Annotated in this window: 57 protein-coding genes and 1 pseudogene (2 of these 58 cut by a window edge); 30 read left to right on the top strand and 28 right to left on the bottom strand. The window is 70.9% G+C overall.

Annotated features, from left to right (window positions below):
- The 3 genes from ahcY to ACQPXB_RS42105 all read left to right on the top strand — a co-directional run.
- Window positions 1–85 carry the final stretch of an adenosylhomocysteinase gene (gene ahcY, locus ACQPXB_RS42115; RefSeq protein WP_432847449.1) on the top strand. The gene continues 1,388 nt to the left of window position 1, outside the view, so 85 of the gene's 1,473 nt are visible here — the last part of the coding sequence; its start codon lies beyond the left edge, outside the window; its stop codon occupies window positions 83–85.
- Between the two features lie 355 nt (window positions 86–440).
- Window positions 441–1,079 (top strand): acetoacetate decarboxylase family protein, encoded by a 639-nt coding sequence (locus tag ACQPXB_RS42110; protein ID WP_432847447.1) that lies wholly within the window; start codon window positions 441–443, stop codon window positions 1,077–1,079.
- A 12-nt stretch (window positions 1,080–1,091) separates the two neighbouring features.
- Window positions 1,092–1,274 carry a hypothetical protein gene (locus ACQPXB_RS42105; protein WP_432847445.1) on the top strand — a complete coding sequence of 61 codons (183 nt, stop codon included), beginning with the start codon at window positions 1,092–1,094 and terminating at the stop codon, window positions 1,272–1,274.
- A 54-nt stretch (window positions 1,275–1,328) separates the two neighbouring features.
- Here ACQPXB_RS42105 and ACQPXB_RS42100 read toward each other — a convergent pair whose 3' ends face one another.
- Complete coding sequence (locus tag ACQPXB_RS42100) at window positions 1,329–1,625, bottom strand: hypothetical protein (protein ID WP_366579753.1); 297 nt, start codon at window positions 1,623–1,625, stop codon at window positions 1,329–1,331.
- 95 nt (window positions 1,626–1,720) lie between these two features.
- The gene (locus ACQPXB_RS42095) at window positions 1,721–2,713 is read right to left on the bottom strand and encodes a hypothetical protein (protein ID WP_285972627.1); all 993 of its coding nucleotides are present in this window, start codon (window positions 2,711–2,713) and stop codon (window positions 1,721–1,723) included.
- A 359-nt stretch (window positions 2,714–3,072) separates the two neighbouring features.
- Between ACQPXB_RS42095 and ACQPXB_RS42090 the strand changes: the two genes are divergently transcribed.
- The gene (locus ACQPXB_RS42090; RefSeq protein WP_432847442.1) at window positions 3,073–3,339 is read left to right on the top strand and encodes a hypothetical protein; all 267 of its coding nucleotides are present in this window, start codon (window positions 3,073–3,075) and stop codon (window positions 3,337–3,339) included.
- Window positions 3,340–3,352: 13 nt separating this feature from the next.
- Here ACQPXB_RS42090 and ACQPXB_RS42085 read toward each other — a convergent pair whose 3' ends face one another.
- Entirely contained in the window at window positions 3,353–4,318 is a 966-nt protein-coding gene (locus ACQPXB_RS42085) for an IS481 family transposase (RefSeq protein ID WP_432844786.1), read from the bottom strand.
- A gap of 104 nt (window positions 4,319–4,422) precedes the next feature.
- On the bottom strand, window positions 4,423–5,049 hold the full coding sequence (locus tag ACQPXB_RS42080; RefSeq protein WP_432847440.1) for a TetR/AcrR family transcriptional regulator: 627 nt from the start codon (window positions 5,047–5,049) through the stop codon (window positions 4,423–4,425).
- A gap of 140 nt (window positions 5,050–5,189) precedes the next feature.
- Between ACQPXB_RS42080 and ACQPXB_RS42075 the strand changes: the two genes are divergently transcribed.
- Window positions 5,190–6,215, top strand: coding sequence for an aldo/keto reductase (locus ACQPXB_RS42075; protein ID WP_366579747.1), 1,026 nt, complete (start codon window positions 5,190–5,192; stop codon window positions 6,213–6,215).
- A 22-nt stretch (window positions 6,216–6,237) separates the two neighbouring features.
- Window positions 6,238–6,879: a dTMP kinase gene (locus ACQPXB_RS42070; protein WP_432847439.1), complete on the top strand. Its 642-nt coding sequence runs from the start codon at window positions 6,238–6,240 to the stop codon at window positions 6,877–6,879.
- A 4-nt stretch (window positions 6,880–6,883) separates the two neighbouring features.
- Here the strand turns inward: ACQPXB_RS42070 and solA are convergent, their stop codons facing one another.
- From solA to ACQPXB_RS42055, 3 genes are all read right to left on the bottom strand, one after another.
- Complete coding sequence (gene solA / locus ACQPXB_RS42065) at window positions 6,884–8,014, bottom strand: N-methyl-L-tryptophan oxidase (RefSeq protein WP_432847437.1); 1,131 nt, start codon at window positions 8,012–8,014, stop codon at window positions 6,884–6,886.
- Window positions 8,011–10,305, bottom strand: a complete 2,295-nt coding sequence (locus ACQPXB_RS42060) for an FAD-dependent oxidoreductase (protein ID WP_432847435.1) — start codon at window positions 10,303–10,305, stop codon at window positions 8,011–8,013. The genes solA and ACQPXB_RS42060 overlap by 4 nt, the downstream gene beginning before the upstream one ends.
- 218 nt (window positions 10,306–10,523) lie before the next feature.
- Window positions 10,524–11,309 carry an IclR family transcriptional regulator gene (locus ACQPXB_RS42055; RefSeq protein WP_366579740.1) on the bottom strand — a complete coding sequence of 262 codons (786 nt, stop codon included), beginning with the start codon at window positions 11,307–11,309 and terminating at the stop codon, window positions 10,524–10,526.
- A 167-nt stretch (window positions 11,310–11,476) separates the two neighbouring features.
- Here ACQPXB_RS42055 and ACQPXB_RS42050 point away from each other — a divergent pair, with 167 nt between their 5' ends.
- From ACQPXB_RS42050 to ACQPXB_RS42015, 8 genes and pseudogenes are all read left to right on the top strand, one after another.
- Window positions 11,477–11,806, top strand: a complete 330-nt coding sequence (locus tag ACQPXB_RS42050) for a bifunctional 3-phenylpropionate/cinnamic acid dioxygenase ferredoxin subunit (protein WP_432847433.1) — start codon at window positions 11,477–11,479, stop codon at window positions 11,804–11,806.
- Between the two features lie 180 nt (window positions 11,807–11,986).
- Entirely contained in the window at window positions 11,987–12,664 is a 678-nt protein-coding gene (mtrA, locus tag ACQPXB_RS42045; protein WP_139099890.1) for an MtrAB system response regulator MtrA, read from the top strand.
- A gap of 61 nt (window positions 12,665–12,725) precedes the next feature.
- Entirely contained in the window at window positions 12,726–14,456 is a 1,731-nt protein-coding gene (mtrB, locus tag ACQPXB_RS42040) for an MtrAB system histidine kinase MtrB (protein ID WP_432847431.1), read from the top strand.
- The gene (locus tag ACQPXB_RS42035) at window positions 14,453–16,204 is read left to right on the top strand and encodes an LpqB family beta-propeller domain-containing protein (RefSeq protein WP_432847429.1); all 1,752 of its coding nucleotides are present in this window, start codon (window positions 14,453–14,455) and stop codon (window positions 16,202–16,204) included. Before mtrB ends, ACQPXB_RS42035 begins: the two co-directional genes overlap by 4 nt.
- A gap of 79 nt (window positions 16,205–16,283) precedes the next feature.
- Window positions 16,284–17,111 carry a ComF family protein gene (locus ACQPXB_RS42030; RefSeq protein ID WP_432847428.1) on the top strand — a complete coding sequence of 276 codons (828 nt, stop codon included), beginning with the start codon at window positions 16,284–16,286 and terminating at the stop codon, window positions 17,109–17,111.
- Between the two features lie 540 nt (window positions 17,112–17,651).
- A complete protein-coding gene (hpf, locus tag ACQPXB_RS42025; protein ID WP_366579733.1) occupies window positions 17,652–18,359 on the top strand; it encodes a ribosome hibernation-promoting factor, HPF/YfiA family in 708 nt (235 codons plus the stop codon).
- Between the two features lie 259 nt (window positions 18,360–18,618).
- Window positions 18,619–21,169: pseudogene (gene secA / locus ACQPXB_RS42020) on the top strand (preprotein translocase subunit SecA); the annotation flags it as partial.
- Window positions 21,170–21,858: 689 nt separating this feature from the next.
- Window positions 21,859–23,067: a cytochrome P450 gene (locus ACQPXB_RS42015; protein WP_432847426.1), complete on the top strand. Its 1,209-nt coding sequence runs from the start codon at window positions 21,859–21,861 to the stop codon at window positions 23,065–23,067.
- 203 nt (window positions 23,068–23,270) lie between these two features.
- On the opposite strand, the gene ACQPXB_RS42010 is transcribed toward ACQPXB_RS42015, so the two are convergent.
- Complete coding sequence (locus tag ACQPXB_RS42010; RefSeq protein ID WP_432847424.1) at window positions 23,271–23,759, bottom strand: Rv3235 family protein; 489 nt, start codon at window positions 23,757–23,759, stop codon at window positions 23,271–23,273.
- A 152-nt stretch (window positions 23,760–23,911) separates the two neighbouring features.
- Between ACQPXB_RS42010 and ACQPXB_RS42005 the strand changes: the two genes are divergently transcribed.
- A complete protein-coding gene (locus tag ACQPXB_RS42005) occupies window positions 23,912–24,295 on the top strand; it encodes an HAD-IA family hydrolase (RefSeq protein WP_432847422.1) in 384 nt (127 codons plus the stop codon).
- On the opposite strand, the gene ACQPXB_RS42000 is transcribed toward ACQPXB_RS42005, so the two are convergent.
- Entirely contained in the window at window positions 24,288–25,049 is a 762-nt protein-coding gene (locus ACQPXB_RS42000; protein ID WP_432847420.1) for a TrmH family RNA methyltransferase, read from the bottom strand. The two genes, ACQPXB_RS42005 and ACQPXB_RS42000, sit on opposite strands and share 8 nt — an antisense overlap.
- Before the next feature lie 34 nt (window positions 25,050–25,083).
- Here ACQPXB_RS42000 and ACQPXB_RS41995 point away from each other — a divergent pair, with 34 nt between their 5' ends.
- Both ACQPXB_RS41995 and ACQPXB_RS41990 read left to right on the top strand, forming a co-directional pair.
- On the top strand, window positions 25,084–26,490 hold the full coding sequence (locus tag ACQPXB_RS41995; RefSeq protein ID WP_386954737.1) for a WS/DGAT/MGAT family O-acyltransferase: 1,407 nt from the start codon (window positions 25,084–25,086) through the stop codon (window positions 26,488–26,490).
- A complete protein-coding gene (locus tag ACQPXB_RS41990) occupies window positions 26,487–26,978 on the top strand; it encodes a DUF6912 family protein (RefSeq protein ID WP_366579722.1) in 492 nt (163 codons plus the stop codon). Before ACQPXB_RS41995 ends, ACQPXB_RS41990 begins: the two co-directional genes overlap by 4 nt.
- A 341-nt stretch (window positions 26,979–27,319) precedes the next feature.
- On the opposite strand, the gene ACQPXB_RS41985 is transcribed toward ACQPXB_RS41990, so the two are convergent.
- Complete coding sequence (locus tag ACQPXB_RS41985) at window positions 27,320–28,036, bottom strand: TetR/AcrR family transcriptional regulator (protein ID WP_432847417.1); 717 nt, start codon at window positions 28,034–28,036, stop codon at window positions 27,320–27,322.
- A 51-nt stretch (window positions 28,037–28,087) separates the two neighbouring features.
- On the opposite strand from ACQPXB_RS41985, the gene ACQPXB_RS41980 reads away from it, so the two are divergent.
- Window positions 28,088–29,620: an FAD-dependent monooxygenase gene (locus ACQPXB_RS41980; protein WP_432847415.1), complete on the top strand. Its 1,533-nt coding sequence runs from the start codon at window positions 28,088–28,090 to the stop codon at window positions 29,618–29,620.
- A gap of 12 nt (window positions 29,621–29,632) precedes the next feature.
- Here ACQPXB_RS41980 and ACQPXB_RS41975 read toward each other — a convergent pair whose 3' ends face one another.
- From ACQPXB_RS41975 to rsgA, 3 genes are all read right to left on the bottom strand, one after another.
- Window positions 29,633–30,403 (bottom strand): hypothetical protein, encoded by a 771-nt coding sequence (locus tag ACQPXB_RS41975; RefSeq protein ID WP_432847413.1) that lies wholly within the window; start codon window positions 30,401–30,403, stop codon window positions 29,633–29,635.
- Between the two features lie 152 nt (window positions 30,404–30,555).
- A complete protein-coding gene (locus ACQPXB_RS41970; RefSeq protein WP_432847411.1) occupies window positions 30,556–31,443 on the bottom strand; it encodes a hypothetical protein in 888 nt (295 codons plus the stop codon).
- A 157-nt stretch (window positions 31,444–31,600) separates the two neighbouring features.
- Window positions 31,601–32,611 carry a ribosome small subunit-dependent GTPase A gene (rsgA, locus tag ACQPXB_RS41965; protein ID WP_432847409.1) on the bottom strand — a complete coding sequence of 337 codons (1,011 nt, stop codon included), beginning with the start codon at window positions 32,609–32,611 and terminating at the stop codon, window positions 31,601–31,603.
- 113 nt (window positions 32,612–32,724) lie between these two features.
- Between rsgA and ACQPXB_RS41960 the strand changes: the two genes are divergently transcribed.
- Window positions 32,725–33,474: an SOS response-associated peptidase gene (locus ACQPXB_RS41960; RefSeq protein ID WP_366579711.1), complete on the top strand. Its 750-nt coding sequence runs from the start codon at window positions 32,725–32,727 to the stop codon at window positions 33,472–33,474.
- Window positions 33,474–34,082: an alpha/beta hydrolase family protein gene (locus tag ACQPXB_RS41955; RefSeq protein WP_366579710.1), complete on the top strand. Its 609-nt coding sequence runs from the start codon at window positions 33,474–33,476 to the stop codon at window positions 34,080–34,082. The genes ACQPXB_RS41960 and ACQPXB_RS41955 overlap by 1 nt, the downstream gene beginning before the upstream one ends.
- Window positions 34,083–34,762: 680 nt before the next feature.
- Here the strand turns inward: ACQPXB_RS41955 and ybaK are convergent.
- Complete coding sequence (gene ybaK / locus ACQPXB_RS41950; RefSeq protein ID WP_386954756.1) at window positions 34,763–35,239, bottom strand: Cys-tRNA(Pro) deacylase; 477 nt, start codon at window positions 35,237–35,239, stop codon at window positions 34,763–34,765.
- A gap of 189 nt (window positions 35,240–35,428) precedes the next feature.
- Here ybaK and ACQPXB_RS41945 point away from each other — a divergent pair, with 189 nt between their 5' ends.
- The gene (locus ACQPXB_RS41945; RefSeq protein ID WP_220244018.1) at window positions 35,429–36,055 is read left to right on the top strand and encodes a sigma-70 family RNA polymerase sigma factor; all 627 of its coding nucleotides are present in this window, start codon (window positions 35,429–35,431) and stop codon (window positions 36,053–36,055) included.
- The gene (gene rsrA, locus ACQPXB_RS41940; RefSeq protein ID WP_432847405.1) at window positions 36,052–36,378 is read left to right on the top strand and encodes a mycothiol system anti-sigma-R factor; all 327 of its coding nucleotides are present in this window, start codon (window positions 36,052–36,054) and stop codon (window positions 36,376–36,378) included. Before ACQPXB_RS41945 ends, rsrA begins: the two co-directional genes overlap by 4 nt.
- 104 nt (window positions 36,379–36,482) lie before the next feature.
- On the opposite strand, the gene ACQPXB_RS41935 is transcribed toward rsrA, so the two are convergent.
- The gene (locus tag ACQPXB_RS41935; protein WP_098515123.1) at window positions 36,483–36,557 is read right to left on the bottom strand and encodes a 50S ribosomal protein bL37; all 75 of its coding nucleotides are present in this window, start codon (window positions 36,555–36,557) and stop codon (window positions 36,483–36,485) included.
- Between the two features lie 198 nt (window positions 36,558–36,755).
- Here ACQPXB_RS41935 and ACQPXB_RS41930 point away from each other — a divergent pair, with 198 nt between their 5' ends.
- Complete coding sequence (locus tag ACQPXB_RS41930) at window positions 36,756–38,276, top strand: sensor histidine kinase (RefSeq protein WP_366579704.1); 1,521 nt, start codon at window positions 36,756–36,758, stop codon at window positions 38,274–38,276.
- Here the strand turns inward: ACQPXB_RS41930 and ACQPXB_RS41925 are convergent.
- Window positions 38,273–39,487, bottom strand: a complete 1,215-nt coding sequence (locus tag ACQPXB_RS41925; protein ID WP_432847403.1) for an erythromycin esterase family protein — start codon at window positions 39,485–39,487, stop codon at window positions 38,273–38,275. The genes ACQPXB_RS41930 and ACQPXB_RS41925 overlap by 4 nt on opposite strands.
- A gap of 113 nt (window positions 39,488–39,600) precedes the next feature.
- Between ACQPXB_RS41925 and ACQPXB_RS41920 the strand changes: the two genes are divergently transcribed.
- A complete protein-coding gene (locus ACQPXB_RS41920) occupies window positions 39,601–40,302 on the top strand; it encodes a MerR family transcriptional regulator (protein ID WP_432857016.1) in 702 nt (233 codons plus the stop codon).
- Here the strand turns inward: ACQPXB_RS41920 and ACQPXB_RS41915 are convergent.
- The 6 genes from ACQPXB_RS41915 to ACQPXB_RS41890 form a co-directional block, all read right to left on the bottom strand.
- Entirely contained in the window at window positions 40,289–41,014 is a 726-nt protein-coding gene (locus ACQPXB_RS41915; protein WP_432847401.1) for an SDR family NAD(P)-dependent oxidoreductase, read from the bottom strand. The genes ACQPXB_RS41920 and ACQPXB_RS41915 overlap by 14 nt on opposite strands.
- Complete coding sequence (locus ACQPXB_RS41910; protein ID WP_432847400.1) at window positions 41,011–41,685, bottom strand: VC0807 family protein; 675 nt, start codon at window positions 41,683–41,685, stop codon at window positions 41,011–41,013. Before ACQPXB_RS41910 ends, ACQPXB_RS41915 begins: the two co-directional genes overlap by 4 nt.
- Entirely contained in the window at window positions 41,685–42,644 is a 960-nt protein-coding gene (locus ACQPXB_RS41905) for a permease prefix domain 1-containing protein (protein WP_432847398.1), read from the bottom strand. The genes ACQPXB_RS41910 and ACQPXB_RS41905 overlap by 1 nt, the downstream gene beginning before the upstream one ends.
- Window positions 42,641–43,024, bottom strand: coding sequence for a PadR family transcriptional regulator (locus ACQPXB_RS41900; RefSeq protein ID WP_366579695.1), 384 nt, complete (start codon window positions 43,022–43,024; stop codon window positions 42,641–42,643). The genes ACQPXB_RS41905 and ACQPXB_RS41900 overlap by 4 nt, the downstream gene beginning before the upstream one ends.
- Before the next feature lie 615 nt (window positions 43,025–43,639).
- The gene (locus tag ACQPXB_RS41895; protein ID WP_220247091.1) at window positions 43,640–43,894 is read right to left on the bottom strand and encodes a WhiB family transcriptional regulator; all 255 of its coding nucleotides are present in this window, start codon (window positions 43,892–43,894) and stop codon (window positions 43,640–43,642) included.
- A 274-nt stretch (window positions 43,895–44,168) separates the two neighbouring features.
- The gene (locus ACQPXB_RS41890; RefSeq protein ID WP_432857013.1) at window positions 44,169–45,095 is read right to left on the bottom strand and encodes a diacylglycerol/lipid kinase family protein; all 927 of its coding nucleotides are present in this window, start codon (window positions 45,093–45,095) and stop codon (window positions 44,169–44,171) included.
- 349 nt (window positions 45,096–45,444) lie between these two features.
- Here ACQPXB_RS41890 and ACQPXB_RS41885 point away from each other — a divergent pair, with 349 nt between their 5' ends.
- Complete coding sequence (locus tag ACQPXB_RS41885; RefSeq protein ID WP_366579693.1) at window positions 45,445–45,927, top strand: hypothetical protein; 483 nt, start codon at window positions 45,445–45,447, stop codon at window positions 45,925–45,927.
- Between the two features lie 14 nt (window positions 45,928–45,941).
- Here ACQPXB_RS41885 and ACQPXB_RS41880 read toward each other — a convergent pair whose 3' ends face one another.
- Together ACQPXB_RS41880 and ACQPXB_RS41875 are read right to left on the bottom strand one after the other, a co-directional pair.
- Window positions 45,942–46,424, bottom strand: coding sequence for a GNAT family N-acetyltransferase (locus ACQPXB_RS41880; protein ID WP_366579691.1), 483 nt, complete (start codon window positions 46,422–46,424; stop codon window positions 45,942–45,944).
- Between the two features lie 4 nt (window positions 46,425–46,428).
- Window positions 46,429–47,019, bottom strand: coding sequence for an acid phosphatase (locus ACQPXB_RS41875; RefSeq protein WP_366579689.1), 591 nt, complete (start codon window positions 47,017–47,019; stop codon window positions 46,429–46,431).
- Window positions 47,020–47,105: 86 nt separating this feature from the next.
- On the opposite strand from ACQPXB_RS41875, the gene ACQPXB_RS41870 reads away from it, so the two are divergent.
- Window positions 47,106–47,600, top strand: a complete 495-nt coding sequence (locus ACQPXB_RS41870; protein ID WP_432847395.1) for a hotdog fold domain-containing protein — start codon at window positions 47,106–47,108, stop codon at window positions 47,598–47,600.
- Between the two features lie 98 nt (window positions 47,601–47,698).
- Window positions 47,699–49,318: a GMC oxidoreductase gene (locus ACQPXB_RS41865; RefSeq protein ID WP_432847393.1), complete on the top strand. Its 1,620-nt coding sequence runs from the start codon at window positions 47,699–47,701 to the stop codon at window positions 49,316–49,318.
- Window positions 49,319–49,322: 4 nt separating this feature from the next.
- On the opposite strand, the gene ACQPXB_RS41860 is transcribed toward ACQPXB_RS41865, so the two are convergent.
- The 3 genes from ACQPXB_RS41860 to ACQPXB_RS41850 form a co-directional block, all read right to left on the bottom strand.
- A complete protein-coding gene (locus ACQPXB_RS41860) occupies window positions 49,323–49,766 on the bottom strand; it encodes a MarR family winged helix-turn-helix transcriptional regulator (RefSeq protein ID WP_366579683.1) in 444 nt (147 codons plus the stop codon).
- The gene (locus ACQPXB_RS41855; RefSeq protein WP_432847391.1) at window positions 49,763–50,176 is read right to left on the bottom strand and encodes an SRPBCC family protein; all 414 of its coding nucleotides are present in this window, start codon (window positions 50,174–50,176) and stop codon (window positions 49,763–49,765) included. Before ACQPXB_RS41855 ends, ACQPXB_RS41860 begins: the two co-directional genes overlap by 4 nt.
- Window positions 50,177–50,243: 67 nt before the next feature.
- Window positions 50,244–50,852 carry a dTDP-4-dehydrorhamnose 3,5-epimerase family protein gene (locus ACQPXB_RS41850; protein WP_432847389.1) on the bottom strand — a complete coding sequence of 203 codons (609 nt, stop codon included), beginning with the start codon at window positions 50,850–50,852 and terminating at the stop codon, window positions 50,244–50,246.
- 450 nt (window positions 50,853–51,302) lie between these two features.
- On the opposite strand from ACQPXB_RS41850, the gene ACQPXB_RS41845 reads away from it, so the two are divergent.
- Both ACQPXB_RS41845 and ACQPXB_RS41840 read left to right on the top strand, forming a co-directional pair.
- Window positions 51,303–52,493: an NAD(P)-dependent malic enzyme gene (locus ACQPXB_RS41845; RefSeq protein ID WP_432847387.1), complete on the top strand. Its 1,191-nt coding sequence runs from the start codon at window positions 51,303–51,305 to the stop codon at window positions 52,491–52,493.
- A gap of 88 nt (window positions 52,494–52,581) precedes the next feature.
- Window positions 52,582–53,457 (top strand): TIGR03620 family F420-dependent LLM class oxidoreductase, encoded by an 876-nt coding sequence (locus ACQPXB_RS41840; RefSeq protein ID WP_432847385.1) that lies wholly within the window; start codon window positions 52,582–52,584, stop codon window positions 53,455–53,457.
- 4 nt (window positions 53,458–53,461) lie between these two features.
- On the opposite strand, the gene ACQPXB_RS41835 is transcribed toward ACQPXB_RS41840, so the two are convergent.
- Window positions 53,462–54,883, bottom strand: coding sequence for a bis-aminopropyl spermidine synthase family protein (locus ACQPXB_RS41835; protein ID WP_432847384.1), 1,422 nt, complete (start codon window positions 54,881–54,883; stop codon window positions 53,462–53,464).
- 94 nt (window positions 54,884–54,977) lie between these two features.
- Here ACQPXB_RS41835 and ACQPXB_RS41830 point away from each other — a divergent pair, with 94 nt between their 5' ends.
- Window positions 54,978–55,289, top strand: the beginning of a protein-coding gene (locus ACQPXB_RS41830) for an ABC transporter ATP-binding protein (protein WP_432847382.1). Its footprint extends 777 nt past the window's final position; only the first 312 of its 1,089 coding nucleotides appear in the window; it begins with the start codon at window positions 54,978–54,980; the stop codon falls past the right edge of the window.

Below are 55,289 nucleotides of genomic sequence, written 5' to 3'. Positions count from 1 at the left end.
GCTGACCAAGCTCACCAAGGAGCAGGCGGAGTACATCGACGTGGACGTGGAAGGCCCGTTCAAGTCGGACCACTACCGCTACTGAGCTTTCCGCACGGCCGAAGCGGCGTCCGGGGTGTCTCCCGGGCGCCGCTTCGGCGTTCCTGCTCTCCACAGTGGACACCCAGGTGGCTCGGACCACCGCGCGGTGCACTCCGGTTCGCCGAGGACAAGTCCACGACGTCCGATGTGCCCGAAGATCCGCCCCGGGTCTGCCTCCTGGGCTCCGGCCTCCGCGCATCCGTCCCCCTTCGGCGCAATCCCGTGGTTCCTTCGGAGAGGAGCGGCCGCGTACGACGGCCGGGGGATTGTCGAAGTGAAGGGGATCTGCCTTGTCCGCAGGAGAAGTGGGCCGAAGAGGGGTAATCGCCGGAGGGCTGGCCGCGGTGGCGGCGGGGGCGATGAGCACCCCCGCGTTCGCCGAGGGCGCCACGACCACACCGGTGAACGAACGGCTCAAGGGCTACAGCTATCCGCTCAGCGCTCGCGGGGTGGCCAACCTCGCGCCGACGCCGCCGTGGCACTACGTGGGTGACGTGGTCGGCGTCGAGTTCTGGACCACGCCGGCCGCGGCCGCCGCGTCGCTGCCGACCGGGCTGGACCCGGACCCGGCGAGTTCGGGGCACGGCTACGCGCTGTTCATCGACTGGCAGTTTTCCGCCAGCGACAACGAGTACCTCGACCCGGTGCGCAGCCAGTACAGCGAGTTCCTCGTGCTGCTCGACGCCGTGCACAAGGGTTCGCCGGTGGCGTGGTGCCCGTTCATCTACGTGGACAACGACGAGGCCTTGGCCCGTGGCTGGATCCAGGGCTTCCCGAAGAAGATCGGGGCCGTGCACCAGACCCGGGCGTTCGGCGTGCCGAGCCAGGCCGGCCCGGTGGTCGGCCCCGACGGCCGGTTCGGGGCCACGCTGTCGTCGAACGGCCGGCAGCTGGCCGAGGCCCGCGTGACGCTGGAGAAGACCGCGCCGACCATCCCGGCGCTCGGGCGGCCGATCGTGAACCTGCGCCACTTCCCGCGGCTTTCGGCCGGGCAGTAACAGAACCCCGCCGTGCACGAGCTGACGCAGTCCGTTTTGGACACTCCGCAGGTGGCCGGCACGTGGACCGGCACCGGCGAGCTGTCGTTCTTCCCGGCCCAGGCCGAGGAACTGGCCGACCTGGCACCGCAGCGCACCGGCGCGGGCTTCCGCGGCTCGTTGTCCTACAGCGTCACGGATCTGATCATCCTCTGACCTGATCACCTCTGACGAGGTCGCGGCCGGGTCGCCCGCGTGGCGCCCGGCCGCTCAGAGCCGTTCGTCCCGCATCACCTCGAGGTTGTGGAACACCGGCGGTTCGTCGCACAGCTTGCCCATGCGCTCGGCGATCTTGGCGGTCGCCGGCAGCTCCGAGTTCCGCATCGCCTCTTCGTACGACGGGAACTCGACGAACTCCATGTACGTCCCGGGGTTGTCGCGGTCGCTCATCACCACCGCGTGGGTGGCGGTGCGAGTGCCCTGTGTCGCGGTTTTCCACTCGTCCATGAGCTCGTTCAGCTCGTCCGGGTGCGTGGTCTTGAACTCGATGACTTGTACGAAACTCATTTTCGGCTCCTGGTGAGGCTGCCCCGAAAACTCATCGTGCGCGTGGCACCGGGGCCCGTCAACGCAGGTCGGGGCCCCGTTGTTCACCGGAGAGCTCAGTTCCACTCGACGGCGATGCCCGCCAGCCCCGGTCCCGCGTCGCGGAAGTAGCCGCTCGTCACGCCACCCGTGTCGAGCGGGAGCTCTTCGGCCTCGACGGGCAGGGCGTCGTCGCGGGCCCGGACCTGGCGGGTGCAGCGGGCGGGCATCGCGGTGGGCGCGAACTGCAGCTGCAGCAGGTAGCTCGCGGCCTGGTCGCGCAGCATGCGGTAGTAGCCGGGGAACAACGCGCTGGAGTCGTCGCGCACCTCGAAGCAGAAAACGTGGATGTCGCCTTCGCCGAGTTTGCGGTCGAAGAGCAGCTCGGTCGCCATCGTCTCGCCGCCGGGGTGGCGCCGGATCCGCCCGACGCGGCAGCCCTCGGCGGTGATCAGCTCGACGTCGTCGATCTTGCAGCCCGGGTCGCCGTTGTACACGGTCACGTAGCGATCGGGGCCGTGCCGCCGGGCGCGCGTGACCAGGCGCGTGCGGATGCTGACCTGTCGGCGGCGCTCGTCGACCGTGATCCGGTCGTGGACCGAGAGCAGCTCCAGGTCGGCGTTGGAGTGGTTCGACGAGGGCAGCACGCCCAGGTCGGTGAGCAGCTGGTCGACGATCGAACCCATGTCGCCCGAGCGCAGGTCGTGGAACGACACCGCGGCCTGGTGCCCGCGCGGGCGGGCGGTGCGCGGGCCGATCAGCACCACGAGCGAGTCGGCCGGCAGCTGCAGCACCGACTCCAGCGCGCGCACGGCCGGCAACGCCTTGGGCACTTCGGGCTGGCGCAGCCCACGCTGCCAGTAGCTGAGCGTCGACTGTCCAATCTGGACACCGCGCAGCGCCAGGTGGGCGCGCAGGCGGGCCAGTGACAGTCCCCGGTGCGAGATGGCCGTGCGCAGGGCGTGGTGGAACTCGCCGGTGCGCAACGCGTCGGCCAGCTCGGCGGGCAGGTCGCCCGAGCCACGGCGAACAGGTTCGATGATCAGTGCGCCTTCCCCGTCTCGAGACACCGCTTGTCCCTTCACCAGACCAGTGTGGAGATCACTGCGTGCGCCGGCCGTGAACACCGCGGAACGTTCACGTTAGCAGCGCACGGTAGCCGCTCCGACCCCCGTTCGGGGTGGTTGGCCACGCAAGGGTGCCCATTCCGTGTTCCAGAACTGACCCGGAACGCGTTGATCACCGGAAGAGCATCTTGCTCCGCGTGACCGCACTGTTCACCGTTGTGACGACCGAGGGGCACATCGTGGGGTGGGGAGGTTCCGTGCCGGTGTTCGTCAAGCAGTCACTCGTCACCGTCCGGGCCGCCGTCCACCGTGGCCGGGTCCGGATCGAGAGAGTACGCACCACAGGCCGGGTTCTGGCGCTCGTGGTGCTCGTCGGCACGGCGTTGCTGACGTCGGCACCGGGCGCGAGCGCGGCGCAGCCCTCCGGCGTCGGCAACGCCCACCTCGTCCCGCAGTCGGCCACCGGCGAGGCGCGTGCCGTCCGGCTCGTCGCCGACGTCCTGCCGCGCGGCGACACCCCGCCGCCCGAAGACCACGACTCCGGCTGGCTGCCGCTGCTCATCCTCGCGGGCCTGCTGCTCACCGGCGGCGGGGGCTACCTGCTGCACTCGCGGCGCCAGGCCGCCTAGGTGTATTCGGCCGTCAGGTTGGTGGCAGTCGACTGGTGGGTGGATGCCCGCCGAGTGCGCTGTGGCGGCGTTGAGTGTTGTAGTGCTGGAGCCAGGGTGCAAGGGCTGCGGTGCGGTCGGTGTTGCTGGTGAAGGCCTGGCGGTAGGCCCATTCGGTTTGCAGGGTCCGGTTGAGGCGTTCGACTTTGCCGTTCTGCCAGGGGCAGTGCGGTTTGATGAACTTTTGCCGGATGCCGTGGCGGGCGCAGATCTCGCGTAGGGACCAGCGGTAGGCCCAGGCGTTATCGGTCATCAGCCGCTCGATGCGGGTGATGCCGTGGTCGGCGAAGTAGGTGATCGCCCGGGCGAGGAAGCCGGCGCAGGTCGGGCCTTTCTCGTCCGCGAGGATTTCGGAGTAAGCCAGCCGGGAGTGGTCATCGACCAGGGAGTGGACGTAGTCGTATCCGATCTTGGTGCTGCGGTCGCGGGTGGCTTCCCGCTGGGCCCGGCCGTGGGCTCGCCAGCCGCCGCCGTCGGGGATGCGGCCGATCTTCTTGATGTCCATGTGGACCAGTTCGCCGGGCCGGTCGCGTTCGTAGCGCACGGCTGTGGTCTTGCTGGCCCGGATCACCAGTCCGGTGATCGGGTCCAATGCGGCCAGCCGCGGGATCTGGTGGCGGGCCAGCACCCGTGACACCGTCCGTGTCGGGACACCGAGTTCGTGGCCTAGCCAGGCCGGGCCGCGGCGTTCACGCTGCCGCAAGGTGATGATCTGCTGTTCGACCTCGCTGGAGGTTTGCCGGGGAGAGGTGTACGGGCGTGAGGATCGGTCCCGCAGCCCGGGTTCGCCTTCGGTGGCGTAACGCTCCAGCCAGGTCTTCACGCATTTACGGGAGATACCCATCGCGGCGGCGATGTGGGCTTGGGGCCAGCCCGCGTGGTGACGCTGGACGATCAGCAACCTGCCCAGGAACGTGGTCCGGGCGTTACGGTGAGACACGAGAGCCTCCGGTTGACGTGGGTCCTAGACAAGCCACACCTCAACCGGAGGTTCTCCCCACGTCAACCAGAACCTTCCGCTACCAACGTCCTGGCCAAATACACCTAGGGCGTACCGGCCGGCCCGGCGGTGCCGTCCCTCCCGCCGGGCCGCCGGTCGACCACCGGCTCGTCCGGCGCGACGGCCACGGCGTCCAGCGCCGCGTGCAGGTAGGGGATCAGGCCTTCGGCGTCGGGGCCCGTGAGCACGGTCGAGCCCAGCAGCATGCGGTTGAGCAGTGTCCCGGCGCAGATGGCGATCAGCAGCGCGGAGCGAGCGGTCGCGTCGGTGCCGGGCAGCGCGTCGGCGAGCCGGGCCTGGTAGTTGCGCTCGATGCTCGCGCGCATGATCTCCGCTGCGCGCGGGTTGGCGACCGAGCGCAGGGTGAGCAGCATCCCGTCGGACGCGTGCGGGTCGTCGCCGGTCAGCAGGGCTCGCGCCGCCTCGGCGTTGAGCTCGGGCGTCATCATCATCGACTTCTCGAACGCGACTTCGACGACCTCGGCGAAGAGCCCTTCCTTCGACCCGAAGTACTTGCCGATCAGCCGCGCGTCCACGTCGGCGGCGCGGGCGATCTCGCGGACGCCGGCGCCGTCGTAGCCGTGCTCGGTGAACGCCTTGCGGGCGGCGCTCAGGATCGCCGCCCGGGTGGCCACGGGGTCCCGGCGCTTCGGCGTCGGATCAGGACTCATGGTCGCCAGCGTACGAGCCTGGTCCCCGGTTCCGGGGCACGTGCGGGTTGCTAAGTCCGCACTCGTGGACTTATTGTGGTCCACAGGTGCGGACTTAGCTGCACCGACGAGAGCAACCACCGCGACTAAGGATTCCTTCCATGCCTGCTTCCCAGGGCCCCATTCCCCAGCGCCGGCTCGGTTCGAGCGGTCCCGCCGTCGGCGCCGTCGGTTACGGCGCGATGGGCTTCGCCCGTCCGTACGGACAGGCCGAGGACCACGCCACCGACGACACCGCCGACGCCCTCATCGGCCGCGCGCTGGACCTCGGCGTCACCCTGGTCGACACCTCCGACATCTACGGCGCCAGCGAGGAGGCCATCGGCAAGGCGATCGCGCGCCGCCGCGACTCGGTCGTGCTGGCCACCAAGTTCGGCATCGTCCGCGGTCCGTTCGACGGCGCTCCGGCGATCATCAACGGCCGTCCGGAGTACGTCCGCGAACGCATCGAGCGGTCGCTGACCAGGCTGGACACCGACCACGTCGACCTGTACTACCAGCACCGCGTCGACCCGGACACGCCCATCGAGGAGACCGTCGGCGCGATGGCCGAGCTCGTGGCGGAGGGCAAGGTCCGGTACCTCGGGCTGAGCGAGGCCGCGCCCGACACGATCCGCCGCGCGCACGCCGTGCACCCGATCACCGCCGTGCAGACCGAGTGGTCGCTGTGGTCGCGCGACATCGAGGACGAGGTGTTCCCGCTGTGCCGCGAGCTCGGCATCAGCGTCGTCCCGTACAGCCCGCTGGGCCGCGGGATGCTCACGGGCAAGCTCACCTCGTTCGACGACCTGCCGGAGAACGACTACCGGCGCAAGATGCCGCGGTTCGCGCGGGAGGTGTTCGAGGCGAACCTCGCCGCCGTGGAGGTCGTGCGCGACATCGCCGCGGCCCACGCCGCCGCGCCCGGCCAGGTCGCCCTCGCGTGGCTGCTGGCGCAGGCGCCGGACGTGGTCCCGATCCCGGGCACGCTGCACGTCGGCCGGCTGGCGGAGAACGCCGGCGGCGCTTCGCTGGAGCTCACCGGCGACGAGCTGAAGCGGCTCGACGCGCTGACGGTGACCGGCGAGCGCGAGGTCGCGCTGGACCACAACTGGTCCTACGGCGTCACCCCGCCATTGGCCCGGTAGCGCCTGTCCTAGGGTGAGCCCCGTGGGGCGACTGGTCGTGATCGAAGGTCTGGACGGTGCCGGCAAGCGCACCCTCGCGGACGGGCTCACCGCTGAGCTGGAACGCGAGGGCGCGCGGGTCGGCAGCCTGGCGTTCCCGCGTTACGGCCGCAGCATCCACGCGGACCTCGTGCGCGAGGCCCTGCACCGCGGCCACGGCGACCTCGCCGACTCCGTCTACGGCATGGCCCTGCTCTACGCGCTCGACCGCAGCGGCGCGGCCGACGAGATCCGCGCGCTGCTGGCCGACAACGACGTGGTGCTGCTCGACCGCTACGTCGCCTCGAACGCCGCGTACGCCGCCGCGCGCCTGCGCGAGAACGCCGACGGCGACGTGGTGCGCTGGGTGTGGGGCATCGAGGTCGAGCGCTTCGCGCTGCCGCGGCCCGACGCGCACCTGCTGCTGCGGGTGTCGCCGGAGGTTGCCGCCGAACGGGCCGTCCGCCGGGCCGCCGCGGACAGCGAGCGGGCGAGGGACGCGTTCGAATCCGACGACGCCCTGCAGCAGCGGTGCGCCGCCGTGTACGACGAGCTGGCCGCGGCCGGCTGGCTCGCGCCGTGGCACGTGCTCGACGGGGTGGCCGGTGTCGACTTGCCGACGTTGGCCAAGTCGCTGCTGTCCTGAGCGATCAGCGTTCGTCGAAGCGCGCGGGGTCGAAGAGGGCGATGGGGTGCGTCGTGCTCCCGTCGGCGACCAGATCGGCCACGATCTCGCCGACCACGGGCACGAACTTGAAGCCGTGCCCCGAAAACCCGCACGCCACGACCACCCGCGGGTGTGCCGGGTGCCGCGCGATCACGAAGTCCTCGTCGGGCGTGTTCGTGTACAGGCAGGTCGCGGCGCGGCGGAACGTGCCCAGCGCCGGCAGCCGCGAGCCGACGAGCTCGGTGACGGCGCGCACCTCGTCGTCGTGCACGCGGCGGTCGATCGTGTCGGCCGTGCACGGCGTGCCGGCGAGGTGCGAAGCCACCTTCACGCCCTGCGGTGAGTGCGCGGGAAAGCCGTAGAACTGTTCGCCCTGCTCGGTTTCCCACAGGTACACCGGGTGCCGGCCGGGCGCGAACGGCGCCGCGTCCGCCGGTTCGAACCAGTACTGCACCTGCCGCTGCACCTCGAAGTCCACCCCGAGGTCGGCCAGCAGCGCAGGCGCCCACGCGCCGGGGCACAGCACCAGCCGCGAAGCCGTGTAGTAGCTCGACGCGGTCCCCACGCGTACGCCCGACTCCGACGTGCTCCACGTGAACACCTGCTCCTCGTGGTGCAGCTCGGCGCCGTGGCGCGCGGCGAGCTGCAGGTGCGCGGCGACACTGCCCTCCGGCGACACGAACCCGGCGCCCGGCTCGTAGAGCGCCACCTCGTCGTCGCGCGGGGACATCGTCGGGAAGCGGCGGCGGATCTCCGCCGCGTCGAGCAGCTCGTGCGGGATGTCGAACTTCTCGGCCGAGAGCACGCTGCCGGTGATCGTGCGCGAGTCCGGCGGTCCGGCCATCAGCCCGCCGCAGCGCGTGAACAGGTGCCGGCCGGTGTCGCGTTCGATCTCGTCCCACAGCTCGTGGGCGCGCAGCAGCAACGGCACGTAGTCGGGGCCTTCGAGGTAGGCCTGGCGCGTGATGCGCGAACCGCCGTGGCTGGAGCCGAGGTTGTGCACGGGCGCGAACTGGTCGATCCCGAGCACCCGTTGTCCGCGCTGTGCGAGCCGGTACGCCGCGGCGCTGCCCATGCCGCCGAGGCCGATCACGATCACGTCGTAGTGCGTCAAGCGGTTCTCCTCGTGCTGCTCGGTCCTTCGGGATCCACGACCGCCGGCACCCGCCGGCCGAAGTACTCGATCTCCACCGGTGTACCAGGTTTCGCGCATTCGACGGGAAGCCACGCGTACGCGAGGTTCTTGCCCACGGTGTGGCCGCGTGCCGCACTCGTCACGTAGCCCGCTGGCCGGCCCTCGAAGTACACGGGTTCCTTGCCCAGCACCAGATCGTCGGTGACCAGCGACGTCAGCCGGCGCCCGACGGTGGCGGCCGAGCGCCCGAGCAGTGCGTCACGGCCGAGGAAGTAGCCCTTGTCCATCCGCACGGCGAACCCGAGCCCGGCCTCGTACGGATCGTGCTCCGCGGTGAAGTCGACGCCGCAGGTGGGCCGGCCGTCCTCCCGCCGCAGGCTCGACAACGCGTGGTGCCCGGCGGCGATGATCCCGTGCGGCAGTCCGGCTTCCCACAGCGTGTCCCACAGCAGCCGGCCCAGATCCGCGCTCGTGTGCAGCTCCCAGCCCGGATCACCGGACCGGCGCAGCACGAGCACCGGCACGGTGCCGACGAACGCGGTGCCGGCGCCGTCCGCCGGCAGTTCCGTTGTGGACAGTGGGGCCAGCACCCGCGCGGCGAGCGGTCCCCACACGCCGAGACAGCACGTGCCCGCCGTGGTTTCGTGGATCTGCACCGTGCCGTCGCCGGGCAGGTGACGGCGCAGCCAGTCGACGTCGAGGGCGCTGTTGGCCCCGATGTGGAACCGGTCGGCGGCCAGGCTCGCCACCGTGAGATCGCTGCGGACACCGCCGTCTTCGCCGAGCAGCAGCGTGTAGGTGACCGCGCCCGGCGCGTGGCCGAGCTCGTTGGTGGTCATCGTCCGCAGGAACGGCAGCGCACCCGGTCCGGTGACCTCCAGGCGGGTCGCCGGCGTCAGGTCGAACACCGCCACGCGCTCGCGCGCGACGATCGCCTCGGCGCTCGCCGTCCGCGGTTCGGACGACGCCGGCACGCGGGACAGCTCGGGCAGGGTTTCGTTGGCGGAGAACCATTCCGGGCGTTCCCAGCCACCGGTTTCGGCGAAGCGCGCGCCCAACGCGACGTGCCGCTCGTAGAACGGCGACGTGCGCAACCGCGGCCGCGGCCGGTCGGACCGGGGGCCCGCGAACGTCCGGATCGCGCGGTCCCGCACGTGGTCCGGCGCGAGCTGCACCCGCTCGAACCGGGCGAGGTCGCTCGCGTGCAGGTCGAGCCGGGGCTGCCCGTCGACGAGCCACCGCACCACCTCCCGTGCGACGCCGGCGGCGTGCGGGAAGGCCACGGCCTCGGCGACCCAGAAACCGTCGAGGTCCGGGTGCTCGCCGAGCAGCGGCTTGCCGTCCGGGGTGGCCGCGACCAGGCTGGTCACGCCGTCCTCGACCTTCGCGTCGGCCAGCGCGGGCAGCAGGCGCACGGCCTCGGCCCAGGGCTGCTCGAAGTCCGCGGGGGCGAACGGCCCGGCCGTGCGGGGCGCGGTGCTGCCGAGGCCGAGGCGGTCCACGTGCTCGCGCACGGACAGCCCGCCGTGGCGCAGCACCGGCTTGCCCGCCTCCGTGAAGTCATCGTTGTCACCGGCGAGCGCGGGCAGCGCAACGGTGCGCGCGTAGTGCTGCGCCAAGGACACCAGTGGCACGGCCAGGTCCACCAGCCGCCCGATCGCCCGCGCGCCCACCCCCGCGCAGGACACCACGACGTCGGCGCGGAACCGGTCGGTCTCGGTGCGCACGGCCGTCACGCGCCCGCCGCCGCGTTCGACGGCCACGACCCGCTGTCCCGCCAGGAACCGCGCGCCGCGGTCGATCGCGCGCCGGGCCTGGGCCTCGGCGGCACGCAGCGGTTTCGCCACGCCGTCACCCGGGGTGTGCAGGCCGCCGAGGATCTGCGCGGGGTCCAGCAGCGGGTGCAGCTCGGCGCATTCGCGCGGCGAGCGCAGGTACGCGCGCACGCCCCACGACGTCGCCCAGCCGTGCCGTCGTTGCAGCTGCGCCAGCTGCTGCGGCGTCGTCGCGAGCTCCAGGCCGCCGACGGGCTGGAAGCACCACCGGCCCTCCAGCGTCAGCGAGCCGTACTTGGCCACGGTGTACTTCGCGAACTCCGTCAGCGTGCGGTCCGCGTCGGTCTGGTGCACGAGGCCCGGTCCGTCGGCGGTTAAGAGCGGCCCCTGCTCCAGCACCGTGACGTCGGTCCAGCCGCGTTCGGTGAGCTCGTCGGCCAGCGCGCAGCCGACCCGCCCGGCGCCGATGACGACCACTCGCGGTCGGGCTGCCATCGCGTACCTCCTGGCCGGGGTTCACCGGGCGCGCCGAACGACCCGCCGGGCACGGGCCAGGTTGCGGATGGGGGTGTGTGTTCCGTCTTCTGCAACAAAGTGCGGGATCGCGGGGGCGCGTGTCAAGACCGCGCGAGGAAGGGGTTTTTCGCTTGCGCCCGGGCAGGTGAAGCCCGTAACGCGGACGCCGGCAGAGGCGATCCGACGCCGGGGGAGTGTCAGCCGGCGTAGTAGCCCAGTTGCGCCGAAAGTTCTTTCGCCGCTTCGGTCATCGGCCGCACGATCTGCTTGATCCGCTGCTTCGACAGCCGGTACGACGGCCCCGACGCGCTCATCGCCGCCACGACCTCGCCGCCCGGGCCGTGGATCGGCACCGCGACGGCGTGCATGCCGAGCTCCAGCTCCTCGAAGCAGGCCGCGTAGCCGTCCTCGGCCACGCGTTCGACTTCCGACTCGAGCTCCTCGGGGTCCACGGTCGTGCGCGGCGTGTACTGCTCGAGGCCGTGGCCGAGCACGCGCTTGCGGTCGGCCTCGCCCATCGCGGCCAGCAGCACCTTGCCGCTGGAGGTCGCGTGCAGCGGCGTGCGCTGCCCGGTCCAGTTCTGCGTGGTGATGGCGGCCGAGCCGCGGGCCTGGCTGATGTTGATGGCCACGCCGTCGTCGGCGATCGCGATGTTCACGGTCTCGCCCAGCTCCTCGGCCAGCGCCTGGCAGGTCTGGCGGCCGAGCTTCGCGAGGTCCATGCGGCCGGTCGCCGCGCCGGCGAGGCGGACGATGCCGAACCCGATCGCGTACTTCCCGCGCTCGCCCAGCTGCTCGACAAGGCCGTGCTGTTCCAGGACACTCAGCAGCCGGGACGCCGTCGACTTGTGTACCCCGAGCTCACCGGCGATCTCCGTGATCCCCGACTCCCCGTTGCGCGCGAGCAGTTCCAGCACGTTGATCGCGCGGTCGACCGACTGAACTTGGCTTCCCGTTGCGTTGCCCGAGTCCTGGTTCCGCATAGCGCAACACTAACGGCTGGGCGGCGATCTGTTCGGCTGAGCGGGCGAATCCCTTGACGGCGGGGGCCGGCGGGCCGCACTGTTGCGCACAGTGCACATCAACGCGCCATGCGCAACATTCACTCACCGCTCCCGGTTCCCGTGACCCGTTTCCCGGAGGCTTCCCGATGATCCGTGCCTGCGCCGTCGCCGACCTGCCCGAGGGCGAGTCCCTCCGCATCGACGGCCCGACCCCGATCGCCGTTTTCCACGCCGCCACCGGCTTCTACGCGATCGACGACACCTGCACCCACCAGGACGCCTCGCTCGCCGACGGCTGGCTCGAAGGCTGCTTCGTGGAGTGCCCGCTGCACGCGGCCCAGTTCGACCTGCGCACCGGCGCGCCGACGTGCCTGCCCGCGAAGGACCCCGTCCGCACCTACTCCGTGGTGGTCACCGACGGTGTGGTGTTCGTCGACGCGCCGGTGCCGGCCGTCCTCGGCGAGGGTGTCGCGTAGCTCTTCCCACCCGAGGCCCGTGGGGGTTCCCGAGCGCCTGCCCGGGAGCCTTCACGGGCCGTCCAACGCCTGCTCCGGCACGCCCGGATGGAGCAACCCGGGCTCGCGATCTTGATCTTTCTGGTGGTCAAACGCGCGGGTCGTGCTCGACGGCGGCGCAAGTAGTGCGAACATGTGCTCATGAAGGCACGTGTCTTGGTGGTCGACGACGACCCCGCGCTGGCGGAGATGCTCACCATCGTGCTCCGCGGCGAGGGGTTCGACACCGCGGTGGTCGCGGACGGTTCGCGCGCGCTGCCGGCGCTGCGCGAGCTCAAACCGGACCTGGTCCTGCTGGACCTGATGCTGCCCGGCATGAACGGCATCGACGTCTGCAAGGCGATCCGCGCCGAGTCCGGTGTGCCGATCGTGATGCTGACCGCCAAGAGCGACACCGTCGACATAGTGCTGGGCCTGGAGTCCGGTGCCGACGACTACGTGGTCAAGCCGTTCAAGCCGAAGGAGCTCGTCGCCCGGGTGCGCGCCCGCCTGCGCCGCACCGAGGCCGAGCCCGCCGAGTCGCTGACCATCGGCGACCTGGCGATCGACGTGCCGGGCCACGAGGTCACTCGCGAGGGCAAGGCCATCCCGCTCACGCCGCTGGAGTTCGACCTGCTCGTGGCGCTGGCCCGCAAGCCGCGCCAGGTCTTCACCCGCGAAGTGCTGCTGGAGCAGGTGTGGGGCTACCGCCACGCGGCGGACACGCGGCTGGTCAACGTGCACGTCCAGCGTCTGCGTTCGAAGGTCGAGAAGGACCCGGAGCACCCTGAGGTGGTGTTGACGGTGCGCGGCGTCGGTTACAAGGCCGGCCCGCCGTGATGGCCCGATGACGGCTTCCGCGGCAGCCGGCCCACCCGCCGGGACGAAGAGTCACCCGAAGGTGGGACGGCCGACCGCTTTCGCCCGAGCCACGGTGCGCCTCGTCCGGCGCCTCGTGGTCTTGGCGCGCCGCCGGGTGGTGGCGTTCAACGAGCTGTGGCGCCACTCGCTGCAGTTCCGCGTGACGATCTCGACGCTCGCGCTGTCGGCCGCCGTGGTTTTCGTGCTGGGCATGGTGCTGCAGAACCAGATAACCGAGCGCCTGCTCGACACCAAACGCAAGGCCGCAGTCGAGCAGACGCAGGCGCTGGCGGACACCGCGGCGCGTGAACTGGTGGGCGTCGGCGGCGAGTCGCCGGACGCGCTGCACACCCGGCTTGAGAACGCGTTGAAAAAGATCTCCACGACTTCGGCGTCGCCCACGGGGTCCACGGCGGGCACGTTCGAGCCGGTGCTCGCGAGCGTCGGACGCGACCAGTCCGACGCCGACCCGGTGTTCGTGGGGCCGTTCACGTCGGTGCCGGTGCGGCTGCGCCAGTTCGTGGAGGGCGACAACCTCGCGCGCGTCGAGCACACCGTCTCCGAGAACGGCGCGACGACCACGTACCTCATCGTGGGCACGCCGCTGAGCTCGGTGGCGAGCCCGCTGCAGCTGTACTTGCTGTTCCCGCTGACCAGCGAGCAGAACACCGTGTCGACCGTGCAGAACACGCTGCTCGTCGGCGGGCTCGTGCTGCTGCTGTTGCTGGCCGGCATCACGAACCTGGTGGTCCGGCAGGTGGTGCGGCCCGTCCGCCAGGCCGCCGCGGCGGCCGAGCAGTTCGCGGGCGGGGACCTGGAGCAGCGCCTCGCCGTGGTCGGGGAAGACGACCTGGCGAAGCTCGCCGTGTCGTACAACGGCATGGCCGCGAGCATCCAGCGCCAGATCCGCCAGCTCGAGGAGTTCGGCGGGCTGCAGCGCCGGTTCACCTCCGACGTCTCCCACGAGCTGCGCACCCCGCTCACCACGGTCCGCATGGCCGCCGACGTGCTGCACGCGTCTCGCGAGCAGTTCCCCGCCGGCCTCGCGCGGTCCACGGAGCTGCTGGTCGACGAGCTCGACCGGTTCGAGGCGCTGCTCGGCGACCTGCTGGAGATCAGCCGCCTCGACGCGGGCGTCGAAGAACTGTCGGCCGAGTACATCGACGTGCGGCCGATCGCGACGCGCGCCGTCGAGCAGGTGCGCGTGATCGCCGGGACCGCGGGCAGCTCCGTCGAGCTGATCCTGCCCGAGGAGGACGCCTCCGCCGAGGTCGACGCCCGGCGCGTGGAGCGGATCCTGCGCAACCTGCTGGGCAACGCCGTCGACCACAGCGAAGGCAAACCCGTGCAGCTCACCGTCGCCGTGAACGAGACGGCGGTGGCCATCACCGTGCGCGACCACGGCGTGGGCCTGCGCACTGGCGAGGCCGACCTGGTGTTCAACCGGTTCTGGCGCGCCGACCCGTCGCGCAACCGGCGCACCGGCGGCACCGGCCTCGGCCTGGCGATCAGCCAGGAGGACGCGCGGCTGCACGGCGGCGTCCTCGACGCGTGGGGCGAGCTCGGCCAGGGCGCCTGCTTCCGGCTCTTGCTCCCGCGCCACCAGAACGTGCCGATCGAGGAGAACCCGCTGCGCCTGCCGCCACCCGACGCCACGGCGGAGATCACGCTGTCGCCGTCGTCGGTGCTCGAGGTGCAGCCGGCACCCGACGCGATCCTCGCCGACCGTGATCCCGAACGCGACGCCGACCGCGAGGAGGTCGGCCGGTGAGGCGTGTTTTCGCCGTGCTGGCGTGCTTGTTGCTGCTCGCCGGCTGCGCCAACGTGCCGCTGGAGTCGCAGCCGCTGGTCGTGTCCGTGGACTCGACGCCGCCGCTGGCCAACGACGCGCCCGAGCCGGAGCACGGCCTCGCCCCGCTCGACATCGTGCGGGAGTTCATCCGCAACAACGGCGACCCCCGGTCCAACAACGCGGCCGCGCGCGCGTACCTCGACGACCAGCAGCGCAGCGCGTGGAAACCCGGCCGGGCGATCACGATCATCGACAACACGTTCAGCACCGTCTACGAGACACCGCCTCCGTCGCCGTCCACGACGACGCCGCCGGACCCGAACGTGCGCAACGTGGGCCTGCGCGGGTTCACCCTCGGCACGCTGAGCGCCGACAGCGCGTTCATCCCCGGCTCCGGCCCGGCCGAGCAGACGATCCAGGTGCGCAAGCAGCCGAACGGAGAGTGGCGGATCTCCAGCGCGCCGCCCACGCTGCTGGTGACCGACGACGACTTCGAGGCGAACTACAACCGCGTCGCCGTGAGCTTCTACTCGCCCGACTCCGGCGCCTTCGTGCCCGACCTGCGCTATGTGCCCGCGAAACCGCAGTCGGGCCTGCCCGGGCGCGTGATGGACCTGATCCTTCAGGGACCGTCGGCCGGGCTGGCCGGAGCCGTGAAGAACCTGCTGGGCGACCAGGTCACGCTCGACACCAACGTCAAGAACAGCGACGACGGCTCACTGCTCGTGCAGCTCTCGGGGCTCACGGGGGCGAGTCCGGAGACGAGAACGCTGATCGCGGCGCAGATCATGCTGTCGATGCAGGCCGTCACGTCCACCCGCGTCCGGCTGCTCGCCGACGGCCAGCCGCTCGTGCGCGGCCACGAGTACTGGCGCAGCAGCGACGTGCCCTCCTACAGCGCGGCCACGTCGCCGAGCGCCGACCTGCTGGGCATGATGACAGTCGACGGGCGCATCCGCTCGCTCGGCGACGGCGCGCCCATCGCGGGGCCGGCGGGCAACGGCGGGTACGCCGTGGTCAGCGCCGCGCAGTCGATCGACGGCAAGCGGCTCGCCGTGGTGGAGCGCAACGGCGACCGCGTTCAGCTGCGCGTCGGCGACCTGGGCCGCGACCTTCCGCTGGTGGACCTCTCCGGCGGTTCGCTGAGCCGCCCGACCTGGCGGCCGGCGCCGAGTGAGGCCGGTCCGTCGGGCGAGGTGTGGACCGTGGTGGACCACTCGATCGTCGCCCGCATGGTCCTCGACCCGACCGGCCACTGGCTGCGCCAGAGCGTGAACGCCAACGACCTGCTCGCCCTCGGCTCCGACATCGACGCCCTGCGCCTCTCGCGAGACGGTGCCCGCGTGGCGGCGATCGTCAACGGCCAGCTCGTGGTCGCGGCGGTCGTGCGCAACGGCGACACCGTGACGCTGCGGGAGCCGCGCGTGCTCCAGCCGGGTGACCTGTCGGACGTCGTGGACCTCGACTGGGGTTCGACGGCCGACTCGCTGGTGGTCGTCACGTCGTCCAGTTCGCAGCCCGTGCAGCGCGTTTCCGTGGACGGGCGCCGGATGGACGCGTTCAACGGCTCGAACCTGACCGCGCCGGTCACGGCCGTCACGGCGGCGCCCAACCGGCCCATCGTGGTGGCTGACCCGGGCGGGCTGTGGAACGCCACCGAACTGGGTGAGGTCTGGCGGCCCCAGGCCCACACGATGCTGCACGCGTCGCCGTTCTACCCGGGCTGACGAGGGTTTCTCGCCCGTTTTCGATCGGCGCGGGCTCGAGGCGCCGAAACTGTCGGTGCCCGGGTGCACACTGCGAGTCATGGTTCTCGATCTGCTCGTCCCGGCCCGGTGCGCCGGCTGTGGTGCCCGCGGTGTCCCGTGCTGCGCGGAGTGTTCGCGGGTGTGGGGGTCACTCACGGAGGTGGTCCGCGCGCCGCTGACCGGTCTCGCGCCGGCGTACGCGCTGGCCCGCTACCAGGGCGTGGCCAAGCGCGTCCTGATCGCCTACAAGGAGCGTGGCCGTCGTGATGTCGCGCCGGCACTCGGTCGGGTGCTGGCGTCCGCGCTGGCGGCATTGCCGCGGGCCGGTGTGCCCCGCGCCGGGCCGCGCTGTGAGGGACACTCACTCGGTGGACCTTCGTTCGGTGAACCGGGCGTCGTCGGGTCTTCGCGCGGCGGTCCGCGGCTCGAAAAGCCCGTGGCCGCCGGGGGTTCCGCGGTCGCCGGCGATCTCATGTTCGCCGGGCATTCCGCCGCCGCCGGGGATTCCGCGCGCGCCGGGCCGTGGTGTCTCGTCCCGGCACCGAGCCGTCGCTCGGCTTCACGCCTCCGTGGTGGTCCGCACGTGCAGCGCCTTGCCGAGGCGGCCGCGCGCTGTCTCGCCCGGACGGGCGCCGAGGCCTTCGTCGCGCCCGCTCTCGAGTTGAAGGGCGCCCGTGACGCCGTGGGTCTCAGCCGGGCGGAGCGCGTCGCCAACCTGGCCGGGCGGCTGCGGTTCGTGCCCGCGGGCCGGCCTCCGCCGGGCAGCCGGGTCGTGGTGCTCGACGACGTGATCACCACGGGTGCCACGGCGGTCGCGTGCGTACGAGCACTCACCGACGCCGGGGTCGCCGTGTCGGCTGTGGTCGCGTTGCTCGCCGCAGGGTGAGCAGACGTCACCTACACGAGTGATGTCAAGAGGGAACGCGACGCGACGGCGGGCCGTTGTCGGGACATGAGGGTCAGGCTCGGAATCACGCGGGCGGCCGAACACCCCACCGGGGTGGCGGCTGCGGCGCACAGGGCCGTGACTCTCGGCTTCCGGGCTCCCGCACCGTTGCGCCGTAAGCGTGAAAACGCAGTGATCGCGTTCGGCCGTCAGGGGCGGGATTTCGGGCTGCACACGGGGGTTTCGCTGCGCGCCGTAATGGGTTCCCGAATCGTGACATCCCCCGGCCCGGGGGCTGTTGCGAGCGGCGTGATGAAGCTAACGTGCTCCGCTATCAGCAATCCCCGCAGGCAGGGAGGTGTGCAGCCCATGTCCCTGGCGCCGGAGGCGCGCTGAGTCCGCGCTCGAGCATCCGCCACGAGACGTCGTGACCGGCCATCGAGTTCTTCTCAGCCCACCAGATCCGGGCTCCGTCCCCGCAGTACCGGCGCCGTGTGAACACACAACAGCTCGCAGTCATCTCAGCGAGGGAGGTCGTGTATGGACATCGTCGTAAAGGGCCGCAACGTGGAGGTGCCCGACCACTACCGGGCACTCGTCAGCGAAAAGCTGGCCCGTCTTGAGCGCTACGACAAGAAGGTCATCCGGTACGACGTGGAGTTGTTCCACGAGCCGAACCGCCGGCAGGCGAAGAGCTGCCAGCGCGTCGAGATCACCGGGAAGGGCCGCGGTCCGGCCGTGCGCGCCGAAGCGTGCGCCGCGGACTTCTACGCAGCGCTCGATTCCGCCGTCACGAAGCTGGAGAACCGGCTGAGGCGGACACACGACCGGAGGCGCGTGCACTACGGGCGCAGCCGCCCGGAGTCGGTCGCCGAGGCGACCTCGATGGCGATGGCCGGCGGATCGCCGGACGCCGTCGCCCGTCCCACCGCGAGCACGGCGGTGCTGGAGGCACCCGCCGCGGACACGGCCGAACCGATCACCGAAGGTTTCGCGGCCGTCAGCTCCGGTGAGATCACCCTGCCCCAGCAGAAACGCTGGGAAGACGAAGATCTGGGCTACCAGCCCGGCCGCGTCGTCCGCGAGAAGAAGCACAACGCGGACCCCATGTCGGTGGACCAGGCTCTCTACGAGATGGAGCTGGTCGGCCACGACTTCTACCTGTTCAACGACTCCGAGTCCGGGCGGCCGAGTGTCGTGTACCGGCGGAAGGGTTTCGACTACGGCGTGATCCGGCTCGGCGGCTGAGCCCGTCGACCCGGCGTGGCCGGGGGGAGCCGGCCGGCGCCACGGGTGGCCCGCACGCGAGCGCGTGCGGGCCACCCGCGTCCCGGGAGTAGGGTGCGAAGGGGCCTCTCGTGACCTTCTGCGAGCACGTGCGTGCGCGGACCACTGTGTGTTCCCTACGATGTGGTGAGACGGCGGCGCCGCACTACGAGTGCGCGCCGTGCCCACAAGCCCGGGACCGGCTCGGGTGCGATCATGATCAGCTAGTGAGGTCGACCGGATGGTGCTGAACCGCCTGCTCCGCGCGGGTGAGGGCAAGATGGTGAAGCGGCTGCGCAACATCGCCGATCACATCAACACCCTCGAAGACGACGTGAAGGACCTGTCGGACGCCGAACTGCAGGCGAAGACCGGCGAGTTCAAAGAGCGGTACGGCAAGGGCGAGACGCTCGACGAGCTGCTCCCGGAGGCCTTCGCGGTCGCCCGCGAAGCCGCCAAGCGGGTGCTCGGCCAGCGGCCCTACGACGTGCAGATCATGGGCGGTGCCGCACTGCACCTCGGGCAGGTCGCCGAGATGAAGACCGGTGAGGGCAAGACCCTCACCTGCGTGCTCCCGGCGTACCTCAACGGGCTGTCCGGCAAGGGCGTGCACGTCGTCACCACCAACGACTACCTCGCCAAGCGCGACGCGGAGTGGATGGGCCGCATCCACCGCTTCCTCGGGCTCGAGGTCGGCGTGATCCTCGCCGAGCAGGACCCGCAGGAGCGCCGCCGGCACTACGAGGCCGACGTCACCTACGGCACGAACAACGAGTTCGGCTTCGACTACCTGCGCGACAACATGACGTGGTCGCTCGACGAGTGCGTGCAGCGCGGGCACAACTACGCGATCGTGGACGAGGTCGACTCGATCCTCATCGACGAAGCGCGCACGCCGCTGATCATCTCGGGCCCGGCGGACCAGTCGTCGCGGTGGTACATGGAGTTCGCCCGCCTCGCGCCGCTGATGCAGGGCATCGACACCACCACGATGGGCTCGCGCGAGCGCGTCGAGAAGGCCAACCTGATCAACTCGAAGTACCACTACGAGATCGACGTGCGCAAGCGCACCGTGGCGGTCACCGAGAAGGGCGTGCGGTTCGTCGAGGACCAGCTCGGCATCGAGAACCTGTACGAGGCCGCAAACACGCCGCTGGTCGGCTACCTCAACAACGCGTTGAAGGCCAAGGAGCTCTACAACAAGGACAAGGACTACATCGTCCGCGACGGTGAAGTCACGATCGTCGACGAGTTCACGGGCCGCATCCTGGTGGGCCGCCGCTACAACGAGGGCATGCACCAGGCGATCGAGGCCAAGGAGAAGGTCGAGATCAAGGCCGAGAACCAGACGCTCGCCACGATCACGCTGCAGAACTACTTCCGCCTGTACAACAAGCTCTCGGGCATGACCGGTACGGCCGAGACCGAGGCCGCGGAGTTCCACCAGACCTACAAGCTGGGTGTGGTGCCGATCCCGACCAACCGGCCGATGGTGCGCGCCGACCGCGCCGACTTGATCTACAAGACGGAGCAGGCCAAGTTCGAGGCCGTCGCCGAGGACATCGCCGAGCGGCACGAGAAGGGCCAGCCGGTGCTGGTCGGCACCACGAGCGTCGAGAAGTCCGAGCACCTCTCGAAGCTGCTGCTGAAGCTGGGCGTGCCCCACGAGGTGCTGAACGCGAAGTACCACGGCCGGGAGGCGCTGATCGTCGCGCGCGCCGGCAAGCTGGGCGCGGTCACGGTCGCCACGAACATGGCCGGCCGCGGTACCGACATCGTGCTGGGCGGCAACCCGGACATCATCGCCGACCAGGAGCTGCGCGAGCAGGGCCTGGACCCGGTCGAGAACTCCGAGGAGTACGAGGCCGCGTGGCCGAAGGTGCTCGAGGAGATCAAGGCCGGCGCCAAGGAAGAGGCCGAGCAGGTCCGCGACGCGGGCGGCCTCTACGTGCTGGGCACCGAGCGCCACGAGTCCCGCCGCATCGACAACCAGCTGCGCGGCCGTTCCGGCCGTCAGGGCGACCCGGGCGAGTCGCGGTTCTACCTGTCGCTGGGCGACGACCTCATGCGCCGGTTCAACGCCGTGATGGTGGAGCGCGTGATGACCACGATGCGCCTGCCCGACGACGTGCCGATCGAGCACAAGATGGTCTCCAAGGCCATCAAGAGCGCGCAGACGCAGGTCGAGCAGCTCAACATGGAGACGCGCAAGAACGTCCTCAAGTACGACGAGGTCATGAACGAGCAGCGCAAGGTGATCTACGCCGAGCGCCACCGCGTGCTCGAGGGCGAGGACCTGCGTGAGCAGATCGAGCACATGACCATCGACGTGGTCGGCGCGTACGTCGACGGCGCCACTTCCGAGGGCTACGCCGAGGACTGGGACCACGAGCAGCTGTGGACCGCCCTCAAGACGCTCTACCCCGTCGGCCTGAACTGGGACGACCTGGTGGAGGAAGGCGACCTCGACGCCGAGGGCCTGCGCCAGGCGCTGGTCGACGACGCCATCGACGCGTACAACAAGCGCGAGGCGGAGATCGACGAGCTGGTGGGCGAGGAGGGCGCGATGCGCCGCCTCGAGCGCCAGGTGATGCTGACCGTGTTGGACCGCAAGTGGCGCGAGCACCTCTACGAGATGGACTACCTCAAGGAGGGCATCGGCATGCGGGCGCTCGCTCAGCGCGACCCGCTGATCGAGTACCAGCGCGAGGGCTTCGACATGTTCCGCGCGATGCTCGACTCGCTGAAGGAGGAGGCCGTCGGCTTCCTGTTCAACCTCCAGGTCGAACGCAGCGAGCCGGAACCCGCGCCGCAGCTGGACCCGTCGGCGCTGCCCGCGGGCGTCACCTCGGCCACCGCCGCCGCGGCCGCCTCCTTCGGCAACGACAGCGGCCGCCACTCGCGCCCGACCCCGCCCCAGCCGCCCACGACCGACACCGAGTCGGTCCCGTCGGCCTTGCGCGGCAAGGGCGTCGGCGGCGGCGTCCAATCCGGACTGACCATGTCCGGCCCCGCCGAGGGCGGCGGCGTGGAGTCCCATTCGGACAGTGCCGACTCCGACAGCGCCGGCGCGGGCAACACCCGCCGCGAACGCCGCGCCGCCGAGCGCGCACAGGCGAAGAAGGGCAAGAAGGGCCCGCGTCGCTGACGCAGGTTTCGAAAGGGCGGGCCGCATTCGCGCGGTCCGCCCTTTTCGTGTGCTGTGCCGGGCCGCGTTCGGGCGACGCCAGGGGACGGTCTGGTCGCGGGCGGCACGCGGTGTGACCGCAGGCCAGTGCCGCCGGCGCGGCTTTCTCGTGCTGAGGCCGGTGTTCGCGCCTGGTGTGGCTGGTGCCGCGCCGTGTTCGGCCGGCGCCGAGGCAGCTTGTGGGCGCCGGCGGCGTGGTCAAGCGCGCGTCGCGGGGTTCGCCTCGCCTTCACGTGACGCAAACGGGGTTCGCGCATAACGTGGTCGATGGTGGTGCCGTCGAGGGGGAGAGCTGTGGCTGACCTGGAAACCTTCACGCAGATGTTCGCGCCCGAGCACAAGGCGGATCCGTACCCGCTGTACCGCAAGTGGCGCGAGGCCGAGCCCGTCGCCGAGATCGCGCCGGGGTTCCTCGTGGTGAGCGCGCTGGCGGAGGCGACGGATGTCGTGCGCGATCCCGCGTTCGGGCACCCGCGGCCCGAGGTTCTCGACCCGGCCACGCTGCACCCGGACGACCTGGTCGACGCCGAGGGCCGCCCGGTGGTGTCGTTCCTCGGGCTCAACCCGCCGGACCACACGCGCCTGCGCCGGCTCGTGTCGAAGGCGTTCACGCCGCGGATGGTCGAGCGCCTGCGCCCGCGGGTCGAGGACATCACGGCGCGCCTGATCTCCGACCTGATCGAAGCCGGTTCGGCCGATCTGATGACCGCGCTCGCCGCACCGCTGCCGGTCGAGGTGATCAGCGAGATGCTCGGCGTCCCGACGGCCGACCGTTCACGCTTCGCCGAGTGGTCGCACGCGCTGGCCCGCGCGCTCGACCCCTCGTTCCTCGTTGCCGACGCGGTACTCGAGGAAGCGGGCGAAGCCGGCCGCGAGTTCAACGCCTATTTCCGCGAGCTGGCCGCGGAACGCCGCCGCAAACCCGGCGAGGACCTCCTGTCGGACCTCGTCGCCGTCACCGACCAGGGCGACAAGCTCACCGAAGCCGAGCTGCTGGTCACGCTCACCCTCCTGCTCGTCGCCGGCCACGAGACCACCACCAACCTCATCGGCAACGGCGTCCTCGCCCTCCTCGGCACCGAAGCCGGCCTCCGCGCCCTGGGTGACGACGGCGCCCTCGCGCCCAACGCCGTCGAAGAAGTCCTGCGCCACGACTCCCCGGTGCAGCTCACCAGCCGCGTCGCGCTGCAGCCCACGCGCGTCGGCACCACCGACGTCGCCCCCGGCGCCCAGGCCATCGTCCTCATCGGCGCCGCCAACCGCGACCCCGCCACCCACCCGGACCCGGACACCTTCGACCCCACTCGCGAGCCCTCCCGCCACCTCGCCTTCGGCCAGGGCATCCACTTCTGCCTCGGCTCGCCTCTGGCCCGCCTCGAAGGCCAGACCGCCCTGCGCGAACTCGCCGTCCGCACGCCCACCCTCCACCTGGCCGGCCCCCCGACCTGGAACCCGACCATCACCATGCGCGGCCTGTCACACCTCCCGGTGGCGCTCGGCTGACGCCCGCGAGGTCTTACGCGGCGAACCGAGCGGCCGGCGCCGAGAACCGGCGACCTGGCCCGACCGCCGACCCGTCGTGAAAGCCCGCGCCTAAGAAGCGGCGCTGACCGGGCCGGTCGCCATTCCGCGACAGGCTCCTCGCGAAACGGAGAACCTCGTCGGCGACCTGACGCCGTGACCTGCTGTTTGGGACACCCGTCCCATCAAGCAGCCGACGGGCGCACCGGTACGGCACGCGCCGGACCCAGGCGCGGGGCCAGCAAGTGGAACCGCGTGCACACCCACCCCGTCCGCGTGCGTTCGAAGCGGGCCGCCAAGGCGAGCACCCGAGGTCCGCTCCGGATGGTCGTCGCGGCTTCCAGCGCGAGGTCCGTCGGATGACACAGGTGCAGCGCGCCGATTCGGTGGCGTGCGGCAGGCAGGCGGCTGTGGGTCAGGAGCCGCGCGAACAGGGCCGGGTCCACCAGGTTCTGCACCTGCGCCGCGGCGCGGCGGCCGCCGAGGACTTCGAGGATGGCGTTGAGGCGGCCGGTCAGCTGGCGTTCGCTCGGGGGTCCCAGCAGCTGCACCACGTTGTGGCCCGCGGGTGGCAGGTCGCGCACCGGCGGGCGGTGCCGCGTGATGTGGCGGACGGGGCGGGGCCGGGTGGCGGGCTCGCTGCCCGCGAGGCCCCGGAGGCGGTGGGTCGTCATGTGTTCCTCCCCTGAAACGCGGACGATCCGCTGCAGGTAGTGGCCGGGCAAAGCCGAAACCGGGACCGTCGGTGCCTGATCCGGCGAAATCCGCGAAACCGCCCATTTCGATCTGCAAGTTGCGCTATGTCCCGCATCGCTAGGGTGAGCGCGTGCTCAAAGGCTTGCTGGTCGACTACGCCGGCGTCCTCACCGACCCCGACGCCCACCTGCTCTACGACTACCTGCGCGCCATCCGCTCCGGCGGCACGCGCACCGGGCTGGTCTCCAACGCGCCTGGCGCCACGTCGGCCGTCCGGCACGAGCTGGCCGACTACTTCGACACGCTGGTTTTCTCCGGCGAAGTCGGCGTCGCCAAACCCGACCGCGAGATCTACCTCGTGGCCGCCGAGCGCCTCGGCCTCGCCGCGGCCACCTGCGCGTTCGTGGACGACGCCGCCCGCAACGTCCGCGGCGCCGCGGAGGCGGGCATGGTCGCCATCCACCACGTCACGATGGCGGACACCCTCGAAGAGCTGGCCGCTCTCTTCAGCTAGCCCGGCGTACCAGCTCGAACGACAGCACCGCGGCCGCCGCCGAGACGTTGAGCGACTCGACGTCGCCGGGCATCGGAATCGACACCCACTCGGTCACCAGCTCGGCCACGGCCGCGCCCACGCCTTCGGTCTCCCCGCCCAGTACGAACGCCGCCCGCTGCGGCAGCGCAACGTCGAACACCGTCGACTTGCCCGACGCACTCAGCGCGTACAGGCCGTACCCCGCGTCAGTCAGCATTTCCGCCGCCTCACGCGCGCTGCCGCACCGCAGCACCGGCGCGCGGAACGCCACGCCGGCCGAAGCCTTGACCACCATCGGATCCAACGCGGCCACCCCGCGCCGCGGCACGATCACGCCTTCCAGGCCGGCGGCGGTGGCCGTGCGCAGGATCATGCCGACGTTCGCGGGCGTCGTGATGCCGTCGAGCAGCAGGGCCCGCGCGGGCGGGCGGCGGTCGTCCAGCGCGGCGGCGAGCGAGCGCATCCGCGGTGCGACGACGTCGGCCAGCACGCCCTGGTCCTGCTTGCCGTTGCCGGCCAGCACCTTCACCCGGTGCGCGCTCGCGCGCTGCACCGGCACCCCGGCGTCCCTCGCGGCGCGCTGGATCTCGGCGGCGGCCGGGCCGCGGGCGGTGTCGGCGAGGATGACCTTGTCCACCTGCAGACCGCCGTCGGCCAGCGCTTCGAGCACCGGCTTGCGCCCGTAAACGGTCAGGAACCGGTCTTTCGGAGAAACCTCCGCCTCATCACCCACGCCGGTCAGTCTCGCACTGTGTAAGGATCGGCTCATGCCCGACCGCCTGTCCGCGCTCGACGCCTCGTTCCTGTACGTCGAGGACCACGCGACCCCGATGCACGTCGGCGGCGTGGCGATCTTCGAGCGCCCGCGCAGCGGGTTCGACTACGCGCAGCTGCTCGACCTCATCGGCTCGCGCCTGCCGTTCCTGCCGCGCTACCGCCAGCGCGTGCTCGACGTCCCCGGGCACCTCGCCCGGCCCGTGTGGGTGGACGACGTCGACTTCGACCTCAACTACCACGTCCGCCGCTCCGCCCTGCCCCAGCCGGGCACCGACGAGCAGCTGTTCGACCTGGTCGCGCGCCTGATGTCGCGACGGCTCGCGCCCGAGCGCCCGCTGTGGGAGGCCTACTTCGTCGAGGGGCTGACCGGCGACCGCGTGGCGCTGGTGACCAAGACGCACCAGTCCGTTGTGGACGGTATCGGCACCATCGACCTCGGCCAGCTCATCCTCGACGACGCCCCGGCGCCGCCCGAGCCGTACGAGGACACCTGGACCCCGCGGCGCGAGCCGAGCCGCGCGCAGCTGGTGTTCGACGCCGTCAGCGAGGCCGTGCAACGCCCCGGTGAGCTCGTGGAGAACGTCCGCTCCGCCACCAACGACGCGCTGACGTCGGTCGGCAAGGTCGCCGAGACGCTGGGCGACGTGGCGTCCACGCTGCGCACGGTCGTCAACCCGGCGCCGCAGGGCCCGCTCAACGTGCGCGTGTCCGGCGGCCGGCTGTTCTCCGTGGTGCGCACGCGGCTGGAGGACTACCGCAAGATCCGCGCGGAGCACGGCGGGACCGTCAACGACGTCATCCTCACCGCGATCACCGGCGCGCTGCGCGAATGGCTCCTTTCGCGCGGGGTGAACCTCACGTCGACGGCCACCGTGCGCGCGCTGGTGCCCATGGCCGTGCGCGACAAGGACACGGCCGAGTACTCCACCCCGGCGCTGGTCGGCAACCAGGTCGCGGCCTACCTCGTCGACCTGCCGGTGGGCGAGCCGAACCCCGTGCTGCGGCTGCAGCACGTCGGCCACGCGATGACCGAGCACCTCGACTCCGGCCGTTCCGTCGCCGCGCGCGGCCTGCTGAAGGTGAGCGGCTTCGCCCCGGCGACGCTGCATTCGCTCGGCGCGCGGGCCGGCGGCTCGCTGTCGGGCCGGATCTTCAACCTCATGATCACCAACTCGCCGGGGCCGCAGGAGCCGGTGTACGCGGGTGAGGCGAAACTGATCGAGATGTTCCCCGTGATGCCGCTGATGCGCACCCAGGCGCTGGCGATCGGGGTCACGTCCTACCACGGCGGTGTCTACTTCGGACTCAACGGCGACCGCAAGGCCGCGTTCGACGTCGACCTGCTCGGCGGGATGATCGAAGAAGCGTTGGAAGAGCTGAAGGGTGCGCACTGGTGAGGGTCTACATTCCGGCGACGATCGCGATGCTCCGCGAACTCGAGTCGAACGGCGAGTTTCGCGCTCGCAGTGGGACGGCGTTCGCGTTGACGCCCGCGCTGCGGGAGGCGTATGTGAGTGGCTCTGATGAGGAGCTGGAATATGCAGCGTTGCTGGACGCTGCGCGGGCGTCGCTGCGGTTGATCAATGCCGAGGAGAAGGGCGAGCCTCGGCGGGCGGTGGTGTCCGCTGATGTGGACGGGGTGACGTTGCGGGCGGATCTTGATGCTGCTGTTGTGCGGTTGGGTGGGCCGGTTGCCCTCTCGCAGATTGCGGCGATTCATGTGGATTCCGCCGAGGCGGCGGACGCGGTTGCGGCGGCTGCGGCGGTGATCGATGCTGCGGATTTGGGGGATGAGGACGCGGAGTTTGTGCTGGGGGATGCGGAGGATCATGAGTTGGCTTGGTATGCGCCGCAGGAGTTGCCGTTTTTGTTGGAGTTGATGTAGTCCCTTTTTTTTTGGGGGGGGGGTCGAGGGTTTTAAAGAAGAAAAGAGTGTCCTCGCCGGACGGGCAGGTCTCCGAGATGGTGGGGTGGGTGGGGACGTCGCGTTCGTGGGTGGCCTGCCGCCATCTCGTCGACCTCCACAAGGGCTATCACGCCGCGTCAAGGGGGCGGGTTGGGTGGGCGGGGCGGGTGTGGGGGTGTGGAGGGTGCCCCCTTGACACGGCGTGATTGGGCTGCGCCAGGTCGACGAGATGGCGGAGAGGCCGCCCACTTGTGGGGGTTGGGGTGAGGTTGCTTCTGTCTGTTGTGGACGGAGGTGTGTCGAGTGCGTTTTGTTGCTTGCTAGTGGGTTGTTAGGCCGTTGATCATCAGAGTCACCGTGAAGTCGAAGCGGGAGTGGCCGTCGCCGGCGGTGAGTTCGGTGGCGTGGCGGGTGGTGTGGGGGAATTGGGCGGCGGGTAGGGATGCCAGGCGGTGGCGGAGTTCGTCGCGGTCTTGGACCCAGGTGGTGTCGTCGTGAGGGGAGTGGTGGTGGGCGATGGAGAGTTCGAGGCAGTAGGACGCGACGTAGAGCAGGAGCGCGTCGATGGCCCACGCGGCGGGCTGGGGGGCGACGCCGCCGGTGAGCAGGATGGCGAGTAGGCCTTCGTTGATGCGGACGGCTTGCAGGTCGGTGGGGACCATGGCGAAGGCGGCGGCGGAGATGCCGGGGTATTTCAGGTACTGGTCGCGTAGTTGTTCGCACACGTCGCGGATTTGGTGGCGCCACTCGTCGGCGGACGGGGTGGGGAGCGTGAGTTGCGAGCAGAGGCGGCCGATGAGCAGGTCGCCGAGGTCGGCTTTGTTGACGACGTGGTTGTAGAGCGACGCGGGGCCGGTGTCCAGGGCGTCGGCGAGGCGGCGCATGGTCAGGGCCTCGTAGCCGTCGCGGGCGATCACCTCGAGCGCTGTGTCGATGACCTGTTCCACGATCGGTGTCTTGTGGCGGCGCCGTGGTCGGGTGTCGGCCTGGAGGGTCGGCGGCTGGTGGCGCGCCGCGCGTCGCTCGCGGGGGTTCACGAGGGATCAGCGTAGTTGACACGAACAACGTTCGTAAGTAGAACATTGTTCGTGTCTGATGAGCGCGTGGACGTGATCGTGGCCGGGGCTGGGCCGGTGGGCCTGGTGCTCGCCGCGGAGCTGGCGCTGGCCGGGGCGAAGGTGCAGGTCCTCGAGCGGCTGGCCGAGCCGGACGGGGCCGTGAAGGCCGGTGCGATCAACGTGCCGACGGCCGAGGCGCTCGACCGGCGAGGGTTGCTGCCCGCGGCCGAGCGGGTGCAGCGGGAGATGCTCGGGCAGGTGGGGTCGTTCGCGCGGCTGGTCGAGAAGCGGGACGGGCCGCGGTTCACCGGCCACTTCGCGGGCATGGTGCTCGACGCCGACCTCGTCGACTGGGCCGATCCCGACCTCGCCGCCCACACCGCCGTCGACGGCGCGCGGCTGGTGCCGCAGCGGGAGCTGGAGGCGCTGCTGGCCGAGCACGTCGCGCGGCTCGGCGTGCCGGTGCGGCGGGGGGCGGAGGTGACGTCGCTCGAGGACACCGGCGACGGCGTGGTCGTGGGTACCACGGCCGGCCCGGTGCGCACGGCGTGGCTGGTGGGCTGCGACGGCGGGCACAGCGCGGTCCGCCGCCTTGCGGGCATCGACTTCCCCGGCACGGCGCCTGAGCTCACGGGGCGGCTGGCGGTCGCCGACATCGCCGACCCGGAGAAGCTCGCCGACGGCTGGGTGTGGTCGGCCGCGGGCGCCTACCGCTGCGGCCCACAGCCCGGCCGCGTGACCACCGTCGAGTTCGACGGCGGGCCCGCCGACCGCACTGCGCCCGTCACGCTGGAGGAGGTGCAGAGCAGTCTGCGCCGCGTCTCCGGCACCGACGTCACCCTCACCGCCCTGCGCGGCACGGCCACGCGCTGGACCGACAACACCCGCCAGGCCGCCGCCTACCGCCGCGGCCGCGTGTTCCTCGCCGGCGACGCCGCCCACGTCCACCCGCCCTTCGGCGGCCAGGGGCTCAACCTCGGCGTCGGCGACGCGATGAACCTGGGCTGGAAACTGGGCGCCGTCATCGCCGGCTGGGCGCCCGACGGCCTGCTCGCCACCTACGACGCCGAACGCCGCCCCCTCGGCTCCTGGGTCCTCGACTGGACGCGCGCCCAGATCGGCGTCCTGCGCGGCGACGCCAAGTCGGCCGCGCTGCGCACCGTCGTCGCGGACCTGCTCGCCACCCCCGACGGCGCCACCCACGCGGTCAAGAAGATCTCCGGTGTCGCCCAGCGCGTCGACCTTCCCGGCGACCACCCGCTGATCGGCCGCTACGCCCCGGACGTGTGGCTCTCCGACGGCTCCCGCCTCGCCGACCACGCCCACTCCGGCGGGTTCGTGCTGCTCGACCGGACTCCGGACGGCGCCTTCTCGCGCCTCACCGCGCCGTGGTCCACTCGCGTCACGACCGTTCCCGACGGTTCTGCCGCCCCGGCCGGCCTCCTGCTCCGCCCGGACGGTGTCGTCGCCTGGGCCACGGACACGCCCGACCCGGCCGGTCTCGCCTCGGCCCTGCAGCAATGGGCGGGCGCGTCCTCACCCGACCACGCGCCGGTGGCCTGAGGACCGCGCGCGTCAGCCGCCGACGAGCGTGCCGACCTGGTCCGCCGCCGGGGCCGTGACGTTCACCGGCGCGCCCCACGCCGAGTAGCGCGCCGTGATGCGGGCGCTGCCCTGGCCGCCGGCACCGCGCAGGACGGGAGACAGGTCGAGGACCAGTTGCAGGGGCCGGTTTTCGCCGTCGAGCCACAGGTCGAGGGGGACCTTCGTGTCGCCCAGCTGCGCGTCGGCCGGGAGGCCCGCGGGCAGCTCGGCGCCGAGGTGGGCCAGGTCGACGTCGACGCGGTAGTGGGCGGCGTCGGTGCCGTCGAGGGTCGTCGCGTCGCTGGACGTGAGCGTGCCCGCGGTGCGGACCTGTTCGAGTGTCCGCGCGGGGTCGTTCTGCTCGGCGAGCTGCGCGAGGCTGCCGCCGAGGACCTGGGAGAACGGGTCGCTGCCGTCGGGCGACACCTTCACCCAGGGTTTGCGGCCCGTCACCTGGTCGAGGGCGCTCGGGGGGACCTTCGCGTACAGCGTCTGGGCGACCAGGCGCAGCTCCAGCGGCTCGCCGACGTAGTCGGTGGTCATCTGCAGCGCCGTGCCGCCGGGGCCGAACACGGCCTCACCCTGGCCGTGGGACACGAGGGCGCCTGCGGCGACGTCGGTGGTGAACTTCGCGGAGTGGCCGGCGTTCGTCGCCGCGACGGCCGCGTCGGCCAGGGCACGCGCGTCGGAGAACCGCTCGGGCGAAGCCGAACACCCGCCGATCACGAGCAGCGCGGCGCACGCCACGGCCGTCCTGCGCATCCGGAAAACCCCGTCCTGACCGGCGGAAAGAGACCCTACAAAAGCACAGGCGCACCCGAAGACCCGTTCGGGGGAAGCGGCACTACCCGTAGTAATGCGAAGGGCGCCCCGACGAACCGGGGCGCCCCTTCAAACGAACAACCGCAGGGCGGTCAGCCACCCATCTTCTTGATCAGCTCGCCCATGTCGGCGACCTGGTCGGCCGGCGGAGCGGCAATGGTGACAGGGGTGCCCCAGTCGCTGTACTTGACGACGAACTTTCCGGTTCCAGCAGAGGCGGCGTTGCCGCCCATCTCCTTAACCATCTCGCTCTCGTCCATGCTGATCTGCAGTGGCAACTGGTTCTTGTCGACCCAGATCTCCATCGGAATACGGATGTTCTTGCCCTGCGCCTCTTCCTTCAGCTTCGCCTTGGTCGCCTCGGGCGCAGCCTTCAACAACTTGTCGAGAGCCTTGACCATGTCGATGTCGACCTTGTAGTGGTTGGCCTTCTGGCCGTCGACCTCGGTCTGGTCGGAGCTGACGATCTTGCCGGCTTCCGAGAGCTGGTCGAGCAGCTGGGTCGGGTCGCTCTGCTGGCCCGCCTGCGCCATGCTCCCGGCGAGCGCCTTCGAGATCGGGTCGTCGCCATCCGGCGAGATCTTCAGCCACGGCTTGTCGGTGCCCAGCTGAGTCGCCTGGTCGGCGGGGATCTTCAAATACGTCGCGTTGTCGACCAAGATCATCTCGGTCTGCTCGCCATCCGCGTTGACCGTCATGTGGAAGGTCGTGCCCTGTGCGCCATACGCAGCTTCACCCTGCGCGGTGACGGTTTTGCCTGCCGACGTCATCTCCATCGACATCTTCGACGACTTCGACTTCTGCGTGCCCTGCTTCGACGCGGCCGCCAGCTCGATCACGTTCGAGAACGGCGCGGCCAGGCCCAGCTCCGGCTTCGCTCCCGTCGGCGAAGCTGTGCCGTTGTCACTCTTCGCCCCACAGCCCGTCAGCACGAGCGCCAGCGCGGCGCCCGCAGCGACAACGAAAGTGGTTTTGCGCATGCAATCCCCCTATGAAGGTCATTACTCCACCCGCAGTATCGCTGGATCGGGGCAACGGTTACGCCCTTCAGGTCACGATTTGGGTGACGAATCACCCGATGTGCCGTCCACCTGCGGAGTAATCATGGGACGCGCGGTGACCGTCGCCGGTTCCCGCCTACTCCGCGCCACCCGCCCGTGACACCAGCAGCCGGCGCAGCGACGCCAGCCGCTCGGCGCTCGCGCGGCCTTCGGTGACGACGGCGTCGAGCGCGCAGTTCGGGTCCTCCGGCGGGCCGAGGTGGCCGCAGTTGGTGGGGCACTCCTCGGCGGCCTCGGCGAACTCCTCGAAGGCGTTCACGATGTCGTCGGCGGTCACGTGTGCCAGGCCGAACGACCGCACGCCCGGCGTGTCGACCACCCAGCCGCCGCCCGCCAGGGGCAGCGGCAGCGCGATGGCCGCCACGGACGTGTGCCGGCCCTTGCCGACGGAGCTGACGACGCCCGTGGCCAGCGCGGCGTCGGGCACCAGGCGGTTGACGAGCGTGGACTTGCCGACGCCGGAGTGCCCGACCAGCGCCGTCACGCGGCCTTCGAGGCGTTCGGCCAGGCCTTCGGGCTTCTCGTCGTGGCGCGTGACGATGGCCGGCACGTCGAGGCCCGCGTAGCTCGCGAGCAGCTCGTCGGGGCTGGCCAGGTCGGCTTTCGTGAGGCACAGCACGGGCTCGAGCCCGCCCGCGTAGCAGGCGACCAGGCAGCGGTCGATGAACCCGGTCCGCGGCGGGGGATCGGCGAGCGACGTGACGATCAGCAGCTGAGCGGCGTTGGCGACCACCACGCGCTCGTACGGGTCGGTGTCGTCGGCGGTGCGGCGCAGCACGCTGGTGCGCTCGTCGACGCGGACGATGCGCGCGAGCGTGTCCGGCAGGCCCGAAACGTCGCCGACCAGGGCGACCATGTCCCCGACGACCACCGAGACGCGCCCCATCTCGCGAGCGCGCATGGCCGTGACCACGCGTTCGGGGTCGGCGTCCACCGCGCACGTCCAGCGGCCGCGGTCCTTGCCGATCACCATGGCGGTGACGGCGTCGGCGTGCTCGGGCCGGCGTTTGGTCCGGGGCCTGGTGCCCTTGCCGGGGCGAACCCGCACGTCGGATTCGTCCAGCTTGCTCCAGTCGCCTCGCGCCAAACCGCCCACCGTCCTCCCGGTCCGTCCTGCCTGGTCGAAATGATCCCATGCCGGTCGCGCCCGGCCCGGCCTGCGTGTAACGATGGCGTCTTGAGAGGTGCGAGGAGGCTGGCATGTGCGGCCGTTACGCGGCGACGAAGGACCCCGCGAAGCTGATCGACGAGTTCGCCGCGGTCGACCTGACCGAGGGTGCCGCGCGCGAGGACTACAACGTCGCTCCGACGAAGAACGTCGTCACCGTGGTCCAGCGCCACCCCCGCGACGCCGACGGGCAGGTGCTCGAGGACGAGCCCGCCGAGCGGTCGCTGCGGATCATGAAGTGGGGCCTCGTGCCGTTCTGGGCGAAGGACCCCTCCGTCGGCTCGCGCATGATCAACACGCGCGCCGAGACGGCGGCTGAAAAGCCTGCGTTCAAACGGGCTCTGAAGTCGCGCCGCTGCCTGGTGCCGGCCGACGGCTGGTTCGAATGGCGCCGCACGGGCAAGGAGAAGGAGCCGTTCTACATGACGGATCCGTCCGGCGCGTCGCTCGCGTTCGGCGGGATCTGGGAGAGCTGGCGCCCGAAGGACGGCTCGCCGGACGAGCAGCCGCTGATCACCTTCTCGATCATCACGACCGACGCCGAGGGCCAGCTGCGGAGCATCCACGACCGCATGCCGCTGATCGTCCCGCGCGAGCACTGGGACGGCTGGCTCGATCCCGATCAGTCCGCCGTGGACGGTCTGCTCGTGCCGACGCCGCCGGACTTCGTCGAGTCGCTCGAACTGCGCCCGATCTCCACGCTGGTCAACAACGTCCGCAACAACGGCCCCCAGCTGCTCACGCGCACCGAACCCTCGGTGGACTCGGACGCGCTGTTCTGATGACCACCCTCGAGATCGACACCCCCCACGGCCCCGCACGCGCCGAGCTCCACTGCGCGAAGGACGGCGCGGCGGTCCTGCTGCTGGGCCACGGCGCCGGCGGGGGAATCGGGGCGAAGGACCTGGTCGCGGTCGCGCGGGCCGCGAAGGCGGCCGGGGTGCACGTGGCTCTGGTGGAGCAGCCGTACCGGGTGGCGGGACGCCGGGCTCCCGCGCCCGCGAAGCAACTGGACGCCGCTTGGCTGGCCGTGGCGGACGAGCTGTCGGCACACTTCGACGACCTGCCGCTGGTGTTCGGCGGCCGTTCTTCGGGCGCTCGGGTGGCTTGCCGGACTGCTTCGGCCGGCCAGGCCGTGGCCGTGTTGTGCCTGGCGTTTCCCGAGCACCCACCCGGCCGGCCCGAGAAGACGCGCCAGCCGGAGCTGGACGCGGTGGAAGTGCCGACCCTGGTCGTGCAGGGCGAGCGGGACCCGTTCGGCCGCCCCGCGGCGGGCCCGCACCACGAGGTGGTCATGGTCTCGGGTGACCACACCCTGTCGGCCGACCTGGACGCGGTGTCGCGCGCTGCGGCGGAGTGGCTCGGGCGGGTGTTGAGGCCGCACCTCTGACAGGTGATGGCTGCTGTCTGTTCATGGACTGGGGTGGCAGGTAGGCCGGTCATGTTGTGATGGCGGTGGGCCCGGTGATGGGTTGCTGTGGTGGGTGGGCCTGGGTCGTGATGGCCGATCGGCCCGGTCCTGAGTTGTGGTGGCGAGCGGGCTGGCCCTTGCGTGGGTTGAATGGGCCGGACCGTGTGTCGTGGCCCTGCTCTCGGCAGTGGGTTACGGCAGTTGTCCACAGGTTTCCGCAGTTGTGGACAACTCGGCCCTCGTGGCGGCTTACCCCCGGTTTTGTCGGAGGGGGCCGGTAGAATGGAACGAGGGACGCCCCCGGGAGGGTGGGGGCTTGTCCGGCGGTGAGGTAGGCCGGCGCAATCGGTGAAGTGACCCGGAGGAATCGGCAGTCGGCCGGCGAAGCCTCGAGGTCCGGACCTGCAGCGCTCTCGTCAGACGGCCGCTCGACCAGCGATCGGAGCGTCAGGCCGAGACCCGCCAAGCAGCGGCTCGATCGGCGAAACGGCCCGGCGAAAACCGCTCAGCCGGCGACCGAAGCCTCGAAGACCGGGCCGGCACAACCGGTGAAGTGACCCGGCGAGAGCTGTGAAGCGGCCCGGCGGGAGCCGTGAAGCGGCCCGGCGGGAGCCGTGAAGTGACCCGGCGGGAGCTGTGAAGCGGCCCGGCGAAAGCCCTCAGCCGGCGATCGGAGCCACCACAGCCCCCGTCAACCGCACCAGATCGCCAGGCGCCAGTTCCACCTCGAGACCCCGGCGCCCGGCCGAGCAGTACACGGTCGGAAACTCCGAAGCCGACGAATCCACCACCACCGGCAGGCGGCTGCGGTGCCCCAGCGGTGAAATTCCTCCGAGGACATACCCCGTGGCCCGCTGAGCAGCCGCCGGGTCGGCCATCCGGGCCTTCTTGCCCCCGGCCGCGGCGGCCAGGGCTTTCAGGTCCAGTGACCCGGTGACCGGCACCACGCCCACCGTCAGCTTGCCGTCGACGTCCGCCACCAGTGTCTTGAAGACGCGCGCCGCCTCCAGTCCCAGGGCCTCGACGGCCTCCAGGCCGTAGGACTCGGCGCGCGGGTCGTGGTCGTACGAGTGCAGCGTGTGCGCCACCTTGTGTTTCGTCAGCAGCGCCGTCGCCGGTGTTCCCTTGCCCGCCATGGGATCGGAGTCTACGAAGGTCTCGGGAATGGACGCCCGCCACGTTCTGTTGAAAGAAACGTGACCACGACGCTTACCACTGCCCGCCCTCGTAGGCGCAGCACCGAGCAGGGCCTTCCGAGCCCCCGCGTAAACTCGGCGTTGCCGTATGCGCAGAAGCGCATCGACGCCGAACGGGAAGGGAACGGTTTGCCGAGCACCCCGAACACCGCGCCGGAGACTGCGGCCGACGAGCTGGAGCTGGCGGAGCGCTTCGAGCGCGACGCGATGCCCCTGCTCGATCAGCTGTACTCGGCCGCGATGCGGATGACGCGGAACCCCTCCGACGCCGAGGACCTGGTCCAGGAGACCTACCTCAAGGCGTACGCGGCGTTCGCCTCCTTCAAGGCCGGCACGAACCTCAAGGCGTGGATGTACCGCATCCTCACCAACACGTACATCAACGGCTACCGCAAGCGTCAGCGGCAGCCGGTGCAGCAGCCCACCGAGGAGATCACCGACTGGCAGATCGCCAAGGCGGAGAGTCACACCTCCAGCGGGCTGCGCTCGGCCGAGGTCGAGGCGATGGACAACCTCCCCGACGCCGACGTGAAGCAGGCGCTGCAGAAGCTGCCCGAGGAGTTCCGGCTCGCCGTCTACCTGGCTGATGTCGAGGGCTTCGCGTACAAGGAGATCGCCGAGATCATGGACACGCCGATCGGCACCGTGATGTCCCGTCTGCACCGCGGTCGCGCGCAGCTGCGCGACCTGCTGGCCGACGTCGCGCGCGAGCGCGGCTTCATCCGCGGTGACCGCGAGGAGGTGGCGAAGCGATGAGCACGGGTGACGCGCCGGAGACCGAGGACAAGGTCCGCTGCGAAGAGGCGCTTTCGGAGATCTACCTGCTCCTCGACAAGGAGTGCAGCCCCCTGCGTGACGCCGAGCTGCGGCGCCACATCGAGGACTGCCCGCCGTGCCTCGAGGAGTACGGCATCGACGAGCAGATCAAGGAGCTGCTGCACCGCAAGTGCGGCGGTGACCTGGCGCCGGCGGAGCTGAAGCGCCGCCTGCGCGCCTCGATCCGCCAGACCGTGGCCACCCGTGGCGGCGTGACGGTCGAGCGCACCGAGATCACCGTCGAGCAGCGCACCGGCGAGTGACCCACGCTCTGAGCACGACAGCTCTGAAGGCGACAGTCTTCTGAAGACGACGACGGCCCCCGTACCAGCTGGTGCGGGGGCCGTGTCGCGTCCGGACGCCGGAATCAGGCGTTGGGCTTCTTGCCGTGGTTCGCGCCGTTCTTCTTGCGGTCGCGACGCTTGCGGGCGCGCTTCGACATACTTCACTCCTCGTATTCACACCGGATGGCCCGGGTGCGGGGTGCCGGAGCACCTGCCGGGCTCGGGTCAACCGCTCCAGTGTGTCATGCGTGCCCCGGCTCACCTGCGGCGCCCGTGCTGATCGGCGCCCGCTCTGGTTTGATGGGCGGATGACCGGAGGAACCGCGCACCACGCACTCGTGGTCGCCGAGTAGCTCGTGTCCACGCTTTCCGACCTGCTCGCCGAGAACACCGGCCTCCCGGGCGAGGCAGCCGACCACCTGCAGACCGTCGTCGCGGAGTGGCAGCTGCTGGCCGACCTGTCGTTCGCCGACTTCCTGCTCTGGGTCCCCGTCGCGAAGGACCTGCAGCCCGAGGGCGGCGATTTCGTGTGCGTCGCGCACGCCCGCCCCACGACAGCGCCCACCGCGCACCCCGAGGACGTCGTCGGCACGCGCTTCACCGTCGCTGAGCACCCGGAGCTGGCGAAGGCCGTGCGCGAGCGGAAGATCGGCCGCGAGGAAGACCCGCACTGGTACCGCGACCTGCCGATGCGCCGCGAAGCCGTGCCCGTGAGCTTCGGCGGTGAGGTGATCGCCGTGCTGAGCCGCGAGACGAACCTGGCCGCGCCGCGCGTGCCGAGCCCGCTGGAGATCGCGTACCTGGGCAGCGCCGGCGACCTGTGCCAGATGATCGTCGACGGCACGTTCCCGCCCTCGGGCGGCAACCAGACCGACACCCACACCAGCCCCCGCGTCGGCGACGGTCTCATCCGCCTCGACCCGAGCGGCACCGTCGTGTTCGCCAGCCCCAACGGCCTGTCCGCCTACCACCGCATGGGCCACGAGTCCGACCTGGTGGGGCAGCGGCTGGCGCCGTTGACGCGTTCGCTGATCCGCGACCCGTTCGACGCCACCGAGGTCTCCCACCGCATCATCGAGGCCCTCGACGGCAAGCCCTCCACCCGCACGGAGGCCGATTCGCGCCGCGGCGCCGTGGTGCTCTTCCGCGCGCTGCCGCTGCGCCCGTCCGGCCAGGCGGCCGGCGCGCTCGTGCTGGTCCGCGACGTCACCGAGGTCAAGCGCCGCGACCGCGCCCTGCTGTCGAAGGACGCGACGATCCGCGAGATCCACCACCGCGTGAAGAACAACCTGCAGACCGTCGCCGCGCTGCTTCGGCTGCAGTCGCGCCGCACCACGAGCGAAGAAGCCCGCCTCGCGCTCGGCGAGTCGGTGCGGCGGGTCTCGTCGATCGCGATGGTCCACGAGGCCCTGTCGATCTCCGTCGACGAGCGCGTGGACCTTGACAAGCTGCTCGACAACGTCCTGCCGATGGTCGGCGAGGTCGCCACCGCGGAGTCGCAAGTGGGGCTCACGCGCAAGGGCTCGTTCGGCATCGTCATCGCCGAGATCGCGACGCCGCTGGTGATGGTGCTGACGGAGCTCGTGCAGAACGCCATCGAGCACGCCTTCCCGCAGGGCCGCCCGGGCAAGGTCGAGATCATCGTCGAACGCTCCGCGCGCTGGCTCGACGTCCTCATCCGCGACAACGGCCGCGGCCTGCCCTCGGGCTTCTCGCTGGAACGCAGCGACGGCCTCGGCCTGCAGATCGTGCGCACGCTGGTGGAATCGGAACTGCGTGGGTCCCTGTCGCTGCGCAAGGTGCGCACCGACGCCAGCGGCGCGCGCGTGCCGGGCACCGAGGCCGCGCTGCGCATCCCCCTTTCCCGCCGGCTCTAACGCCAGTACTCGACGCGCTGCCCGTCGGTGTCGGCCACGAAGATCACGGCGTCGGCGCCGTCGAGCTGGGCGGGGCTCAGCGGCAGGTGGCCGGGCAGGATTGGCTCGCCCGTACCGGTCGACGCGGGCAGCGCCGCACGCAGGGCCGGCGCCGGGAAGAAGGCGCGACGCGTGGTCGCCGCGGCCAACTCGCCCTGGAGCGTGCCGGGTTCCGCGTGCGGGTTCGCGTCGGTGGCGACGAAGACGTAGCCCTCGCCCAGCGTCAACGCGACGAGCGCACCCGCGCTGCCCCACGACGCCTCCTCCGGGCCCATCTGCATGGTGGACGGCACGCGCTGCAGGTGCACGTTGTGCGCGAACACCAGGCTCGGACCGCGGTCCCGCTCCTGGGAGACCATCGCGAGCAGGTTCTCCGCCATCATCTCGGCGCGCAGGCTGAGCAGGGTCCCGAACCGATCGGGCGCGGCGAACGCCATCGCCGCGTGGTAGCGGAGCAGGCCCACCGCGGTGCGCGCGTACGCGGCGGCGAGGCGGTACCCGGCCGGGTCGGTGGGCTGCAGCACGGGCGCCGCGCGGTGCAGGGCGCTCGCGAGGTCGTCCGCGACGATCCGCAACGCGCGGGCGCGATCGGAGCCGCCGATGGACGCGGCCGCGTCGTACATGGCCTGCTCGTTCGTCCAGTCGTCGTCCTCGCCGAGCAACGCGTCCACGTCGTGGATCGAGGCCGGCCGCAACGCCGGGGGCAGGTAGTCGATCACGGCCGTCAGCGCGCGCCGCGGGCTCGGCGCCGAGGTGGTTTCCGTCGGCGCGTCGAAGCCGTGGAACCGCACCTGGTCCTCGGGGGCGCGGCCGGCGTTGTGCTCGCGCAGCCACTCGACGAGCTCCCGGTTGCCCGGCACGCGACCGAACCAGTGGCTGAAGCCGGTTTCCAGCACCTCGTCGACGTCGCCGGCGCCACCCGTCACGTAGTCGTCGACCACGGACGCGGCGAAGACGTCGATCTCCAGCGAGATCGACCGGTAGCCCCGCTCGGCGAGGAGGGCGAGAAGTTCGTTGCGCAGCAAGGGAAACGCGCGGATCCCGTGCGTCGGCTCGCCGAGCGCGAGCAGCGTGGGCGCGGCCCCGGCGAGTAGTTCGTCGACGGCGCGGCCCAGGCTCGCCGCGTCGCCGATTTCGCGGCCGATCCCGCGCAGGGTGGTGGCGGTGGACATGGATAACCCCTTCCCGAGAAACCTGTCCTCGACCGTATCGTTGAAGAATCGAGGGAAACTTCGCCGCGATTCACCTGGTCTTCAAGACTCAAAGCCTCAAACGGAGGTTCACCCTGCGACCGATCGACCTCGCCCGGGAGCACGGGTTGTCCGCCCAAGCCGTCCGCAACTACGACGACGCCGGCGTGCTCCCGCCCACCGAACGCAGCGACACCGGCTACCGCCGCTACACGCCGCTGCACGCGCAGGCCCTGCGGGCGTTCCTCGCATTGCGGGCGGGCCACGCGCACCAGCCGGCGGTGGAAATCATGCGCTCGATCCACCGCGGTGACACCGAGTCCGCCTACCGGCTCATCGATGCCGCGCACGTCGCCCTGCTCGCCGAACGCGACACCCGCACCGAGGTCGCGACGGCGCTGGGCACCTTGTCCGCGGCTCCGGCGCCGTTCCCCGGCCCGCCGCTGACCGTCGGCGAGCTCGCCCGCCGACTCGACGTGCACCCGGCGACGCTGCGCGCCTGGGAAACCGAGGGAATCCTTCGCCCCGAACGAGACCGGGCCACCGGTTACCGCGAATACGGCCCGGACTGCGTCCGCGACGCCGAGATCGCCCGGCAGCTGCGCCGCGGTGGCTACCTGCTGCGTCAGGTCGCGCAGTTCCTCGAGTCCTTGCGCGAAGCGGGCGGGTCCGATGCGTTGAGCGCCTTCCTCGACGCCTGGCAGCACCGGCTCGCCGCCCGCAGCCGCGCCTTGCTCGGCGGCGCCGCCCAGCTCGACGCCTACCTCACCTTGCGCGACTCGGTCACACCTGGCTGAGCTCGACCACCGGGAACTCGACGCGTTCCGGTGCCCGCCCGGCCTGCAGCATCCACGCGTCCCCGATGCCCTCGCCCGCGGCGATCGCTGCGACGGCGGACGCGATTTCCGCCGGAGAAGCCACGGCCAAGCCGTTCGCCACGAGCGTGTCCTTCAGCCCGCCGATCATCCGCGTCTCCACGAACCCCGGGCACACGGCGTCGAGCGTGATCCCCGAATCCGCGCAGGCCGGGGCCAGCGACCGCACCAGCCCGATGATCGCGTGCTTGCTCGCCGAGTACACCGGGTCGAACGTCGCCGGCGAGATGCCGGCGAGGCTCGACATCACGACGATCGCGCCCCCGCCGTGAGCCCGCAGCGCCGGGACGGCGGCGCGCAGGCCGAACATCGTGCCGTCGACGTTCACCGCCAACGTGCGGCGATAACGCTCCAGGTCGAAGTCGTCGAGCCCGCCCGCGCCGCCGGTGCCGGCGTTGAGGTGCACCACGTCGAGCCCGCCGTACTCGGCCACCGCCGCGGCCACGGCAGCTTCGTTGTCCTCGGGCCGCGTGACGTCGGTGCGCACGAACCGGCCCCCGACCTCGGCGGCGACCTCAGCGCCGGCGGCCTCGTCGACGTCGGCCACCACCACCCGCGCGCCCTCGGCCGCGAAGTGCCGCGCCACGGCGGCACCGATACCGCTCGAACCCCCGGTGATCAGAACGACGGTCATGGCAACGATTCCTCTCCGACTTCGGCCGCGATCGCGGCGGCGACACTCTTGCGCCGGGCGTAGACCCGCGTGGCGACCTCGAGCGCGAGGTACACCGCCACGTACTGCAGCCCGCTGATCAACGGCACCCGGTCCACCGGCAGCGCGTACGCCAGCACCACGCGCACCCCGGCGTCGAGCACGAGCACCACCCCCCACATCGCGGTGGTCACGCGCAGCACGTGGCGGTAGGTGGGCGAGCCGAGCCAGTTCCGCTCCATGCGTTCCCGCGCCGCCTGGCCGAGGAACGACCGCAGCACCTGGTACAGGAACGGTGTCCGCAGCAGCGTCGCCAGCATCCAGAGCCCGGCGGCCGCGGTCATCCAGCCGTCCTTGGCCAGCAGGAACCGCGGGCTGCCGGACAGGAAGGAAGTCGCGACGCTCAGCACCAGGATGCTCAACGTGAACACCGCGAGCGTGTCCACGCGCCGCTTCGTGACCACGGTCTGCACGGCGCGCGCGGCCGGCGCGACCACACCCGCCAGCAGCGCCAGCCACTGGTTCACGCCGAGTGCGCGCAGCCCGTAGAAGAGTGCGGCCGGGGCGATGAGGTTGATGGCGAGGTTGACGATCAGCTCCCGGCGCAGTTCCGGGGGAGTGGTGGGCTTTTCGGGAGGGGCGAGCGTGGCCATCATCGGACCTCGATCCGCTGACGGTCGCGGTGGCGCCAGGTCTTGGCGAGCACGGCGACGGTGACGGCGGCCAGGACGACCAGCGCGAGCCAGCCGATCCAGCTGCCGGTCGCGGTGAAGACGTTGCCGAGCGCCGGGTTGAGCACGCGCGCTTCGAGGAACAGGTACGCGAGCGGTCCCGTCGCGGCGAGGATGAGCACAGTGCCGGCGACGGCCGTTGCGAGCGTCCAGCGGCCCAGGCGCAGGTTCGCCACCGCCAAAGCGAGCGAAAGCACCAGCACGACAACGAAGAACAGCACCCAGAACCCCCACAACGCGGGGTCGAGCACCGGAACCCGTGTGCCGGACGCCGTGGTCACGAGCAGGGCCGAGCGCTGCACGAACAGCGCCACCACCAGCAGGACCGCCAGCACGATCCCGCTGACGACCTCGTTCCACGCGGTGGTCGCGGTGGCGTCGGAGAACGGGAGCTGGTCGGGTTTCCAATCCTCGTCGGGTTCCCCGGGACCGCGCTCGCTGCCGAACCGATCGACGAGTACATAAAGGACGGTGACCCCCGTGAACAGGTACACCGCGGCGGTCAGCGTCACGCCCAGGGGCGAAAAGATCGCCGCCGCAACGTTTTCGCCGCGCACCCAGTGCCCGATCGCGTTCACGAGGTAGGTGATCGGCAGCACGGTCGCGCTCAGCAACCGCATCGCCTTGGCGTAGTTCGGGTAGGTGGCCGGCCCGATCAGCACGGTCGCCTTGTCCGCGTACCGCGTCGCCAGCTGCGCCGGGTCGCCGAGCTCGGCCAGTGCCGCGTACTCGGCCTGGCCCGGGCTTTCCCCGAGCGAGACGCGGGCTTCGACGTCGTCGGCGATCGCGGCGCGCAGCTCGCGGTCGATCTCGCCGCGGTGCTTGCCCGAGACGTGCCGCACGGTGGCGGCCACGTATCGGTCGGTGAGTGTGGTGCTCATGGTTGTTCCCCCAGTTCGGTGTCTGCTTCGGTGTTCGGCTCCGGTTCCGCTTCGGTGTCCAGCCGGCTCAGCGCGGTGTCGATGGCGCGCCACTCCTTCTGCAGCTCCCGCGCGAGCTGCAGCCCGTCGCGGCTCGTGCGGTAGAACTTCCGCGGCCGGGTGCCCGAGGTGTCCCACTCGCTGGTCAGCAGCCCTTGAGCCTCCAGGCGGCGCAACAGCGGGTACAGCGTGTTGGCCGGCGCGGGCACCCCCGCGCGCTCCAGTGCGTCGAGCAGTCCGTAGCCGTACCCGGGCTTCTGCAGTGCCAGCAGGCTCGCCAGCACGACCGTCCCCCGCCACAGCTCCTGCCGATGCGCGTCCAGCAAGTCGGTGTCTTTCACGCTCACCACGATAGTGTGTGAGACACAGTATCGTCAAACGGCAATGCTGTGCGAGGTGTCAGGGTGTGTGAGAGAGGGGTGCGGCGAGGGGTGGGTCGCGTCCCGTTCAGGATTCGTTCGGGAAACGTTCAACCGTCGGGTAACCGCTCACCGGGAACTCGGTCGGCGGAGCGAGTTCACGCCGACGCGAGGAAGGGCGAAACGCGAAAGATCTTCTACCCCAGGGCAATCGGGCGGCGGGGTCAGTCCACAACGGACGGCGGGTGATGGGCCGGCGGCGCCGAAGAGGGCGCGGCGAAGACGCCACGACGCGCTCAAGGGATGTGGCGACGGTCCCGCCATCGCCGCGGGCGGGACGGTACGAACCGTGCGCGCCAAAAGAACCCTGACATGCCGAAGGGCCGGTACCGAACGAATCGGTACCGGCCCTCACGACGTTCCGCGGGAGGACTTGTTCAGTCCTGGTGAGGTGCAGTGCACCCGGGTGCGGGTGGTTTCACCTCGGTTGTTACGCTTAAACCGGATGGGTATCGCCCCAAGTCGCAGGCGGAGGGGACAAGAAAAGTCCCCTGCGACAAATCCAGTTCAGGGTTTGGTGCTTCTGAGCCTTCAGGCTCAGGCGATGGTACGCGTGCCGATCTGCGTACGGCGGCGCTTGAGCGCGCGTCGCTCGTCCTCGCTCATGCCGCCCCACACGCCGGCGTCCTGGCCGCTGGCCAGAGCCCAGGCCAGGCAGTCGGAAGCGACGGTGCAGCGGTGGCACACGGCCTTCGCCTCGGAGACCTGCAGCAGAGCCGGACCGCTGGTTCCCACCGGGAAGAACAGCTCGGGGTCCTCGTCTCGGCAGGACGCGTCGTGGCGCCAGTCCATGTTCGTGAGCTCCTTCATAGCGGCGCGGGAGGGCCGCGCCACAGTCGTCATGGCGGTCGTGTTTTTGGGTGCTTGTGAATGCTTTCACGAAGCACCGCGTTCGACAAGGGTTTCCCGAAGATCGGTGAGTCAGCTCACCCGGCCGAGCGACGCCTCTGACCTGCGGTTTCTGTCTGAAACGGACCACCCGGCGGAAGCGCGATGCGGTGAGCGGAGGTTCTGCGTCGACGAGCGGCAAAATGCACTTTGCCGCAGGCGATCAGTGGTCGGACCGTCACACGATTACTGTGAGTGCATCCGGAACGCTGTGGAATTCCACTCGCGTCCGCTGCCCGACGAGGTCGCCGTCGACCTGGAAGTTCACCGGTTCAGCTGCGTCGATGCGGATCATCGGCACGTCGTCGTGGCGCACCAGGTGCCGCCCGTGCTGGTCGCTCTTCGTGAGCAAAGCTTGGCGTACATGAGTGAACACGGTGGGCAACCGCAGACCGTTCAACGCGAACAAGCCCAATCCCGTCTCGAACGAGCAACCCGAGTTGAGGTGGACGGCGCGATCACCCAGGTAGGTCCACGGATCGGTGTTGGACACGAACGCGGTCACGACCTCGGCGGGTTCTTCGCCCGGGATCCGCACTGTCAGGGCCGGCCGGCCCAGCGGCGGCCGGAAGTAGGAGCGCACTGAGGCCTGGAGGTAGAGCGCCGCGCTCGTTTCCTTGCCCCGGCGTTTCGCGACGCGGCCCACCACGTCGGCGTCCCAGCCGAGCCCGGCGTTGAAGGTGAACCAGTGTCCGTCGGCGAGCCCGAGGCCGATGCGCCGGCGCCGGTCGTTCTCGAGCGCGTTCAGCAGCTGGTGCGTCGCCTCGACGGGATCCACGGGAAGGCCGAGGGCGCGCGCGAACACGTTGGCCGAGCCGCCGGGCACCACGCCGAGCATCGGGACGCACCCGAGCTCGCCCGGGTTTCCGGTGGAATCCGCGAGCAGGCCGTTGACGACCTCGTTGACCGTGCCGTCGCCGCCGTGGGCCACGACCAGGTCGAAGCCGTCGCGGGTCGCCGAGCGCGCCACGGCCATCGCGTGGCCGCGGTAGTCCGTCTCGACGACGTCGAGCTTCAGCTGGCTGGCCAGCGCGTGCGCCAGCACGTCCCGGCCACCGGCGGTGGTCGAGGTGGCCTGCGGGTTCACGACGAGGATGGCGCGCACTTCCGCAGCGTAGGTGACGTTCACCCGGCGCGAGAACCTTCGACGGCACAAGGTGACGCGAAGCTCAGCACGGTGAACGAGGCCGCAACCGCCTCGGAGGAATGCGCCAGTACTGCGTCCGGTGACCCTGTGGCGGGCAATCCTCCCTTGCGTACGGCGAACATCCGCTCGTCGTGACAAGTGCACCCGGGCCGACCGCCCGCTCATCGACGACAACCCCGATTTTCACGTGCCCGGCGCCCCGCGAAAACGGCCGACCGGGTGGCATACGATCGAAACTGCTCACCCACCGTGACCCGTGCAGGTCGGGTCGCTGTGCTCCCGCAAAGCAGCTTGGAAGGCCGCAGCCGTGTCGCTCGACGAGAACCAGCCGCCCACCCCGTTCGAGGTCCGGCTGGCCGGGATCCTCACCGCGCTGCCCGGTCTCGGGCTCCTGGTGCTGGGCGTCGTGATCCTCGTGCGCGGATTGGGAGAACCTTCGCAGCCGGGCAACAACATCTGGGCCGAGTTCGGCACCTACGCGGTGCTGGCGATCGCGTTCCTGGCCGCGTCGGCCGGGCTGGTCCTCGGCCGGCAGTGGGCGCGTTCGCCCGGGGTCGTGGTCGCGCTGCTGCTCATGGGCGTGGGCTGGTACGTGCTCGGCCCGTCCGGCCAGCCGGCGTGGGGTGTGCCGATCGGCGTGTGCGGCCTCGCGGCGCTCGTGCTGCTCTTCCGCCGCCCGGCCCGCGCGTGGGCGCTCGGCCTGCGCGAAGGCGAGACGGAGGAAGAAGCAGCCGAACGCGGTGGCCTCGCCGGGCGCCGTGAGGAACGCGAGCGCCACGAGCGCGACTGAAGTGTCCGGCCGCGTCAGCTTTCGGCGGCGAGCGCCTTCAGCGGCGCGTCCGTGAGCCGGTAGGTGGTCCACTCGTCCTGCGGCAGCGCGCCGAGCGCCCGGTAGAACCCGACCGCCGGGTTCCAGTTCAGCACCGCCCACTCCAGCCGCTCGTACCCCTGCTCGACGCACTCGGCGGCCAGCGCCGCGAGCAGCGCCTTGCCCAGCCCCGAGCCACGCAGCTCGCTGCGCACGAACAGGTCTTCCAGGTAGATGCCGTGCACGCCGCGCCACGTCGAGAAGCTCAGGAACCACAACGCGAACCCGCCGACGCGCCCGTCCACCTCCGCGACGTGGCCGAACAACGCCGGCGCGGGACCGAACAACGCTTTGTGCAGCTGCGGCGCCTCGAGGTGGCACTCTTCGGGCATGCGCTCGAACTCGGCGAGCGCGTACACCAGTTCCACCACGGCGTCGACGTCTTCGGGCCGGATCCGCCGGATGCGGGGGTCGGGCAAGGGTTCAGCCTTCCAGTGCGGGCAGCAGGTTCAGATGCTCGACCTGGGGTTCGCCGCGTTCGTCGCCCAGCACGGCGATGCCGGCCGGGTCCAGTCCGAAGTGGACACCCGCCGTGGACGGCAGGCCCACCCAGCGGGCCACCAGCACGCGGCTGAAGTGCCCGTGACCCACCAGGACCACGTCGCCGTTGTCGATCTCGCGGCGCGCGCGGTCGAGAACCTTGTCGGCGCGCGCGGCCACGTCGGCCGCGCTCTCGCCGCCCGGGATCGCGTGTGTCCACACGGTCCAGCCCGGGTCCGTTTCGCGGATCTTCGGCGTGGTGACACCTTCGTACTCGCCGTAGTCCCACTCGGCGAGGTCTTCGGTGAGCTCGTCCACGCGCAGGCCGGCGAGCTCGGCCGTGCGCTTCGCGCGTTCGCGCGGGCTCGAGATCACGAGCTTGGGGCCGCCGAGCAGGGTGCGCAGGGTGCCGCCCGCCGCGCGCGCCTGGTCCTCACCCGCCGGCGTGAGCGGGATGTCGGTGCGCCCGGTGTGCCTGCCGTTGACGGACCACTCGGTCTGACCGTGCCTGAGGAGGAAGAGCCGATGTGCCACGAGCCCGAATATAGCCCCGCCCCCGTTTGCGGGCAGGTCGCCCGCTGTGCTTACCTACTGACGAGTAGGTAGGTGGGGAGGTTCCGATGGGCACGAGCCCGACGTTCGCGCTGTGGCGCCGGCTGGTGGACAAACCGGGCGGTAAGCAGCTGTTTTCCGCCGCGATGTGCTTGCGGGTGCCGTACTTCGGGACGGTGCTGCCGTCGGTGCGGCAGCTGCGTCCGGGGCACTGCTCGGTCACCGCGCCGAAGTGGTGGGGTGTCCACAACCACATCCGGACCTTTCACGCCATCGCCGCGTGCAACCTCGCGGAGATCGCGATGGGCCTACTGGCGGAAGCGACCGTGCCGCCGTCGCACCGCTGGCTGCCCAAGGGTATGGACGTGCGGTACGTGGCCAAGGCGACCACGGGCCTGCGGGCCGTCGCCGAGTTGCCGCAGCTGCCCGAGTTCGGCGACGAGGGGTTCGACCTCCCGGTGCCGGTGCGGATCCTCGACGCGCGCGGGACGACGGTCGTCGCGGCGACCATCACCATCTGGGTCACGCGGAAGAAACAGCGATCGGAGTCACTCGCCAATTGACCCGGCCGGGTGAAACTTAACGCCGTTTACTGGGCGGATGCGAATACTGCTCAATTTCGGCCTTGTCAGCTCCGGAACCGCGACGACACCATGCAGGCATGCCAGCCCTGACGCGCCGCCGGTTCCTCGGCCTCGCCGCGCTGAACACCGCCGCGGCCTTCGGACTGACCGGGATTTCCGCCGCCACCGCCCGCGCCGCCACCAACACGCCGCTGCCCGAGTATTCGCCCGCCGTGATCATCGGGACGGGTTACGGCGCCGCGGCCACCGCATTGCGCCTCGGTGAGGCCGGCGTGCCCACGTTGATGCTCGAAATGGGGCAGCTCTGGCACGATCCGGGCCCCGACGGCAAGGTTTTCTGCGAGATGCTGAACCCCGACCAGCGCTCGATGTGGTTCAAGAACCGCACGCAGGCGCCGCTCGCGTCGTTCCTGTGGCTCGACCTCGCCAACCGCGACATCAAGCCGTACGCCGGGGTGCTCGACCGCGTGAACTACGGCGACATGTCCGTGTACCTGGGCCGCGGCGTCGGTGGCGGCTCGCTGGTCAACGGCGCGATGGCGGTGACGCCGAAACGTTCGTACTTCGAGGAAATCCTGCCGCGGGTCGACGCCGACGAGATGTACGGCAAGTACTTCCCGCGCGCCCGGGCCGGGCTCGGCGTGAACTCCGTGGACGAGCAGTGGTTCGAGACCTGCCGTTCTTACCAATACGCGCGCGTTTCCCGGAAAGCCGCGCAGAAAGCCGGGTTCACGACGACGTTCGTGCCCAGCGTCTACGACTTCTCTTACCTGGAACAGGAAGAAGCCGGCACTGTGGAACGCTCCGCGCTCGCGTCGGAAGTGATCTACGGCAACAACCACGGCAAGCGTTCGCTGGACAAGTCCTATCTCGCGGCCGCACTCGGCACCGGCCACGTGGCGATCCAGGCGCTGCACGAGGTCCGCGAAATCATCCAGCAGCCCGACGGCACGTACACGCTCGTGGTGCGCGAAATCGACCCGTACGGCGCGGTCGTGGCGACCAAGCACGTGAGCGCCAAGCACCTTTTCCTCGGCGCCGGCAGTGTCGGTTCCACGGAATTGCTGGTGCGAGCTCGGGAAACCGGCCGGCTGCCGGACCTGCCCGACGCCGTGGGTCAGGGCTGGGGCACCAACGGCAACGTGATGCTCGGGCGCGCCAACCACGTCTGGGACACCACGGGCAGCCTGCAGTCCGGCATGCCCGCGCTCGGGATCGACAACTGGAACGACCCCGTGCACCCGGTCTTCGCGGAGATCGCGCCCGTGCCGGCCGGGCTCGAGACGTGGGTGAGCCTGTACCTCGCGATCACGAAAAACCCGGAACGTGGGCACTTCACTTACGATGTGGCTTCGGATTCGGCGAAACTGCTGTGGACGGCCGCACAGGGGCAGCCGTCGATCGACGCGGCCAAGGCGCTGTTCGACAAGATCAACGCGGCCAACGTCACCATCTACCGCTACGACCTCTTCGGTGACACCCGCCCGTTCGAGAACCGCTTCACCTACCACCCCCTCGGCGGCCTCGTCCTCGGCGACGCGACCGACGACTACGGGCGCGTGAAGGGCTACCGCAACCTCTACGTGACGGACGGCTCGCTCATCCCGGGCAGCACGGGCGTGAACCCGTTCGTCACGATCACGGCCTTGGCGGAGCGCAACGTGGAACGGGTGCTGGCGGAGGACGTGCTGGCCTGAGGCCTCACGTCCCGAGATCGGCCAGCGCGGAGACGAACCCGCCGGTCCGCTCGCCGAGCCCGCCGAAGAACCGCGCGTCGGCGTCTTCGACGTCGTGCAAAGCTTTCGCGACGAGCGCCGAGCCGGCTTCCGTGAGCTGCACCCGCTTCGCGCGCGCGTCGGCCGGATCGTCGGCGCGCGTGAGCAGCCCGCGGTCCGCGAGCTTGCGCACGACCTGGCTGGTCATCATCGTGTCCGTGCCGGCCTGCTCGGCGAGCTGCCGCTGCGTGGGCGGCTCGCCGGAACGCGTGAGCCACCACGTGGTGGTGAGCAGCACGAACTGGACGTGCGTGAGGTCGTGCGGCGCCAGCGCGGCGCGCATCACGCGTTGCCAGGCCAGGGTGACGCGCCACAGCAGGAAGCCGGGGCTCGCGTCGGGGCCGGGCAGGCGGGACTCCGGAGCGGTCATGCCCGCAAGGATGCCTCGGCCAGCCGCGCCAGCGCGCGCATGGCGTCCGGGGTGTCCTCGGTGACGGCGGGGCCCAGCTCCGGCGGTCCGTCCACCGTCACGCGGTAGACGATGCGCGTGCCGTCGTCGATGTCTTCCAGCCAGTGCTCGAAGACGAGCGTGGCGTCGGGCAGCCGGGTTTCGTCGGTGAACCCGCGGCCGTCGTCGACGGCGGTGAGCGTGAACGGGATCGGCGGCTGGTCCGGCATCGTCATGGTGCCGCGGGTGCCCGCCTCGAACGGGCCGTCCAGCACGACTTCCCGCAGGCCTGCGTCCCATTCGGGCCAGCGGGCGGTGTCCGTCCACAGTGGCCAGACGGCCGACGCCGGCGCAGTGGTGGTCTCGGTGTGCTCGTACTCGTAAAGTGCCATGCGGGCATACTATATGCGCACATACTAAAAGGGCAACGGCGAGAGCCGGGCACGAGGTGACCGAAGTTCAGTGGTGAACCGAGCGCAGCTTCTCGTAGTACGCCGTGCAATCCGCGTACGACGGCAGGAGGCCCTGCGCCGCGGCCTCGGCCAGGGTCGGGGCGGAACGGTCCTTTTCGGACACAATAGGCGTCAGGTCTGCGGGCCACGGCAGGTCGAGCGCGGGGTCGAGCGGGCTGATGCCGTGCTCGCCCGAGGGGTTGTACGGCTCCGAGCACAGGTAGGCCATCGCCGTGTTGTCCTCGAGCGCGACGAACGCGTGGCCCAGGCCCTCGGCGACGTACACGGCGCGGAAGTCCTTCGCGTCGAGCAGGACGGCGTCCCACTGGCCGAAGGTGGGGGAGCCCGTGCGCACGTCGACGATCACGTCGAGCAGGGAGCCGGCCGGGCAGTAGACGTATTTCGCCTGGCCCGGCGGTACGTCGGCGAAGTGCACGCCGCGGATGGTGCCGCGGCGGGAGACGCTGTGGTTGGTCTGGCCCACGCGCATCGGGTGCCCGGTGGCGCCCAGGAGCGCGTCTTCCTGGAACGGCGCCACGAAGAGCCCGCGCTCGTCGGGGAATGCGCGCGGGGTGAACTCGTAGGCGTCGGCGACCTTCAGCGGGCGGAATTGCATGCACTCACCTTATCGAGTGCCGCGCGGCGCGAAATGCGGGTGGCCGCGATCACTGAATCGGTTCGGAACCATTCAACAAAACCGGACGGACGTCTTGGGAATGGTGGTTTTTCGAGGGTTTTCCTCGGGAAGTCCGCGGAATCTGTGACATGAGCCGCACCGAGGGTTCGCCGCCGGAGGGGCTGCTGTCATGATTGGGAGACCGCAGCGTCCGCGGCCATCAGCCACACCCCACGGATCGGATGGCCGCTGTGACGCCTCGCCGACAGGCCGGCGCTACCGCGCTGGGCTGCCGTCCGGAGGACAAGTTCCATCGGCGCCGGGTGCGCCTTCGCCCGCCGCCAGTGGTCCCCCGCTCGCAGTCCCAGGAGTAATTCAGTGACGCAGATCCACCCCGCGAGTTCCGCGATCGCCGAGGGGCGAACGCCGGAAACGACGACAGGAACCTCGATGACCGACCAGGCCAGCACGGCCGCCACCGCCGCACCGGTGACGGACGCCGAGATCTTCACCGGGCACGAGGGCGGCAAGCTCTCCGTGGCGGCCACCCGGCCCATCTCCGACCCGCGCGACCTCTCGATCGCCTACACGCCCGGTGTGGCGAAGGTGAGCCGCGCGATCGCCGAGGACGCCGCCCAGGCGAAGCGGTACACCTGGGCCGACCGTCTCGTGGTGGTCGTCAGCGACGGCACGGCGGTGCTGGGCCTCGGCGACATCGGCGCGAGCGCGTCGCTGCCCGTCATGGAGGGCAAGTCGGTGCTGTTCAAGACGTTCGGCGGTCTCGACTCGATCCCGCTGGTGCTCGACACCGCCGACGTCGACGAGATCGTGGAGACGCTGGTGCGCCTGCGCCCGTCGTTCGGCGCGGTGAACCTCGAGGACGTCTCGGCGCCGCGGTGCTTCGAGCTGGAGGACAAGCTCAAGGCCGCGCTCGACTGCCCGGTCATGCACGACGACCAGCACGGCACCGCGATCGTCACGCTCGCGGCGCTGCGCGGGGCGAACCTGGTGCTGGACCGCGCGATCGCCGACCAGCGCGTGGTGATCTCGGGTGCGGGCGCGGCGGGGGTGGCCTGCGCGAAGATCCTGCAGGAGGCCGGCGTCGGCGACGTCACGGTGCTCGACTCCCGCGGCATCATCCACTCCGGACGCGACGGCCTGAACCCGATCAAGCAGCAGCTGGCCGCGACGACCAACAAGTCGAGTCTCACCGGCGGTCTCGAGGCCGCGCTGAAGGGCGCCGACGTGTTCCTCGGCCTGTCCAGCGCGACGATCGACCCCGAGCTGCTCGGCTCCATGGCCGCCGACCCGATCGTGTTCGCACTGTCCAATCCGGACCCGGAGGTCCACCCGGCCGACGCGGCGCGCTACGCGGCGATCGTCGCCACGGGCCGCAGCGACTTCCCGAACCAGATCAACAACGTGCTGGCGTTCCCCGGCGTCTTCCGCGGCGCCCTCGACGCCGGTGCGCGCGCGATCACCGAGAACATGAAGCTGGCCGCGGCCGACGCCATCGTCGCCGTCGCGACCGACGACCTCGGCCCCGACCGCATCGTGCCGAGCCCGCTCGACCCGCGCGTCGCCCCGGAGGTCGCGGCGGCCGTCGCCAAGGCCGCGGTGGCCGACGGCGTGACCGACTGATCGCTCGCGCCAAGAGAAGGGGCTCCCCGTCGCGGGGAGCCCCTTTTTTGGACTTGCCGGTCCATTTTCCGCCCGCCACGCTGGGGGTATGACGATCGACCTCGGCGCCTACGGCGTCTGGCAACCGGCCGCCCTGACCACCCCGGCGATGGCGAAGGAGATCGAGCAGCTCGGCTTCACCACGTTGTGGGTCGCCGGCCCACCGCCGGATCTCGCCGGCCTGGACGAACTCCTCGAAGCGACCTCGACGCTCGTGGTCGCCACGAGCATCCTCAACATCTGGCACGGCGACCCGGCCCTCGCCGCCAAGGCGTACCACCGGCTGGTTTCGCGGTTCCCCGGCCGGTTCTGGCTCGGCATCGGCGCGGGGCACCCGGAGCAGACGCGCGAGTTCACCAAGCCGCTCGCCGCGATCAAGGCCTACCTCGACGGTCTCGACGCGGCCGGCGTGCCGGTCGAAGGCCGCGCGATCGCCGCGCTGGGCCCGAAGATGCTGGAGCTCACGGCTTCGCGCGCGGGCGGGTCGGTGCCCTACCTCGTGCCGCCGTCGCACACGCGGCTTTCGCGGGCGGCGCTCGGCCCGTCCGCGTTGCTGGTGCCCGAGCACAAGGTGGTGCTCGACCCGGACCCGGTGCGCGCCCGTGACACGGCGCGGCCGCGCATCAAGCACCCGTACCTGGGTCTCACCAACTACACGAACAACCTGCGCCGATTGGGCTTCACCGACGCAGACCTGGCCGGCGACGGCAGCGACCGCCTCATCGACGCCGTAGTCGCCCACGGAGACGCGGCCGCCATCGCCCGGCAGCTCGGCGAGCACGTCGAGGCCGGCGCCGACCACGTCGCCATCCAGGTGATCACCACCCGCCACGCCACCCACGCGGCGATACCGGACGTCGAGCTGCAGGTCTACGACGACGAGGTCGTCAGTGTCTACAAGGCACTGGCGGCGGAGCTGCTCTGACGCGTCAGCGCAGCAGTTCCACCAGCCGATGCCGCGGCACGTCCACCAGCCGCAGGTCCACCAGGTCGCCCGGCACGTCGAGCGCGACGTTCGCCAGCCGCGCGTGCGCCCGCGTGAGGACTTCCGACGGGTCGTGGACCATGTCCGCGGTGACCACGGCATGGCGGTTGTCCGGCGTGCTGCGCAGGAACCGCAGGCGGTACTTGCCGGCCACGAGGTCGGTGAGTGCCGCCTGCGAGGCCGCGTCGGCGAGGTCCGGGTGGTTGTTGGGCACGAGCAGGGCCAGCCGCCGGGCGTTGGTGCCGAGCAGGGTGCGCAGCAGCCACGGGCCGGGGTCGGCGGTGAGGTCCATGGCGACGGCGTCACCCTCGGGCGCGGACATCGACCAGTCGACGGGCCGGGTTTCCAGGGCCAGGCCGCCTTCGGAGGCGATGTCGCGCAACGCGGACAGCAGCGTCGGTTTCGTGCCGGTGGCCTCGACCGACTGCGGCCCGTGGGTGTAGATGGCCGACTTTCCCTTGCCCCGGCCCGTTTTGCGGGCCTTCGCGGTGGGCTGGCAGACGTAGAGGTCGGCGGCGGCGCCGATGGCCTGCGCTCCGTCGTAACGGTTGAAGTCGGGCAGGATCGCCTCGAACGTGAGCCCGAGCGTCGCCAGCGAACGCTGCACCTGGGCGCCGAGCGCCGGGTGGCGGGGGCTGTAGCCGTAGGCCAGCAGGATGCGGCCCTCGGTCGGCTCGCGCAGCGCCTGCACGGCGCGCGCGGCGAACAGCCCCATGCCGTCCGGGGTGTAAGGCGGATCACTGAACACGAGGTCCGCGCGGCCCGTGACGGCGGGCGGCAGGCCGACGCGCAGGTCGGCGTGCGCGGTGGCGACGGCGCGTGAGCTGGTGGAGTCCAGGTAGGACAGAACGCGCTCGTCGAGGTCCACCACGGTCAGCTCGGCCTCGGGGCACACGGCGTGCACGGCCAGCGAGGTCAGGTCGTGGTCGCCGAGGAACAGCAGGCGGGAGCGGCGCAGGTCGTAGCGGGCGGCGAGCCACAAAGCACGCCGCAGCACCGTCTCGGGCGTCGCCTGCACGTGGTCGAGCGCGGCGAGCGGTGCGGGCACGCCGGCGACCCAGCCGGAGATCGACGCGAGCAGCTCGGAGTGCGCGGCCACGGCGTCGTCGAGCGGATCGGGCAGGCGCGGCAAGCGGTACGCCTCGTACCTCGGCAGCGCATCGGGTGCGATCCGGACACCCGCGGCGGAACGCTCCAGGTCACGCTCCAGTGCGGCCAGCACGTCCTCGACACTGCGCCGGGGTGCCGCGGCCAGGCGCACCAGGTCGGCCAGCTCACGGGGACCCGTGCGGAGCAGGTCGATCACCTCGTACAGCGGGCGTACGCCGGCACCGTGCGCGGCCAGGAGGTCGTCGAGAGCGGTCACAGGCGACGAGCCTATCCGGCCACTGTGCGGGAAAGGCTGCCAAGGCCCGCCGAGTGGGCTACGGTCGATCTGCATCTGACGTGGGGAGAAGTCCGTGACGATCGAGTTCCGCGATGTGACCAAACGCTATCCGGACGGCACGGTGGCGGTGAACGGTCTCTCGCTCACCGTCGACGACGGCACGATCACCGTGCTCGTCGGCCCTTCGGGCTGCGGAAAGACCACGTCGCTGCGCATGATCAACCGCATGGTGGAGCCCACGTCGGGTGCCGTGCTGCTCGACGGCAAGGACGTGAGCGAGGGCGACCCCGCGCTGCTGCGCCGCGGCATCGGCTACGTGATCCAGCACGCCGGCCTCTTTCCACACAGGACGGTGCTCGACAACATCGCGACCGTGCCGCTGCTG

The organism is Amycolatopsis sp. CA-161197, assembly GCF_050942255.1.
Taxonomy (GTDB): Bacteria; Actinomycetota; Actinomycetes; order Mycobacteriales; family Pseudonocardiaceae; genus Amycolatopsis.
Note: the sequence above shows the minus strand (reverse complement) of the source record. Positions and strands in the feature narration are given on the sequence as shown.

Excerpts from the sequence above, each read along its gene's own strand:
- ACQPXB_RS42110 (WP_432847447.1), top strand. The coding sequence starts at position 441 with ATGAGCACCCCCGCGTTCGCCGAGGGCGCCACGACCACACCGGTGAAC.
- ACQPXB_RS42100 (WP_366579753.1), bottom strand. The coding sequence starts at position 1,625 with ATGAGTTTCGTACAAGTCATCGAGTTCAAGACCACGCACCCGGACGAG.
- ACQPXB_RS42080 (WP_432847440.1), bottom strand. The coding sequence starts at position 5,049 with ATGAGTCCTGATCCGACGCCGAAGCGCCGGGACCCCGTGGCCACCCGG.
- ACQPXB_RS42075 (WP_366579747.1), top strand. The coding sequence starts at position 5,190 with ATGCCTGCTTCCCAGGGCCCCATTCCCCAGCGCCGGCTCGGTTCGAGC.
- ACQPXB_RS42060 (WP_432847435.1), bottom strand. The coding sequence starts at position 10,305 with ATGGCAGCCCGACCGCGAGTGGTCGTCATCGGCGCCGGGCGGGTCGGC.
- ACQPXB_RS42055 (WP_366579740.1), bottom strand. The coding sequence starts at position 11,309 with ATGCGGAACCAGGACTCGGGCAACGCAACGGGAAGCCAAGTTCAGTCG.
- ACQPXB_RS42050 (WP_432847433.1), top strand. The coding sequence starts at position 11,477 with ATGATCCGTGCCTGCGCCGTCGCCGACCTGCCCGAGGGCGAGTCCCTC.
- mtrA (WP_139099890.1), top strand. The coding sequence starts at position 11,987 with ATGAAGGCACGTGTCTTGGTGGTCGACGACGACCCCGCGCTGGCGGAG.
- ACQPXB_RS42030 (WP_432847428.1), top strand. The coding sequence starts at position 16,284 with ATGGTTCTCGATCTGCTCGTCCCGGCCCGGTGCGCCGGCTGTGGTGCC.
- hpf (WP_366579733.1), top strand. The coding sequence starts at position 17,652 with ATGGACATCGTCGTAAAGGGCCGCAACGTGGAGGTGCCCGACCACTAC.
- ACQPXB_RS42010 (WP_432847424.1), bottom strand. The coding sequence starts at position 23,759 with ATGACGACCCACCGCCTCCGGGGCCTCGCGGGCAGCGAGCCCGCCACC.
- ACQPXB_RS41995 (WP_386954737.1), top strand. The coding sequence starts at position 25,084 with ATGCCCGACCGCCTGTCCGCGCTCGACGCCTCGTTCCTGTACGTCGAG.
- ACQPXB_RS41975 (WP_432847413.1), bottom strand. The coding sequence starts at position 30,403 with ATGCGCAGGACGGCCGTGGCGTGCGCCGCGCTGCTCGTGATCGGCGGG.
- ACQPXB_RS41970 (WP_432847411.1), bottom strand. The coding sequence starts at position 31,443 with ATGCGCAAAACCACTTTCGTTGTCGCTGCGGGCGCCGCGCTGGCGCTC.
- ACQPXB_RS41960 (WP_366579711.1), top strand. The coding sequence starts at position 32,725 with ATGTGCGGCCGTTACGCGGCGACGAAGGACCCCGCGAAGCTGATCGAC.
- ACQPXB_RS41955 (WP_366579710.1), top strand. The coding sequence starts at position 33,474 with ATGACCACCCTCGAGATCGACACCCCCCACGGCCCCGCACGCGCCGAG.
- ybaK (WP_386954756.1), bottom strand. The coding sequence starts at position 35,239 with ATGGCGGGCAAGGGAACACCGGCGACGGCGCTGCTGACGAAACACAAG.
- rsrA (WP_432847405.1), top strand. The coding sequence starts at position 36,052 with ATGAGCACGGGTGACGCGCCGGAGACCGAGGACAAGGTCCGCTGCGAA.
- ACQPXB_RS41925 (WP_432847403.1), bottom strand. The coding sequence starts at position 39,487 with ATGTCCACCGCCACCACCCTGCGCGGGATCGGCCGCGAAATCGGCGAC.
- ACQPXB_RS41915 (WP_432847401.1), bottom strand. The coding sequence starts at position 41,014 with ATGACCGTCGTTCTGATCACCGGGGGTTCGAGCGGTATCGGTGCCGCC.
- ACQPXB_RS41910 (WP_432847400.1), bottom strand. The coding sequence starts at position 41,685 with ATGGCCACGCTCGCCCCTCCCGAAAAGCCCACCACTCCCCCGGAACTG.
- ACQPXB_RS41905 (WP_432847398.1), bottom strand. The coding sequence starts at position 42,644 with ATGAGCACCACACTCACCGACCGATACGTGGCCGCCACCGTGCGGCAC.
- ACQPXB_RS41895 (WP_220247091.1), bottom strand. The coding sequence starts at position 43,894 with ATGGACTGGCGCCACGACGCGTCCTGCCGAGACGAGGACCCCGAGCTG.
- ACQPXB_RS41870 (WP_432847395.1), top strand. The coding sequence starts at position 47,106 with ATGGGCACGAGCCCGACGTTCGCGCTGTGGCGCCGGCTGGTGGACAAA.
- ACQPXB_RS41865 (WP_432847393.1), top strand. The coding sequence starts at position 47,699 with ATGCCAGCCCTGACGCGCCGCCGGTTCCTCGGCCTCGCCGCGCTGAAC.
- ACQPXB_RS41860 (WP_366579683.1), bottom strand. The coding sequence starts at position 49,766 with ATGACCGCTCCGGAGTCCCGCCTGCCCGGCCCCGACGCGAGCCCCGGC.
- ACQPXB_RS41855 (WP_432847391.1), bottom strand. The coding sequence starts at position 50,176 with ATGGCACTTTACGAGTACGAGCACACCGAGACCACCACTGCGCCGGCG.
- ACQPXB_RS41850 (WP_432847389.1), bottom strand. The coding sequence starts at position 50,852 with ATGCAATTCCGCCCGCTGAAGGTCGCCGACGCCTACGAGTTCACCCCG.
- ACQPXB_RS41845 (WP_432847387.1), top strand. The coding sequence starts at position 51,303 with ATGACCGACCAGGCCAGCACGGCCGCCACCGCCGCACCGGTGACGGAC.
- ACQPXB_RS41840 (WP_432847385.1), top strand. The coding sequence starts at position 52,582 with ATGACGATCGACCTCGGCGCCTACGGCGTCTGGCAACCGGCCGCCCTG.